The following is a 57671-nucleotide window of genomic DNA, read 5'->3' as shown; positions in this document are numbered from 1 at the left end:
CAGCAGCCTGTGGAGCTCGATCACCGCTCAGGCGGTGATCGCCACCGACCGCAAGGGCGTCGTGATCGCCTGGAATCCCGGAGCGGAGCGCCTCATCGGTCTGTCCGTGGACGAGGCGCTCGATGATGTGACCGTCGATCGCTTCTTCGATCCCTCGGCACTCGGCCTCTTCGCCGATCCGGCGACTCCCCGGTCGCTCGACGACCCGACCGGGATGCGCGCCCTGCTCGACGAAGTCGACGCGGGCCGCACCGTCGAAGCCGATGTCGACATGACCACCGCCGGCGGATCCATCGTGCCGGTACGTCTCACGCTGTCGCTGTACCAGGGGACGGATGGCGCGCAGCGCGGCTATCTGCTCGTCATCACGGACGAGACCAAGGCCGTCGAGGTCGCACGCCTCAAGGACGAGTTCGTCGGCATGATCTCGCATGAACTGCGCACGCCGTTGAGCGCGATCATCGGGTTCCTCGACCTGCTGCAGAACGATCCGGAACAACCGTTGACCGCTGACCAGCAGGACTTCGTGGCCGTGATCGAGCGGAACGCGAAGCGCCTTCTGAACCTCGTCGGCGACCTGCTCTTCACCGCGCAGGCGGAGTCCGGCCGATTCCCGCTCGAGAAGGCGGAAACCGACCTCTCCGCTCTCGTGCGATCCGCCGTCGAGTCGTCCGGGCCGAACGCCCAGAAGAACGGCGTGGAGCTCCTCTCCGACATCCCGGCGGAACCCATCCGTCTCCTCGTCGATGCCGGACGAATCGGTCAGGCGATCGACAATCTCCTGTCGAACGCGATCAAGTTCACGCCGAGCGGCGGACGCGTCACCGCACGCTTGGAGATGCGCGAGGGCGAAGGGCGCATCTGCATCGAGGACACCGGTTTCGGGATCCCGGAGGAAGAGCAGGGGATGCTGTTCACTCGCTTCTTCCGCGCCTCGACGGCGACCCGGAACGCGGTGCCCGGGGTGGGGCTCGGGCTGACGATCACTCGCGCCATCGTTCAGGCGCACGGCGGGACCATGAGCATGAGCAGCGAGGTGGGGAAGGGAACCGAGTTCTGGTTCACTCTTCCGGTCGAGCTGCGCACGGAAGCGCTGCGTCTCGAGGGCCTGCGCAACGTCTGACATCCCGGTGAGGGGTCACGACTCGCCGCGTGCGGATGCCGTCCTGCGGCGTGTTCCGACCTCTCACCTCACGTGGGGGAGCCGGAACGGCTCGGCGGCGCGCGCCGACTCGTCGAGCGCGAGGTCCGCGAGCGTCGCCCCGATCCCGGTCGCGAACTTGAACCCGTGGCCCGAGAAGCCCGCTCCGACGACGATCCGGCCGCGTCGGTCGAGGACGAACGCGCCGTCGTCGGTCGAGGTGTACGTGCAGCTGATCGGCACCGCGCTCGCCGCGTCGAGTCCCGGCATCCACTCGCGCACGTAGCCGGCGAGAGTGTCGAGATGCGTGGGGATGCGCGGGCGGGCGTCGGGGTCGACTTCATCTCCCACGCGGTGGAAGCCGACCTTCACGCCCTCCCCGGGAGTGGGCATGCCGTAGACGGTCGCCGGGTACTCCGCCGCATCGACGTAGTGGTTGAACGACGGCCAGACGGCGTCATCGACCGGCGCGAAGTGCGCGGGCGTCTCCTCGGTGACCGTGAGGCGGGGGAGTCCGAGCTCTCCGACCAGGTTCCGGCTCCAGGCGCCGACCGTGACCACCACGGTCTCGGCGCGCAGGTGCGAGCCGTCGGCGAGAGCGATGTCGATGCCCTCCCCGCGGTCGTCGATCGCGGCGACCGGCGTGCTCCATCGCACGTCGCCGCCCGCGGCGAGGATGCGGCGCTCGAACTCGATCAGGGCAGCGGACGCCCGCACGACGCCGGCGTCGGGCGACCACAGCGCGTCGTCGTCGAAGCGCATGCCGGCCCAGCGGCGGGTCGCCTCGCGTGCGGAGAGCACCTCGGCCGGGATGCCGCGCGCGGCCAGGCGCTCGTGGATCCGCCGCAGGTCGACATCACCGTGCGTGACGAGGCCGTGCAGCCGCAACAGGGGAGCCCCGCCGACGTCGCCGAGCGAGTCCCAGCCCTCCCGCGCACGCACGAGGAGGTCGAGGTAGTGCTCCTCGTCGTAGGCGTTGTTGAAGTTGCGCGTGGCTCCGTGCGACGCCCCCTCGCGGTGGCCGCGGGCGAATCGCTCCAGCACGACGGGACGCTTCCCGCGTCGTGCGAGCTCCCAGGCGGTGGCGAGTCCCATGACCCCGCCGCCCACGACGACGACCGCTGCGGCATCCGCTCCCATCCATCCTCCCGATGTCGCTCCCAGTCTCCCAGCCATCGACCGCCTCCGCGCCCGGGTAGTCTGGAGTGGTGACCATGGAGATCGAGCTCGGCCGAGGAAAGCGCGCGCGTCGCGCGTACACGTTCGATGACATCGCGGTGGTGCCCTCGCGGCGCACGCGCAACCCGGAGGACGTGTCGACCGCCTGGACGATCGACGCCTTCGGCTTCGGGATCCCCGTGCTGGGGGCGCCGATGGATTCCGTCGTGAGCCCGCAGACGGCGATCATGCTCGGGCAGCTCGGCGGCCTCGGCGTGCTCGACCTCGAGGGCCTGTGGACCCGGTACGAGAACCCCGAGCCGCTGCTCGCCGAGATCGCCGGCCTCGGCGACTCCCAGGCGACCGTGCGCATGCAGCAGCTGTACTCGGAGCCGATCAAGCCCGCGCTCATCACGCAGCGTCTCGCCGAGATCCGCGAGGCGGGCGTCACCGTCGCCGGCTCGCTCACGCCGCAGCGCACCCAGGAGTTCTACGACACGGTCGCCGCCGCCGGGGTCGACCTGTTCGTGATCCGTGGCACCACGGTGTCGGCGGAGCATGTCTCGAGCGACATCGAGCCCCTCAACCTCAAGAAGTTCATCTACGACCTCGACGTGCCCGTGATCGTCGGCGGCGCAGCCACCTACACGGCCGCGCTGCACCTCATGCGCACGGGCGCGGCCGGTGTGCTGGTCGGCTTCGGCGGGGGAGCGGCGTCGACCACGCGCGCGACCCTCGGCATCCACGCGCCGATGGCGACCGCCGTCTCCGACGTCGCCGCGGCGCGTCGCGACTACCTCGACGAGTCGGGCGGACGCTACGTGCACGTCATCGCCGACGGCGGCGTGGGCACCTCCGGCGACATCGTGAAGGCACTGGCGATGGGAGCGGATGCCGTCATGCTCGGCGTCGCGCTGGCCCGCGCCACCGATGCGCCCGGTCACGGCTACCACTGGGGCCCCGAGGCCCACCACCCGAAGCTGCCGCGCGGTCGTCGCGTGCAGGTCGGAGGGATCGGCACGCTCGAGGAGATCCTGTACGGCCCCGCTCCCGTGGCCGACGGCACCGCGAACCTCATCGGCGCGCTGCGCAAGTCCATGGCGACCACCGGATACTCCGACCTCAAGGAGTTCCAGCGGGTCGAGGTCGTCCTCGCCCCGTACGAAGCCTGATCCCCCGTATCACCGCCGTGTCGTCCGCCCCGCTGTTCCCGCCGACCCTCCGTGAGGTGATGCTGCGCGGGCGATGGATCGGCATGCTGCTGTTCTGCCTGCTGGTGGCCGGCGTGTTCGCCTGGCTCGGCCAGTGGCAGCTCGAACGTGCGATCGAGACCGACCCGCCCGAGCCGGGTGCGACGGAGCAGGTGCAACAGCTCGATGAGGTCGTGGAACCGGGGCAGTACCTTCCCGAGCCGCTCGTCGGTCAGCGGGTCGAGACCTCGGGCACCTGGGTGCCCGGCGACTTCCTCGTCGTCTCGCAGCGCTACAACGACGGGGTCGAGGGCTACTGGGTGACCGGTCAGCTGCGCGTCGCCGAGCGCACCTCGATCGCCGTCGCGATCGGATGGGCACCCGACCGCGAGAGCGCGGACGCGGCGATCGACGAACTGAACACCGATGACGGCGGCACCGTCGAGATCGCCGGCCGCATCATCTCCGACGAGGGACCGGTCCCGCCGCCGCACGACGAGCCCGACCGGATGAACCGGATGTCGACGGCCGCACTGCTCAGCTTCTGGCACGACACCGACCAGCTCGACGTGTATCGGCCGTATCTCGCCGCGATCGAGGCATCCGCCGGGCTCGTCGACATCGATTCGCCCGCGCCGAACGAGATGTCGCCGGTCAACTGGCTCAACGTGTTCTACGCCGTCGAGTGGGCGATCTTCGCGGGCTTCGCCTTCTACCTCTGGTACCGCCTGGCGAAGGACGCGTGGGAGCGCGAGGTCGAGGAATTCGAGGACGCCGCCGCGGCGTCCGCCTGACACGCGCACCCCGGGAATGCGGCCGTGCGCGGCCGGTGAGCAGTCGGTGACCAAACGGCGAACACCATTGAGGATGTCGGACCCTCTCCGTAGGGTCGAAGACATGCGCCCGTCCGGACACACGCTCCGGGCGCTCGCACGACAGGCCCCACAAGGGCCCGACGTCACCGAAATCCACAATGTCGAGGAGACCGTTCGCATGTCAGCCCCCCACGACGACGCCCGCACGGGAGTCGATTCGTCAGAATTCCGGAAGCGGGGGCGCACCGGCGCTCTCGCTCTGACCACGGCCGTCGCGCTGACCTTCGGGTCGCTCGCCGCGGCCCCCGCCTTCGCCGAGGAGCCCGTCGATGCCCCCACATCGTCGAGCACCGAGACCGAGGCTCCGGCGACCCCCGCGCCGGACGACACCGCATCCCCCGCACCGGAGGAGGCCCCGTTCACGCCGCCGGCCGCCGAGGACGAGGCGGACGACGCGGCGGCGCCCGCGCCCGAAGAAGCACCGGCGGTTCCCGCGGAGGATGCCGCGGTCGCGAGCACGCCGGCCACCCACACGATCGCCGAGGTGCAGGGCACCGGCGACGTCTCTCCCGTGAACGGTCAGACCGTCACCGTCGAGGGCATCGTCACCGCCGATTACCGGACCGGTGGCTACAAGGGCATCGTGATCCAGACGCAGGGCTCCGGCGGCGCCGAGGACGCGACGCCCGGTGCCTCCGACGGCGTGTTCGTCTTCTTGAACGCCCTCGCTCCGACTCTCGAGATCGGCGACCTCGTCTCGGTCACGGGCCGCGTGAGCGAGTACTTCGGCCAGACCCAGATCTCGCCCACGGCTCTCGCGGGTGTCGAGGTCGTCACGGCCGATGCCGGTCTGCCCGAGGTGACCCCTCTCCCCGACACCGTCGTGGGCGCCGACCGCGAGCAGTACGAGAACATGCTCGTCGCCCCGGCCGGTACCTACCGTCTCGCGTCGAGCCACCAGCTCTACAACTTCGGCACTCTGTGGCTGAACGCCGGGGAAGATCTCAACGTCAAGAGCACCGAGACGACGCGTCCGGGTGATGATGCGGCCGCGATCGCGGCCGCCAATCGGGCGAACCGCATCCTGCTCGACGACGCATGGTCTCTCCAGGTCAACAACAACAACCACCCGGGCCAGCAGCCGTACTTCACGACCGACCAGGTCGTGCGCACCGGCGACGTCGTCGACTTCAGCGACGCCGGCTACATCCTGCAGTGGGGCTTCGACGACTGGCGGCTGCAGCCGACCGTGCCGATCGACGACTCCTCGCCCGCCGAGCTCAAGGTCGGCTTCGAGCAGACCAACCCGCGCCCCGAGACCGCTCCGGACGTGGGCGGCGACGTGCAGGTCGGGTCGTTCAACGTCTTCAACTACTTCACGACGTTGAAGAGCGAGAACCCCGACGCGCGCGGCGCGGCGAATGCGGAGCAGTTCGCGATCCAGAAGTCCAAGATCGTCGCGGCGATCAACGGACTCGACGCCGACATCGTCTCGCTCATGGAGATCGAGAACTCGGTCAAGCTCGGCAAGCCGATCGACACGGCGCTCGCCGACCTCGTCGACGGGCTCAACGACGCTGCGGGCAGCGAGGTGTGGGCCTTCGTGCCGACGCCCGACGCCCTGAACGACGCGGCGACGACCGACTACATCACCAACGCGATCATCTACAAGAAGGATGCCGTTTCACCGGTCGGCGACAGTGCGACCGTGACCGACGAGTCGGTGTGGGGCAACGCCCGTGAGCCGATCGCGCAGGCGTTCGACATCGACGGACGGGTCGTGACGGTCGTTGCGAACCACCTCAAGTCGAAGTCCCCGCCCACCGGCGCCGGTGCCGAGCCGGCCGACGGTCAGGGTTTCTTCAACGCCGACCGCGTGGCGCAGGCCGAGGCGATCCTCGACTTCGCCGGCGACCTCGAGCAGTCGACCGGGAGCAGCGACCTGCTGCTGATCGGCGACTTCAACGCCTACGGCAAGGAAGACCCGATCGACGTGTTCACGTCGGCGGGCTGGAGCGATCTCGTCGCCGACAGGACCGACGGACAGTACACCTACTCGTTCGACGGCGAGCTCGGTTCGCTCGACCACGTGATCGCGTCGCCGTCGCTCGCCTCCTCGATCACCGGAGCCGGCGTCTGGGGCATCAACTCGCCCGAGTGGAGCGACCGCGGCTACGCGTTCGGCGCCACCGAGGCGGGTACGCCCTACCGGTCGAGCGACCACGACCCGATCATCGTCGGCGTCTCCTCGGAGATCCCGCCGGTGAGCATCGACGTCGTCACGGTGAACGACTTCCACGGACGCATCGAGGCCGACGGCGCCGCCGCCGGTGCCGCGGTGCTCGCGGGAGCCGTGCAGCAGTTCCGTTCCGAGAACCCGAACACGATCTTCGCGGGAGCGGGAGACCTGATCGGTGCATCGACGTTCACCTCGTTCATCAACGATGACAACCCCACGATCGACGCGCTCAACGCGGCCGGTCTCGATGTGAGCTCGGCGGGCAACCACGAGTTCGACCAGGGCTGGGAGGACCTGCGCGACCGCGTGCAGGACCGCGCGGACTGGGAGTACATCGCGTCGAACGTGTTCGTGACCGAGACCGGCGAGCCCGCCCTGGCCCCCGCCTGGGTCAAGGAGCTCGACGGCGTCAAGGTCGGCTTCATCGGAGCCGTCACCGAGGATCTCGACTCGCTGGTCTCCCCGGAGGGGATCGCCGACCTCGAGGTGCGCAGCATCGCCGACTCCGTGAACGCGGTGGCCGACGATCTGCGCGACGGCGACGAGTCCAACGGCGAGGCCGACGTCATCATCCTGCTCGTGCACGAGGGCGCCGAGAGCACCGATGTCGCGGCGGTCACGCCCGACTCGCCGCTCGGGGAGATCGTCTACGGCGTGGACGACGATGTCGATGCGATCGTCTCGGCTCACACCCACCTCGCCTACAACCACGTCATCGACGGCCGTCCGGTCGTCTCGGCAGGGCAGTACGGCGAGAACCTGGGGCTGATGAACATCCAGGTCGACCCGACCACGAAGGACCTGATCTCGATCACCAACGAGATCAAGCCGCTCACCGCCAACGGGCAGCCGCTCTACCCGGCCGTGCCCGAGGTCGCCGAGATCGTCGCGAAGGCGAAGGCCGAGGCCGACGTGCTCGGTGCGGTCGAGGTCGGGCAGATCACGGCGGACTTCAACCGGGCGCGTCAGGCGAACGGTTCGGAGAACCGCGGTGGCGAGTCGACGATCGGCAACTTCGTCGCCGATGTGCAGAAGTGGTCGACGGATGCCGACATCGCCCTGATGAACCCCGGCGGTCTGCGCGCGAACCTCGCATACGCGTCGAGCGGGGCATCCGATCCCGACGGCAACGTCACCTATCGAGAGGCGGCGAACGTGCAACCGTTCGCCAACACGCTCGTGACGCTCACCCTGACGGGGGAGCAGCTCAAGGGCGTGCTCGAAGAGCAGTGGCAGCCCGCGGGCGCGGCGCGTCCGTTCCTGAAGCTCGGCGTCTCGGAGGGGCTCGTCTACACGTACGACCCCACGGCGGCGCAGGGAGCGCGGATCACCTCGATCACGCTCGACGGAACCCCGATCGACCCGGCGGCCGAGTACACCGTCGCGGCGAACTCGTTCCTCGCGGCGGGCGGCGACAACTTCGTCACCTTCCGAGAGGGCACCGGCAAGCGCGACACCGGCAAGATCGATCTGCAGTCGATGGTCGACTGGTTCGACGCGAACGGCACCGCGACGCCCGATCAGGCGCAGCGCGCCGTCGGCGTCACGGTCAGCCCGGCGGATGCCGACGGGTACAGCGCGGGCGATCAGGTGACCGTCGCGCTCTCGTCGCTCGCGTTCAGCGCGGGAGAGCCGGCACCGGGCGAGGTGACGCTCTCGCTGGGCGACACCCAGCTCGCCGCGGGTGCGATCGACCCGGCGATCGTCGACACGACCGACGAGGCCGGACGTGCGACGCTCACCTTCACCGTCCCCGCGGGAGTGACCGGTGAGCAGGCGCTCACCGTGTCGGTCCCCACGACGGGCACGACGGTGCAGGTGCCGTTCACGATCACGGGTGAGGCGGAGTTCGCCGGCACGATCGACCTCGGCTCCTCGAAGGTGACGGCAGGCAAGAAGCTGCAGATCACCGGTGAGGGTTACGCACCGGGCGAGACGGTGACCGTGCAGTTGCGACCGAAGAAGGGCGCGCCGATCGAGGTCGGCACGATCCAGGTCGCGGGCGACGGCTCGTTCGACGGCTCGGTGACGGTTCCGAAGAACACCAAGGCCGGCGATTACACCGTCGCGGTGTCGCAGTCGGACGGAGACGAGGCCACGGCATCCGTCACCGTCAAGAAGGCGAGCACGATCGGCGGGATCATCGGAGGCATCATCGATTGGATCCTCGATCTGATCGGCGGATGGTGGTGACCCCACCTCGCTGATCGAAGCGGAGGCCGCCGGGAGCGATCCCGGCGGCCTCCGTCGTCATCAGGGGGTGAGAACCTGCACGTCGGCCTGCGCGAGGGCTGCGGCGATGTGCGGGGGTGGCGGGGCATCCGTGATCAGGTAGTCGGCGCGGTCGAGCTGCGCGATCTGCGCGAAGAACCGGCGCCCGATCTTCGAGGAGTCGGCCAGGATCGCGGTGCGCTCGGCGCGCTGCATCATCTCGGACATCATCGCGGCGTCGCCGAGGTTCGAGGCCGAGTACCCGCCCTCGTCGACGGCCCCGACGCCGATCAGCGCGAGGTCGCAACGGATGTCGACCTCCGAGCCACCGGGGGTCATCGTGAACGTCACGGGTCCGGTCGTCGCCTGGGTGATCGAGCGCACCGCACCGCCGAACACGTACAGGTCGCGGAACGCGGTGGGGGCGAGCTCGGCGGGGATCCGCAGGTTGTTCGTCGCGATCGTCAGATCCTGATGATTGCGAAGCGCGCGAGCGACCGCCAACGTCGTCGTTCCGGCGTTCAGCATCACCACCGAGCCGTCCTCGATCAGACCGGCGGCGATGCGGGCGATGCGTTCCTTCTCCTCGGTCTGCACGCGCATGCGCACGTCGAGGGCGCGGTCCTTGAGCGGCCCGGTCGCGGAACTCACGGCACCGCCGTGGGTGCGCACGAGCACGCCCTCGCGGTCGAGTTGATCGAGATCGCGACGGATCGTGTCGATCGAGACGCCGAAATGCTCGGCGAGATCGCCGACCGTGACCTGCCCCGTCTGCTCGACGTAGCTGGCGAGATCGGCCTTCCTGCCCGCGGGGAGGCGACGACGATGTGCCGGTGCGGATGTTTCCATGCAGATATCTCTAGCACACGAAAGCGACGAACACCGCAGACTTGTGCAGAAAACGGCATATCGAGTGCATGGCTGATTATCCGTGGAATATTCGCCCCCGGTCGCGGAAATCTGTAACGACATCTCCAGGTTGACGCTTGACGCCGCGGCAAATCCGGGCATAACATGGCTCAAAACCGCATGAACAAGCATTGAAGCGCGTGATGCGGCACGATCTCGAAGAGGAGAAGTGATGAGCACAGTGCGACTGGGGCAGCGACGCACCCGGAACATCGTCGGAGCCGCCGCGGCGGCCGTGACCCTTCTGGCGGTGGCGGGCTGCGCGCCCAGCACCGGCGGCGACAGCGGTGGAGACGGCGGCGACGTGACGATCGAGTTCGCCCAGTGGTGGGAGCCGGAACTGCCCGACGGCGAGTTCCGCGCCCTCATCGATGAGTTCGAAACGGCGAACCCCGGGATCACGGTCGATCTCGTGAGCGGGCCGTACGCCTCCACCAAGGAGCAGCTGTTCGCGGGAGCCGCGTCCGGCACCATGCCCGATGTCGTCGGTCTCGACGGCGCGTGGGTCAACGACTTCGCCTCGCAGGGAGTCATCGCCGACCTCAGCGCGTTGATGGAGGAGTACGACTACGACGACAGCGAGCTCGCCAGCCAGATCCAGGTCGACGGCAGCACGTACATGATCCCGGTCGTCAATTTCGTGTATCCGATGTTCACGAACGACGCGCTCCTCGCCGAGGCCGGTGTCGACGCTCCGCCCGCCACCCGCAGCGAGTTCGCGGATGCCGCGGAGAAGGTCTCCGCCCTCGGGGGCGACGTCTCCGGGTGGGTCCTCCCGCTCTCCCTCGAAGCGCCGAACGGTGTGCAGAACGACGTCATGTCGTGGGTCTGGGCATCCGGCGGCTCGATGCTGAAGGACGGTCAGCCCGATCTCACCAACGACGACGTGACCTCCGCGGTCGAGTACATCGGCGAGCTGTGGGACGCGGGCGTGATCGCCTCCGGTTCGTTCACGATGAAGGAGCAGGACAAGGTCGAGGAGTTCACGAACGGCCGGGCCGGCATGATGATCGACTCGCTCGCGCACATCAACCTCATCCGCGAGACGAACCCCGACCTCGAGTTCTCGATCTCGGCGATCCCCGCCGAGGACGGATACGAGGGCGAACGCGGCATCCCCTACGCCTCGTGGGGCATCGGCGTGGCCGAGAACTCCGAGCACAAGGAGGCGGCGTTCAAGCTCGTTGAGTTCCTCATGAGCCAGGAGACCAACTCGACTCTGTCGACGATGGCGAAGGCCTTCCCCGGCAACTCGACCTCGGTTCCCGACTTCGTGAACGACGACGAGCTGTTCAAGACCGCGTTCGACATCTACCAGGCCGGCTACCCCGCCAACGAGTTCACCGGGCTGCCGGTGGCGGAAGAGCTGATGCGCCAGTTCGGCGAGCAGCTGCAGTCCGCACTCGACGGGCAGCAGTCGATCCCCGATGCGCTCAAGGCGGCGCAGACGTCCTGGGAAGCGGAGTTCTGAGCTCCTCGCCTCCCGCCTGAACGGGGTGCCGCATCGCCGATGATGCGGTGCGGCACCCGACCAACCTAGGAGCCCGCACCTCATGAGCCTGAGAACGACCGACGACACCGAGGTGATCGTCACCGGGGTGCCGCACTCGCGGCGCCGACGGCAACTGCGCAAGACCACCGAGTCGTACGCCTTCCTCTCGCCGACGATCATCCTGCTGTTCGTCCTGATGATCGTGCCGATCGTGATGGTGATCGGATACTCGTTCCAGGACAACGTGATCCTGAACAAGTCGCCCGAGTTCGTCGGGATCGCCAACTACGTCGAGGTCCTCTCCGACCCCCGCTTCTGGAAGGCCACCGGCAACACGATCCTGTTCACGGTCGCGAGCGTGCTGGCGCACCTGGTGCTCGGTCTCGCGTTCGCGATGATGCTGAACAGCCCGCTCCTCGGCCGGGTCTCGCGCTCGCTGTTCCGGGCCCTCTACGTTCTGCCGTGGCTGTTCACGGTCGCGGTGATCGCGGTGCTGTGGCGCATGCTCCTCGCCCCGAACGGCGTGATCAACTTCCTGCTCAACACCGACATCGAATGGCTCGCCTCTCCGCAGCTGGCGTTGGGCACCATCATCTTCATCAACATCTGGGCGGGGTACCCGTTCTTCATGGTCAGCCTGCTCGCCGGCCTCCAGGGCGTCCCGGCCGAACTGCACGAGGCGGCCACCGTCGACGGCGCCAGCAACGTGCAGCGCTTCTGGAACGTGACGATCCCGCAGCTGCGACCGATCATCGTGAGCCTCGTGCTGCTCGACCTGATCTGGACCTCGCAGCAGTTCGCCCTCATCTGGATGACCACCGGCGGCGGCCCGATCGACGTCACGGAGGTGCTCAGCACCTTCACCTACAAGCTCGCCTTCGCCAAGTACGACTTCTCGCTCGCCGCCACCTCGGCCGTGCTCGTGCTGCTGATGTCGATGGTGCTCGCCGTGTTCTACGTCCGTCACCAGAAAGCGAGGGACTGATCATGGCGCTCACCGTCAAGAACCGCCGCGTCGTCGCGAAGGGCTCGCTGATGATCGGACTGATCATCGGAGCCGTCTTCGCCGCCGGACCCGTGCTGTGGATGCTCTCGAGCTCGTTCAAGTCCAACACCCAGATCTTCGAGCTGCCCCCGCGGCTCATCACCAACACCTTCTCGTTCGACGCGTACATCGCGATCTTCACGAACGCCGAGACGGTGCGGTTCTTCCTCAACAGCTACATCGTTGCCGGGTCGGTCACGATCCTCACCCTGATCGTCGCGATCCAGGCGGCCTACGCCTTCAGCCGCTTCGACTTCCGGGGCAAGCGCATCCTCAACGTGGTGATCGTGAGCGTGCAGGCCGTGCCGCCCATCACGCTGCTGATCCCGTACTTCGGCCTGATGGTCGGCCTCGGCCTCTACAACTCCTACGCCGGGCTGATCCTCACGTACATGGTGTTCACGCTGCCCTACGCGATCATCATGATGACCGGCTACTTCAACACCCTGCCGCGCGAGCTCGACGAGGCCGTCCGCGTCGACGGCGCGGGGTCGTTCACGGCGCTGTGGCGCATCCTCGTGCCGATCTCGGTGCCGGGCATCGTGTCGGTGGGCATCTACACGTTCATGATCGCGTGGAACGAGTACCTGTTCGCGCTGACGCTCACACGCACGATCGACATGCGCACGGTGCCCATCGGCATCCAACTCCTGATGGGGCAGCACTCCTACGAGTGGAACCAGATCATGGCCATGAGCGTGCTCGGGTCCATCCCCGTGCTCATCCTCTTCCTCTTCTTCCAGCGCTACTTCATCAGCGGCCTCACGGCCGGCTCGGTGAAGAGCTGACCGCCACCCCGCCCGGGGCCCTCGACCATCACGAAAACAGGAGAAACACGTGCTCTACACCGGAAAATCCATCCTCGACGTCGCCAACGCGCACAACTTCGCGATCCCGGCGTTCAACATCAGCGATTGGGCGATGTTCAACGGAGTCATGGACATCAGCGAGGAGAAGAACGCGCCGGTGATCATCGCGATCCACCCGGACGAGGTCTCGCACATCACGACCGACCTGATCGCGGCGATGCACTCCCGGGCGCACCGCTCGAGCGTCCCCGTGGCGATCCACTGGGACCACGGCGGCAGCTACGAGCAGATGATCACGGCGATCAAGGCCGGGTTCACCTCGGTCATGATCGACGCATCGCTGCTGCCGTTCGACGAGAACGTCGCGCTCACGCGCAAGGTCGTCGAGGCCGCGCACGCGGTGGGCATCCAGGTCGAGGGCGAGCTGGGCACGATCGGCGCGAACGACAGCTACGGCGAGTCGGGTGCTGCGGAGATCATCTACACGAACGTCGACGACGCCGTGCGCTTCGTCGAGGAGACGGGCGTCGACAGCCTCGCGATCGCCATCGGCACCTCGCACGGGCTGTACCCCGCCGAGAAGAACCCCGAGCTGCGCCACGACCTGCTCCAGGAGATCAAGGCCGCGGTCGGCATCCCGCTCGTGCTGCACGGCGGATCGGCGAATCCGGACTCCGAACTGCGTCGCGCCGTCGAGCTGGGCATCAACAAGATCAACATCTCCAGTGATATCAAGGTCTCGTACCACAACCGCATGCGCGAGATCCTCGGCACCGACGAGCGTCTGCGCGAGCCGAACGCGATCCAGCCCGAGCCGATCGCCGCCCTGAAGGCGACCGCGGCTGAGAAGATCGAACTGTTCGGTGCGGACGGCAAGGCCGACCTGTACTGACCGGCACGGATCTCGACGCGGAGGACGATCGACGGATGACACGTGATGTGGACGGTCGGCTCGTGCTGGGGCTCGGCGGAACGGTCGACTTCGAACTGCGGTGGGACTCCGCCGTCGTCGGCCGGCTGGCCCGGGAGCATCGCATCCGGCGGCACGAGCTGACCGCCGCGGCGTCGATCGTCGACGAGCGCTCGCTCCTGGTGGCCGTGCTCGCGTTCGTCGCAGCCGGGACCGGGGCCGAGCGCTTCGTCGAGTCCTCCGAGGTGATCGAGCGCTTCGCCGCGCACTTCGACGTGGCCGTGACGCTCGGCGGCACGGGGGTGCGCGCGGGGCTCGTGCTCGACAGCCTCGGCATCCCGAGCGTCCAGCATCTGGTGAGCATCGACGACAACGTGCGCCGTCTGCTGCCGGAGCGCGTCTCGTACGTGTCGTCGGCCGACCGCGACACCCTCGATCCGCACCTGATCGTGCAGTACCCGGTCGGGGCGCACGTGCGACTGATCGACGGTGACATCGTCTCCCCGAGCGCGAACCGGCTGATCTTCGCGAACGACCCGCCCAATCGCGAGATGCGTCTCGCCGACGATCTGCCCGCGGCCCTGGCCGGAGCATCACTCTTCCTGGTGTCGGGCTTCAACACCATGCAGGACCACGACCTGCTCGAGCGCCGGCTCGACGAGCTGCTCGTCGCGCTCGCGTCGCTGCCCGACGACGCGCTGGTGTACTACGAGGACGCGGGGTTCTACACGCGGGCCTTCTCGCACACCGTCCGCGACCGGCTGCTCTCCCGCATCGATGTCTACGGCATGAACGAGGACGAACTGCAGGAGTACCTGGGCCGATCCGTCGATCTGCTCGATCCGGCCGACGTGATCGCCGCGCTCACTGCGATCGCCCGGCTGATCCCCGCCCCCGCCCTCGTCGTGCACACCCGGCACTGGGCGATCGCCGTCGGATCGGATGCCGCGCGCCACCGGGCAGCACTCGAGAGCGCTGTCCGGGTCGCGGCGACGCGTTACCGGCTCGGCGACGGATTCTCGTCGTCGGATGCCGAGGAGACGGCCGCGATGGCGCGGAGCCGACGCGGCACCGAGCTCGTCGCCGCCGTCGAGCGCGGCATCCCCGGAGCGGTCGGCGTGCCGGCCTTCGCCCTCGATATCGCGGAGCCGACGACGATCGGTCTCGGCGATACCTTCGTCGGCGGGTTCCTGGCTGCGCACGCCGATGCGGATGCTGCGCATGCCGACGCGGATGCCGCGCACGCCGACGCGGATGCCGCGCACGCCGATGTGAACGGAGCTGCCCGATGAACCCGATCGCCCTCGCCCCCAACCGACCGGCCGAGCGCTTCTACCGCGGCGGAGAGCGCCTCCGCGCGTTCCGCGGCGATCCGGGGTCCGCGCCCCGTGAACCCGAGGACTGGATCGGATCGGTGACGACGGTCCGCGGCGAGGAGACCCTCGGCCTCAGCACCCTGCCCGACGGGCGGCTGCTGCGCGAGGCGATCGCCGAGGACCCGATCGCCTGGCTGGGGGAGGAGCACGTCCGCCGTTGGGGTGACGACGCGCGCCTGCTCGTCAAGCTGCTCGATGCGGGGGAGCGGTTGCCGGTGCATGCGCATCCGCACGACGACTTCGCGGCCGGGCATCTCGGCCGCGCGCACGGCAAAGCCGAGGCCTGGTACATCCTCGAGGGCGGGACGGTGCACGTCGGCCTGCGGGAGGACGTGACGGCCGATGCTCTCGCCGATCTGGTCGCCCGCCAGGACGTCGCCGCGCTCCTCGGTCTGCTGCACGCGATCGAGGTCGGGCCCGGCGATGTGGTGTGGGTGCCGCCGGGAGAGCTGCACGCGATCGGCGCGGGTGTCCTTCTGCTCGAACTGCAGCAGCCCGAGGATCTCTCGATCCTGCTCGAGTGGGAGGGGTTCGCGATCGACGGCCCCGGCGAGGGGCATCTGGGTCTCGGGTTCGATCTGGCCCTGACGGCGGTGAACCGCGCCGGACGTGACCGGGCACAGCTCGACGCCCTCGTCCGCACGGCGCCGCGATCGGGATCGGCGTTCCCGGCCGCCGCCGACGAGTACTTCCGCCTCGATCGGGTTCCGCTCGACGGAGGGCCCGTGGTGCTCGATCCCGGGTTCGCGATCGTCGTCGCGGTCGATGGCGAGTTCGCCCTGGACGGGCAGGCGTTCCCCGCGGGGTCGACGGTGCTCGTGCCCGCCGCTGCATCCGAGCGCGCGCTGACGGGTCACGGCGAAGCGCTGGTCGCCCGGCCGCCCGCACCGTGAGGGCGTCGGGCGCGGGCCATCCGCGCCGAATCGAGCGGTGCGGCGCGCCGACTAGACTGGACGCATGCCCGAACCGAAAGTCGCCAGCTTTCCGGCGATCCGCGGTGCGCTGAAGTTCTACCAGATCGCGTCGATCATCACCGGAGTCATGCTGCTCCTGCTGCTGACCGAGATGGTGCTGAAGTACACGCCGATCCACCTCGAACTGTTCCTCGGAGGGTCGGGCGGACCGCTCTGGTTCGCCGGCGTGCTCGCCGGCGCCGACTGCGAGTGGTGGTCGCTGTTCGCCCCCTGGACGAACTCGTGCGAGATGACCTCGCTCGGCGACGGCTTCAACGTGTCGCTGGCGATCCTCGTCGCGCACGGCTGGTTCTACGTCGTGTACCTCTTCGCGTGCTTCCGCATGTGGAGCCTGATGCGCTGGCCGTTCCCGCGTTTCATCCTGCTCGCCCTCGGCGGCGTGATCCCGCTGCTGTCGTTCTTCATGGAGGCCATCGTGGCCCGTGAAGTCAAGACCTACCTCGCCACCCGAGAGGCCTCAGAGGTCTCCGCTCCCGCCCCGGAAGGTGCCCGTTGACCGAACAGTCCGAGACCCAGCAGCGCCCCGCGCTCGTCGTCGACTTCGGCGCGCAGTACGCGCAGCTGATCGCCCGCCGCGTGCGCGAGGCCGGCGTCTACAGCGAGATCGTGCCGCACACCGCGACCGCCGCCGAGATCGCCGCCAAGAACCCGGTCGCGATCATCCTCTCCGGGGGGCCCTCGTCGGTGTACGAGGAGGGAGCGCCGCGCCTCGACCCCGCGGTGTTCGACCTCGGCGTGCCGACGCTCGGCATCTGCTACGGCTTCCAGTACATGGCACAGACCCTGGGCGGCGAGGTCGCGAACACCGGCCTGCGCGAGTACGGGGCGACGGATGCCGTCATCACGGGTGACGGCGGAACGCTGCTCGGCGGCCAGCCCGTCGAGCAGAACGTGTGGATGAGTCACGGCGACCAGGTCGCGCGTGCTCCCGAGGGCTTCGACGTGCTCGCGACGACGGACGCGACCAAGGTCGCGGCGTTCGCGAACGAGGACCGCGGCTTCTACGGCGTGCAGTGGCACCCGGAGGTCAAGCACTCCGATCACGGCCAGCGCGTGCTCGAGAACTTCCTGCACAAGGGTGCGGGCCTCGCGTCCGACTGGAACAGCGGGAACGTGATCGCCGAGCAGATCGAGCGCATCCGCGAGCAGGTGGGCGACGCCCGCGTCATCTCGGCGCTCTCCGGCGGTGTCGACTCCGCGGTCTCCACCGCGCTCGTGCACAAGGCGATCGGCGACCAGCTCACCGCCGTGTTCGTCGACCACGGGCTCCTCCGCAAGGGCGAGCGCGAGCAGGTCGAGAAGGACTACGTCGAGTCCACCGGCGTGCGTCTGATCACGGTCGACGCCGCCGACACCTTCCTCGGCCACCTGAAGGGTGTCACCGACCCGGAGGAGAAGCGCAAGATCATCGGACGCGAGTTCATCCGCGCGTTCGAGAAGGTGCAGCTCGACCTGGTCGCCGAGGCGAAGGCCTCCGGCGGCGCCCCGGTCAAGTTCCTCGTGCAGGGCACGCTCTACCCCGACGTCGTCGAGTCCGGCGGCGGTGCGGGCACGGCGAACATCAAGTCGCACCACAACGTGGGCGGTCTGCCCGACGACCTCGACTTCGAGCTGATCGAGCCGCTGCGCGCGCTGTTCAAGGACGAGGTCCGGGCGATCGGGCGCGAGCTCGGCATCCCCGAGGCGATCGTCGGGCGACAGCCGTTCCCCGGCCCCGGCCTCGGCATCCGCATCATCGGCGAGGTCACGGCCGACCGTCTGGAGATCCTCCGCGAGGCCGACGCCATCGCCCGTGAGGAGCTCACCAAGGCCGGGCTCGACCAGGAGATCTGGCAGTGCCCCGTCGTGCTCCTCGCCGACGTGCGCTCGGTGGGTGTGCAGGGCGACGGCCGCACCTACGGCCATCCGATCGTGCTGCGTCCCGTGTCGAGCGAAGACGCGATGACGGCCGACTGGACGCGCCTGCCCTACGACGTGCTCTCCAAGATCTCGAACCGCATCACCAACGGCGTGCGCGACGTCAACCGCGTCGTGCTCGACGTGACCTCGAAGCCGCCGGGGACGATCGAGTGGGAGTAGGGGAGACGATGCTCCCCGCGTCGGCGCCGGCCCTGCCGGACGCCGAGTACCTGGTGCTGTCGAGTCGGCTCATCCCCGACCTCGACGGTGGCTACACGATCGCGACGCTGTCGCGCGCCCGGCAGCTGGCCGGTGCGGGCGTGGCCGAGGGGCGCGGGCCGCAGCTGCTCACCTTCGACCCGGGCACCGCGGCCGACCACGCGCAGCACCGGGAGACGTTCGTCTCGCGCGGCGCACTGGTCGACGCCTCCCGCCTGCGCAATCTCTTCGACGAGGCCGTCGCCGCCGCGGGCGGAGCGGCCGCGTGGCTGCGATCGGTCGCCGATCCCGCCCTCGTCGCGAACCCGGGGGTCGAGTACCGCACGATCGCGGATGCCGAGGGGCGGCCGTTCGTCGCGCTCCCGGTGATCCCGGGCAACCCCGACTGGCACCTGAGCGTCGAGCCGGTGCAGATCTTCGACGCGGACGGCGAGGTCGTGGGCGGCGTCGCCGGTTTCGGCGGACTGTACCGCGCGTGGCTTTCGCACCTGGCCGCGGGCCTCGGCGACCGCCCGATCGTCGTCATCTGCGAATCGCGCCAGCTCGGCGAGCTCATCGTGGGGTGGCAGGACCCGCGCGTGCGCATCCTCCACACGATCCACACCATCCACCTCGAGGCTCCCTACACGGCGGATGCCCCGACCAACGCCCTGTGGACGCGCTGGTTCGCCCTCTCCGACCGTTTCGACGCCGTGATCTGGCCGACGGCGACGCAGCGCGATGACGTCGTGGCACGCTTCGGCACGGCGGCGCGGAACGAGACCGTGCCGAACCCGATCGCGGCCGTCGCGCGCCGCGACGACCTGCGGGAGCCGGGACTGGTCGTGGTGCTCGGACGGCTGGCTCCGGGCAAGCGCGTCGATCAGGCAATCCGCGCATTCCTCGCCGCCGACGTGCCTGACACTCGTCTCGAGATCTGGGGCGGCGGACCGGAGCAGGAGCGCCTGACCGCCCTCATCGCCGAGCTCGGTGCGGCTGATCGCGTCGTACTCGCCGGGTACACCGACGACCCGGGGCGTGTTCTCGACCGGGCCTCGGTCGTGCTCACCGCCACCGCCTTCGAGGGGCAGCCGCTGTCGATCGTCGAGGCGCTGCTGCACGGCGCGCCGGTCGTGTCGTACGACGTGCGCTACGGCATCCGCGACGTCCTGAGCGCGGGCGGGGGAGTGCTCGCTCCGAGCGGTGATGTCGATGCGTTGGCCGCCGCCCTGCGCGGCGTGCTGGCCGACCCCGCGCTGCTCGCACGGCTGAGTGCCGAGGCCCCCGAGGTGGCCGCGGCATGGAGCCCCGACAAGTCGCTGAGCGCGCTCACCGCCGTGATCGATGCGGCCGTGCGTCGGCCGCCCCGGCGCTGAGCACACGCGCGAGAAGAGCGCGCGACAAAAAATCTCGGAGAATTCCGGATCGCATGTCGATCCGACGCGTTCCCGTTCGACGTCTTTGATGAGAGGGTCGAGACACGATCCCATCGATCAAGGAGAACACCATGAAGTACATGCTCATCATGCGCGCGACCGACGAGGCCGTCGAGGCGTACAAGGAGATCCCCTTCGAGCAGGTCATCGAGGCGATGGGGAAGTACAACGAGTCCATGATCAAGGCCGGCGTGCTCGCAGCGGGAGAGGGGCTCACCGATGCCGCGGAGGGCTTCGTCGTCGACTTCAGCGCCGAGACCCCGCTCATCACCGACGGTCCGTACGGCGAGACCAAGGAGCTGTTCAACGGATTCTGGATCCTCGAGGTGTCGAGCCGCGAGGAGGCCGCCGAGTGGGCGAGCCGTGCACCGCTCGGACCCGGATCGTTCCTCGAGGTGCGCCGCGTGACCGACGCCTCGGACTTCCCCGCCGACAACGAGTGGATCGAGAAGGAAGCCGGCTGGCGCGAGGAGCAGGCGCAGCGCGCCCAGCAGTGAGATGACCCCCTCCTCCGACGACGCGGCGGTGCGTCCCCTTCCCCCACCGGGGACGGTGGAGCGCACCGTCGCCGCGGTCTGGCGCATCGAGTCGGCGAAGATCGTCGGCACGCTCGCCCGCATGGTCGGCGACTTCGGGTGGGCGGAGGACCTCGCCCAGGAGGCGCTGCTCGATGCACTACGGCAGTGGCCGGTCGAGGGCGTGCCCCGCAACGGCGCCGCCTGGTTGACGGCCGTCGCGAAGCGCAGAGCGATCGACGGATGGCGGCGGCAAGAGCGCCTCGACGATCGCATCGCCGTGCTCGCCCACGACCTGGAGCACGAGCAGGCCGAGGGGACCGACGCCGTGCCCTGGGACCCGGACGCCGTCGACGACGACGTGCTCCGGCTGATGTTCATCACCTGTCACCCCGTGCTGTCACGCGAAGCCCAGGTGGCTCTCACCCTGCGCGTGGTCGCGGGGCTGTCGAGCGAGGAGATCGCTCGCGCGTTCCTGGTTCCCACGGCCACCGTGCAGCAGCGCATCGTGCGGGCGAAGAAGACGCTGGCCGCGGCGGGGGTTCCGTTCGAGACTCCTCCGCGCGAAGAGCACACCGCCCGTCTCGGGGCGCTCCTCGGCGTCGTGTACCTGATCTTCAACGAGGCCCACGCGGCGAGCAGCGGGCCGGAATGGATGCGGCCGGACCTCGCCGACGAGGCGATCAGGCTGGGGCGTGTGCTGGTCGGGCTCATGCCGCGCGAGCCGGACGCCCTCGGGCTGCTCGCTCTGATGGAGCTCACCGCGGCGCGGTTCCCGGCGCGGACCGATGCGCAGGGCGATCCGGTGCTGCTCGGCGACCAGGATCGACGGCTGTGGGACCGCAGCCGGATCACGCGAGGACGTGCCGCGCTCGCGCGGGCGGATGCCGTCGGCCGAGGCCGTGGCGCCTATGGCCTGCAGGCGGCGATCGCCGAGTGCCATGCCCTCGCTCCGTCGATCGAGGAGACCGACTGGGAACAGATCGTCGTGCTCTACGAGGCGCTCGGGCGGCTCGCCCCGTCGCCCGTCGTGGAACTCAACCGCGCGGCCGCCGTCGCGATGGCGACGGGGCCCGCCTCGGCGCTGAAGGTACTCGATCAGTTGGAGGCATCCGGAGTTCTGCGCGGCTACCACCTGCTGCCGGCGACACGGGCCGAGATGCTGCGCCGCCTCGGGCGTGAGGACGAAGCGCGCAGCGAGTTCGCGACAGCCGCCGCCCTCACCGGCAACGACCGTGAACGTGCGCTGCTGGAGGAGAAGGCGCGCGGCGAGCGGACATGACTTCGCCCCCACCGGGGAGACCGGAGGGGGCGAAGCGTCGCGATCAGCGCACGGAGCGGTGATCAGGCCTTGCTGCGACTGCCACGACCGACGATGAGGCCGTAGATCAGCAGCACGATGATCGATCCGCCGATGGCGAGGAGCCATGTGCCGAGATCCCAGAACTCGGTGAGCGGGCGGTTGAGGATCAGCGAACCGAGCCACCCGCCGAGCAGGGCGCCGACGACGCCCAGCAGCAGCGTGATGAACCATCCACCGCCCTGCTTGCCGGGCAGGATCAGTTTCGCGATGGCCCCGGCGATGAGACCGAGAAGAAGAAAGCCGAGAAAGCTCATGATGACCTCCTGTGTGCAGACGAGGTTCGTCTGATGGGTCAACTCTGCGCTCTCAGGAAGCTTTCAGGAAACCCCTTGCGCGGCGAGGCGGAACATGGCAGGAGGCCCGCCTCCGAAGGGAGACGGGCCTCGTGAGCGACTGACGACGGATCGTCAGTTGTTGCCGCGGACGATCGCGATGATGCGCAGGATCTCGACGTACAGCCAGACGACCGTGACCATGATGCCGAACGCGCCGAGCCAGCCGTAGACGCGGGGAGCGCCGTTGCGCACACCCTGCTGGATCTGGTCGAAGTCGAGCACCAGCGAGTAGGCGGCCATGATGACCACGAGCACGCCGATGATCAGTCCGAGCGGGATGCCCATGATCTCGGCGCTGTAGAGGCCGAAGGCCTGGCTGGCGGGCAGGACGCCGGTCCACATGAGCACGAGGTTCAGCAGCGAGAAGACGAGGTAGCCGACCATCGCGACCATGAAGATCTTGGTGGCCTTCTTCGACGCGCGGATCTTGCCGCTGGCGAAGAGGGCGAGGGTCACGCCGACGACCGAGATCGTCGCGAGCGTGGCCTGCAGCACGATGCCCGGGTAGAGGACCTCGAAGAACGCCGAGATGCCACCGATGAACAGACCCTCGAGGGCGGCGTAGGCGAAGATCAGCGCCGGACGCACCTTCTTGCGCGAGGTGAAGGTGATGATCATCGCGAGGACGAAACCGCCGAGCGCACCGATCATCCACGGCACGAGCGAGACGGTCGAGAACGAGGTGATGTCGGTGCCGCCGAGCGTCCACACCCAGCCGATGGCCGCGGTGACGAGGAGGATGCCGAACAGGCCGGCCGTCTTCCAGACGGTGTCCTCGACGGACATGCGGTCGGTCTCGATCGAGCCCGCCGGCGGAGCCGCGTACATTCCCTCGAGCTGCGCGTTGGCCGCGGCGTCGACGGTGGCGTGCTGGAACGATGCGGCCTGGGCTCCCTGAGCACCCTGCGGTGCGCCGGGGTAGGTCGCGACATTGCGCGGATCCTGCTGCTTGAAAGCAGGGTTGTTGAATGCGAAGTTGCTCATGGTGGGCCTCACTCCAGAAGGGTGTCGTAGGTCGCTTTCCTCCACGATACCGGCGTGGGGCGCGCGATGGGGTGTTCTACGCTGAGAGCGTGCCCAGGAAAAAGCCCCTCGTCATCGGACACCGGGGCGCGCCCGGGTATCGCCCGGAGCACAGCCGCTCCTCGTACGAGCTCGCGCTCGCGATGGGCGTGGACGCCGTCGAGCCCGATGTCGTCGCGACGAAGGACGGCGTGCTGGTCGTACGCCACGAGAACGAGATCTCGGGCACGACCGATGTGGCGGAGCATGCGGAGTTCGCCGATCGACGCACCACCAAGCGGGTCGACGGGCAGGCGCTGACGGGCTGGTTCACCGAGGACTTCACCTGGGACGAGCTCGCGACGCTCCGCGGGCGCGAGCGTCTGCCCGAGGTGCGCGCCACGAGCGCCAGCTTCGACGGCGGGCAGCCGATCCTGCGCCTCGTCGACCTGCTCGACCTCGTGCGGCGCGGGTCGGTCGAGCACGGGCGCGAGATCGGCGTGGTGCTCGAGGTCAAGCACGCCACGTACTTCGCGAGCATCGGTCTCGACCTCGTGCCGCTGATCGAGCGCGATCTGCGGGCCGCCGGCTGGGCGGACGGAGAACTGCCGCTGATCATCGAGTGCTTCGAGCAGACCGTGCTGGGGCAGCTGCGGGCCCGCGGCATCCCGGCCTCCTACATCTACCTGATCGAGTCGTCCGGCCGCCCCTACGACCAGCTCGTCGCCCACGGCAAGAGGGCGCTCACCTACAAGGCGACGGTCGCACCGCGGGGTCTCAACGGCCTGATCGGCGCGGTCGACGGCATCAGCGTGAGCAAGAAGATGCTGCTGGCTCACGGCAACACGATCGTCGCCGACGCGCATGCGCGGGGCCTCAAGGTCTTCACCTGGACGTGCCGGCCGGAGAACGCCTTCCTCGCGCCCGAGTTCCGCGGCGACGGGGGCAAGGGCGCCTTCGGCGACTACGAGGCGGAGTGGGGCGTGATCGCGCGACAGGGGATCGACGGCGTCTTCGTCGATCACCCCGACCTGGGCGTGGCGTTCTTCCGCGGCTGAGGGATCGGGCACCGGCGGAGCCGGCGTCGGAGCGACCCGGCGGTGCGCGGCGGGAGCGTCGGAGCCGGATGCCAGACTGGCCCGCATGAGTGGAATCGTCGTGGAAGACGTCAGCCGGGCCTTCGGGACGGTGCAGGCCGTCCGGTCGGCCACACTGCGCGCGGAACCGGGGCGGGTGACCGGACTCGTCGGGCCGAACGGCGCGGGCAAGACGACCCTGCTCCTGATGCTGGCCTCGCTGCTCGCCCCCGACACCGGCACGATCCGCATCGGCGGCGTCGACCCGATGGTCGATCCGCTGGCCGCCCGCAAGCTGCTCGGATGGATGCCCGACGCGCTCGGCGCCTGGCCCTCGCTGACGGCGCGCGAGACACTCGTGACCACGGGTCGGCTGTACGACATCGCACCGACGGATGCCGCGCATCGGGCCGCCGCGCTGCTCGACCTCGTCGGGCTCACCCCGCTCGCCGATTCCCCCGCGAAGGTGCTCTCCCGCGGGCAGAAGCAGAAGCTCGGGCTCGCCCGGGCGCTCGTGCACGACCCCCGGGTGCTGCTGCTCGACGAGCCCGCCTCGGGACTCGATCCCGAGGCCCGTGTGCAGCTGCGCGTGCTGTTGCGCCGTCTCGCCGCCGAGGGGCGCACCGTGCTCATCTCCAGCCACATCCTCTCGGAGCTCGAGGAGGTCGTCGACGACGCCGTCTTCCTCGTCGCGGGGGCGGTGGTCGATGCGGCGCCGGCCCAGGCATCCGTCCGCGCCTGGCGGATCCGGCTGGTCGGCGCCTCGACCGATCGGTTGGCCGCCGACGCCTGGCAGGTCGCGTCGACCCTCGGGGTGGCTCCGGAGTCGCTCGGCGCCGACCGCGGAGCCGTACTGATCGGCTTCGAGACCGAGGAGTCCGCCGCGCACGCGCTGCAGAGGCTGGTCGCCGCGCAGCTCCCGATCTCGGAGTTCGCGCCGGCGCAGAGCGCGCTCGAACACACGTTCCTGCATCTGAATCCGACGGTCGTGCCCCCGCCCACGGCTCACCCCGGAACGGAGGCCGGAGCATGAGCATCGCCCATATCGGCACCATCGCCCGTCTCGAACTGACCCAGCGCCTGCGCAGTGTCGGTTGGTACGTGCTGCTCGGCGTCTTCGCCGCGGTGCTTCTCGGGGTCACTGCGCTGTCGTCCGCCGTCTACTCCTACGGCGACGCCCCGGGGGCGGGGGTCTTCTCGATCGTCGTGAACATGGTGCTCCTGCTCGTCGTGCTGGTGTCGCCCACGCTGAGCGGCAACGCCATCAACGGCGATCGCGAATCGGCGACCCTCGCCGCGATCCAGGTGACCGCGGTCTCGACCGGCGACATCATGCTCGGCAAGCTCGTCGCCGCGATCGCGACGGGCGGGGCATTCCTGCTCGTCGCGCTGCCCTTCCTCGCCTTCTCACTGCTCGGCGGGGGCGCGGACCCGCTGGTGCTGCTCATCTCGATCCTCGTACTGGCCGCGGAGATCGTCATCGTCGCGGCCATCGGGGTGGGGCTGAGCGGTCTGATCGCGCGTCCGCTGTTCTCGGTCGCCACGACGTACCTCGTGGTTGCCGGTCTCGTGATCGGCACGCTCATCGTGTTCGCGCTGGGCGGGCTCGCCGTGCGCGGCGAGGCGACGAACTACACCCGTCCCTACGACGAGAACGGCCCGATCTGCGACCAGTGGGAGGAGTACACCTACGAGGTGCCGCGCTTCGATCTCGTGTGGTGGGCGCTCGCCGCGAACCCCTTCGTCGTGCTGGCCGATGCCACGCCCACCGAGTACGGAAGCGGCGGGTATCCGGTCGATCTGTTCGGGCAGATCAAGTACGGGGTGCGCAGCGCGCAGCTGTCGCCCCTCGAACAGCGCTGGGACGACTGCGCGGTGGGGAGCCCCGGTCCGGCTCCGCGCGAGGTGATCGACTCCACGGTGCCGAGCTGGTTCGTCGGGCTCGGAGTGCAGGTCGTGATCGCCGGGTCGCTGTTCGCCGGGGCGTGGTCGCGCACGCGCACGCCCGCACGGATGCTGCCGCCGGGGACGCGCATCGCCTGAGCTCCGGTCGCGGATGCCGGACCGTGCGCGGGAGGGAAACGGGCGGCGGTGGTGTCGGTGGCGCCGCCTAGACTCGTAGAGCCATGACCGAAGCTCCTCTCATCGTTCCCGGAACCGCCGGCCCGCAGGGTCAGGACGACCTCCTCGCCGGCCTCAACCCGCAGCAGCTCGAAGCCGTCACCTACCGCGGTCCCGCGCTGCTCATCGTCGCGGGGGCCGGATCGGGCAAGACGAGCGTGCTCACGCGTCGGATCGCGTCGCTGCTGCGCAGCCGCGAGGCCTGGCCGAGCCAGATCCTCGCGATCACCTTCACCAACAAGGCGGCGGGCGAGATGCGCGAGCGCGTCGAGGGCCTGATCGGCGATGCGGCACGGGGCATGTGGATCTCGACCTTCCACTCGGCATGCGTGCGCATCCTGCGGCGCGAGGCGCAGCAGTTCGGGTTCACCAAGTCGTTCACGATCTACGACTCGGGTGACTCCCGCGCGCTCATCAAGCGTCTGGTCAAGGAGCACGAGGCCGACGCCTTCGGGCTGACCCCGGCATCCGTGCAGTCGCGCATCTCGAAGCTCAAGAACGAGCTGTCGGATGCCGAGTCCTATGCGCGGCAGGCCAACATGTCGGACCCCGCCGAGCGGATCTTCGTCGAGGTCTTCGCCGACTACCAGCGTCAGCTGCAGAAGGCGAACGCCTTCGACTTCGACGACCTGATCGGGCAGACGGTCTATCTGTTCCGCGCGTTCCCCGAGGTGGCCGACACGTATCGCCGTCGGTTCCGGCACATCCTCGTCGACGAGTACCAGGACACCAACCACGCGCAGTACGCGCTCATCCACGAGCTCACGCGGCCCCTCGCATCGTCGTCGGCACCCGACCCGTATGCCTCGAACGGCATGATGATCTTCGAGCCGGAGCCCGAGCCGAAGAACGCCGACACCGCCGGAGCCTCGCTCACCGTCGTCGGCGACTCCGACCAGTCGATCTACGCGTTCCGCGGCGCCGACATCCGCAACATCAGCGAGTTCGAACGCGACTTCCCCGGGGCGCGCGTGGTGCTGCTCGAGCAGAACTACCGCTCGACGCAGAACATCCTCTCGGCGGCCAACGCGGTGATCGGCAACAACTTCGACCGCAAGGAGAAGAAGCTCTGGAGCGACCGGGGCGAGGGCGACAAGATCATCGGCTTCACCGGCTACTCGCAGCACGACGAGGCGCAGTTCGTGGCCGACGAGGTCGAGGCGCTGCACCGCGCCGGCATGCCGTACTCCGAGATGGCGGTCTTCTACCGCACGAACTCCCAGTCGCGTGCGCTCGAGGAGATCTTCATCCGTTCGGCGGTGCCGTACAAGATCATGGGCGGTACCAAGTTCTACGAGCGCGCCGAGATCAAGGACGCGCTGGCGTACCTCGTGGCGGTCGCGAACCCCGCCGACGAGATGGCTGTGCGCCGCATCCTCAACAAGCCGCGTCGCGGCATCGGCGATGTGACCGAGACGGCCATCGCCCGCTTCGCGGAGGAGCAGGGGATCACGTTCCGCGATGCCCTGTCTATGCCGGCACAGCTCGGCTTCGGCCCCAAGATCCAGGCGGCGATCGCGCAGCTCGACGCCGTGCTCACCGAGGCGACGGCCGTCATGCTGCCGCCGACGGGCGAGGTGCCGGCTCCGACGACCGTGGCCGACGGCCTGAGCCTGCTGCTCGCCAAGAGCGGTTACCTCGATGCGCTGCGCGCCAGCCGCGACCCGCAAGACGAAGCGCGCGTCGAGAACCTCGACGAGTTCGTCGCCGTCGCCCGCGATTTCGCACGCAACAACCCCGAGGGCACGATCGTCGACTTCCTCACCGATGTGGCGCTCGTGGCGGATGCCGATGACCTCGACGACGAGTCGGGCACGGTGTCGCTCATGACGATGCACACCGCCAAGGGCCTCGAGTACGACGCGGTCTTCGTCACGGGTGTCGAGGAAGACCTCATCCCGCACCGCATCTCGGCCGGCGAGCCCGGTGGTCCGCAGGAGGAGCGTCGGCTCTTCTACGTGGGCATCACCCGTGCTCGCAAGCGCCTGCACCTGTCGCTCGCGATGACCAGGGCGCAGTTCGGCGAGGTGACCGTCGCGATGCCGAGCCGTTTCCTGCAGGAGATCCCGGTCGCTCTGATCGACTGGCGCCAGTCCCCGGGAGACGTCAACTCCCGCGGGGGCATGCAGTCGCGCGCCCTCAACGCGCGCCGCGCGGGCGGATTCGGAGGATCGGGGTCGGGGTCCGGCTCCGGCGATCGCTTCGGAGTCAAGCCGCTGCCGGGCCGCGATTCGCTCAAGCCCCTCTCGACCGCCATGGACCGGTTCCCGAACCGCGTTACGGCCAAGGTGCGCGACAACGGCGACCTCGAACTCACCGCGGGGGACCGCATCCGCCACGTCGACTTCGGCGAGGGCCGCGTCGAGGCCGTCACCGGTGAGGGCGCCAAGCGCATCGCGCACGTGCGCTTCGACACTGCCGGGCAGAAGAAGCTCCTCATCAAGGTCGCACCGATCGAGAAGATCTGACGGCACCGGGCCGGTGCTGCCGGGCCCGCTGCCGCCGAGGGCGGAGCCGTGGAGGGTTAGGCTGGCTCATATGGCCCTCTTCTCCCGCCGCAAGAAGTCCGCTGACGACGCCGTCACCTCCGCACCCGACGCCGCCGAGGCGGTCGAGACGCCGGCGGATGAGGCTCCGGTTACCGCGGCGGAGGAAGCCCCCGCCGCCCCGTCGATCGGCATCTCGGTGCAGGCGTTCCGCGGCGTCGGCGCGGAGGCGGGTCCCGAGGTCTCGCTGCCCGACCCCGACGCGAAGCCCGCTCCGGCCGTGCAGACCGCTCCGGCCGCTCCCGCCGCGGCCGCTCCCGCCGCCGAGCCGCGTCTGCCTCTCGCCCCCGCGTCGCCGCCCGAGCAGACCGAGTCCGTTCCCGGCATGAAGGACAACGTGCTGCTGCGCGAGGCCCTGAAGCAGGTCGAGAAGGGCGCGAGCAACGAGCAACTGCTCGGCGTCATGCGGCAGGCGCTGCAGGGACACCTCTTCATCCGTGTGAACGGCGATGCCCGTGCGCAGATCGCCGAGGGCAAGCCCCTCGCCGTCGCCGTCGTGCGCGACGAGGAGCGCCAGTTCATGCTGGCCTTCAGCTCGGCCGCCGCCGTGCGCGATTCGGTGAAGCTCGAAGCCGACCCCTCCTCGACATCGGCCGTGGCGCAGCCCTCGACCTCCGTCATGCAGCAGGTCGTCGCCGGCGACTTCGCGGGCCTCATCATCGACAACGCCTCGGCGCCGCACCGGGTCGTGTTCCCGACCGAGCTGCTGCAGAAGACCCTCGAGCAGGCCGATGCCGAGATGACGGTCAAGACCATCGTCGCGGCCCCGCGCGAACAGGACTCCGCGACCCGTGCGGGCGAGGCGCTCGCCGAGACGCGCATGTGGGTGGCCGTGAACGACGGTGGCGCCGACGGCCAGGTGGGTATCGCCGAGGCGCAGACGACCGACGGCAAGCGCTTCCTGCAGCTGTTCTCGCACCCGCTCGAGGTCATCGCCCTCGGCCGCGGCGACCGACCGCTGCCCTTCGAGCCCGCGCAGCTCGCCAAGGTGCTCGCGGGGCACACCGAGATGGCGGGCGTCGTGATCGATCCGGCAGGTCCCACCCTCATCGTCGAACGCGATGCCCTCGCGCGCGTGCTCGAACTCGCCCCCGCGACCGAGGACTGACACAACACGGCGGAGGGCCCCTGCTGCGGCGCGCCCTTCCGCGGGCGACAGCCGCGCTCTAGGGTCGTTGCATGGCCTCCGAACGTGTGCCCGTGACCGTGTCCGACCCCGAGGGGGAGCGCGAGGTCGTGCTCTCCAGCCCCAACCGGGTCGTGTGGCCGGAGGCCGGGATCACCAAGGCCGAGCTGGCCGACTACGTGCAGCGGGTCGCCGATCCCTTCCTCGCGTCGAACGGCGACCGACCGGTATCGCTCGAGCGGTTCCGTGACGGCGTGGGGAGCGAGGGCTTCTTCTCGAAGAATCCGCCGAAGGGCACTCCCGACTACGTCGACGCCGTGACGGTGACCTACAACAGCGGGCGGCGGCATCCGCAGATCGTGCTGAACCGACCGTCGGCGATCGTGTGGGCCGTGCAGACGAACACGATCGTGTTCCACCCGTGGGCGTCGCTCGCGAGTGACCCCGACAACCCCGTTGAACTGCGCATCGATCTCGATCCGCAACCGGGCACGGACTTCGCGGATGCCGTCGCCGCCGCCCACGGCCTGCGGGAGGTTCTGAGCGAGGCGGGCCTCGAGGCGTTCGCGAAGACGAGCGGCAATCGCGGTCTGCACGTGTTCGCGCCGATCGAACCCACCCACGAGTTCCTCGACGTGCGCCACGCGGTCATCGCCGCGGGGCGCGAACTCGAACGCCGGATGCCCGATCGGGTCACGATGAGCTGGTGGAAGGAGGAGCGCGGAGAGCGCATCTTCATCGACTTCAATCAGGCCAACCGCGATCGAACGATGGCGGGCGCCTACAGTCCGCGTGCCCTGCCGGGTGCGACCGTGTCGACCCCGGTGCACTGGGACGAGCTCGACGGCCTCGATCCGACGAGGTTCACGGTGCGCAGCGTTCCGCAGCGCCTCGACGAGATCGGCGACCCGTGGGCCGACAAGCAGCGGAAGCCCGGACGCATCGACACCCTTCTCGCCTGGTGGGAGCGCGACGTCGAAGACGGCCTGGGCGAGCTGTCGTTCCCACCCGAGTTCCCCAAGATGCCGGGGGAGCCGCCGCGCGTGCAGCCCAGCAAGAAGGTGGCGGCGCACTGGGACGCCGACGGGGAGCCTGCCGCGAAGGACTGAGTCAGCCGATCACGTCGGCGAGGTCGTATCCCGCGACCGAGTCGAGCTGCGCGTAGGTGCACGAGCGCGCGTCGCGATCGGGACGCCAGCGTTCGAACTGCACGGTGTGGCGGAAGCGCGCACCCTCGAGCTGGTCGTAGCGCACCTCGAGGACGCGCTCCGGACGCAGGCGCACGAAGGAGACATCCTTCGATCCGGTGAAGCGCGATCGCTCGCCCTCGCCGGTGACGGCGTCTCCGGCTTCGTCGCGCTCGACCAGGGGCGCGAGCTCCTCGACGAGTTCGCGGCGGCGCGCGTCGCTCCACGCGGCGACGCCGCCCACCTGGCGCAGCGTTCCGTCCTCGTCGTAGAGGCCGACGAGGAGCGAGCCGACTCCCGCGCCGGACTTGTGGATGCGGTATCCGAGCGCCACGACGTCGGCCGTGCGGGCGTGCTTGACCTTGATCAGGGTGCGCTTGCCGGGGGCGTAGGGCTGGTCGAGCGGCTTCGCGACGACCCCGTCGAGCCCCGCGCCCTCGAACTCCGCGAGCCAGCGCACGGCCGCATCGTGATCACGCGTCGTACGGGTGATGTGCACGGGATGCGCCACGTCCGCCAGAAGCGACTCCAGACGAGCCCGGCGCTCCGAGAACGGCCGGTCGAGCAGGTCGTCGTCGCCCTCCGCGAGCAGGTCGAACGCGATGAACATCGCCGGTGTCTCGGTGGCGAGGCGCGCCACGCGGGAGGCTGCGGGGTGGATGCGCTGGCTGAGCGCCTCCCAGTCGAGACGCTGCTCTCCTTCCGCGCCGGTCGCGACGACGATCTCGCCGTCGAGCAGGCACGGGCGGGGGAGCAGCTCCGGGATCGCCTCCACGAGTTCCGGGAAGTACCGGGTGAGCGGCTTGGCTCCGCGGGATCCGATCTCGACGGTCTCGCCGTCCCACGCGACGAGCCCGCGGAACCCGTCCCACTTGGGTTCGAAGAGCAGGCCGCCGGGCGTCTTCGCCGGATCGGGCACGGTCGCCGCGGCCTTCGCGAGCATCGGGGCGGGGATGTCGTAGCGCATGCCTCCATCCTGGCCAGCACGTGCGCGCGGCGGAAGGGGACGCGAGGAGTCACGACATGCCGCGCTGGCGCCGCGAGGCGCGGCGTGTCCTGACCCCTCACGGGAATGGGGCGTCAGGGGAAGAGGTCGCCGAGCTCGTGCGGCTCGCCGGCATCGGCGAGGGCCGTGCGGGCGGCGAGCCACCCCGACATGCCGTTGACGCCGGGCCCGGGCGGGGTCGCGGCCGAGGCGAGATAGACGCCGGGCATCGGCGTGCGCCACGGGGCCGCGGAGAGCGTCGGCCGCTGCAGCGCCTGCCGCATCGTGAACGCCCCGCCGAGCACGTCGCCCCGGATCTCGGCCGGGTTGACGGCCTCGCGTGCGGATGCCGGCACCGAGCGGTGCGCGAGGATGCGGTCTCGGAACCCCGGGGCGAAGCGCTCGACCTGACGCGTGATCAGCTCGGTCGCGTCGAGGTCCGAGTCGAGGGGAACGTGGATGTAGGTCCACAACACGGCCTTGCCCTCGGGTGCGCGGGTGGCGTCGAAGACGGAGGGCTGGACCGCGAGCACGTACGGGCGCTCGCTCACCCGCCCACGGGCGACGGCGTTCTCACTCGCCCGCACCTCCTCACGGGTGCCGCCGAGGTGCACGGTCGGCGACTGCGCCACGTCGGCGTTCGCCCACGGCACCGGTCCGTCGAGCTCGAAGTCAACCTTCGCCGCGGCCGGTCCGTACCGGTAGCGGGAGAGAGCGCGAGCGTACCCGGCGGGGATTCCGGGGTGGGTCAGGGCGAGACGCGGCGAGGTGTTCAGCAGGAGCAGGTCGCCGCGCGCGGGATCGCCCCAGTCGAGGATGCCGAGGTCGCGCACGTGCAGCCCCGTCTCGATGCGACCGCCGTGCGCCTCGAGGTCGGCGACCAGCGCGTCGGCGATCCGCTGGGCGCCTCCGCGCGGATACATCCAGCCCTGTGCGTGTCCGAGGGCGGCGAGCAGAAGCCCGGCCGCCGCGCCGGGGAGCGAGGGAACGGGCGCGTTGGCGTGCGCGAGGACGCCCGTGATCAGGGCCGCCGCCTCCGGGGTGCGGAAGGCGCGCGAGGCGAGCGGTGTGCCCTGGTCGAGCATCCGCAGGGCGTAACGCGCGGCGGTGAGCGGCTCGTGCGGCCAGCGCGGGATCTGATGGCCGGTGAAATCGACGACCCCGTCGATGTGCTCGCTCAGCGGCCGCAGTCGAGCGAGCCATGCATCACGGTCGGCCCCGAGGGCGGCGGACGTCTTCTCGATGTCGCGCCAGGCGATCGCCGCACGGCCGCCGTCGAGCGGATGGGCGTAGGAGATCTCGGGACGGATCCAGTCGATGCGGTCGGCGAGGCCGAAGGCGCGGAAGAACGGCGAGGCGAGTGCCGCCGGGTGCACGGCGGAGCAGACGTCGTGGCGGAAACCGGGAAGGATGCCGTCGGTCGTGCGCACGCCGCCACCGATCGTGTCGGACGCCTCGAGCACCCGCACCTCGTACCCCGCCCTGGCGAGCGACACGGCGCTCGCCAGACCGTTGGGCCCGCTGCCGATGATCGTCGCCCGCACCATGCCGCCAGTCTTGCACGGCCCGCGCCGGGGGCGGGGAGCGGAAGCGGTCGAGACGGCCCCGGGATCGTGCGATCCTGGAAGGGATGAACGAAGTACAGGGCCCGACCCCGACCGGCACCTCCCGTCCCTACCGCTCCCTCGCGGAGGCGCTGCGCGCGCACCGCATCGACCCGGTGAACCACGAGTTCATCGGCGCGATCGTCGACGCCGTGGGTGTGACCTCGTTCATCGACCGCGGCCGCTACATCGAGGCCCTGCGCCGCGGCGACCACGCCTCGCTCCACATCGGGCGCACCTACACGAACGGGTTCGCCGAGGACGAGACGATCGTCGTCGGCTCCACCCCGCTGCGCCTGCAGCCCAGCGAGGGGCGTGCGCCGTACTTCTACGTCACCCACCCCAGCGAGTACGCGCCCTCCGTCCCCGCGCGAGCGGCGAAGCGCTCCTCGACCCCGCGCACACCGTCGGTGCCGCGCGAGAAGGCGCCGAAGCCGGTGACCGAACGCGACTACGGTGTGTGCGACGTGTGCTTCATGGTCAAGACGCCGTCGGGCGGCTGCGGCTGCGACTGAGCGCTGCCCGGCGGCATCCGTCCTCCACCGTCAGGCGAACGCGCTCATCCCGGTGATGTCGCGCCCGAGAAGCAGCGCCTGCACGCTCTCCGTGCCCTCGTAGGTGTGGATCGCCTCGATGTCGGCGAGGTGCTGCATCACGCCGTTCTCGAGCAGGATGCCGTTGCCCCCGAGCAGGTCGCGGGCGGTCGAGGCGATGCGGCGTGCGGCGCGGGTGTTGTGGAACTTCGCGAGCGACGCCTGCGTCGGACGCAACGCGCCCGCCGTCTCGAGGTCGGCCATCCGGCGGCAGTAGAGCTGCATCGCGGTGAGGTCCTCGAGCATGTGGGTGAGGCGCTCCTGCACCATCTGGAACTTCGCGAGCGGCTTGCCGAACTGCACGCGCTGGGTCGCGTACGCCAGGGCGGCCTCGTAGCAGGCGGTGGCGTGGCCGAGTGCCGACCAGGCGACGCCGGAGCGGGTCGCGTAGAGCACGACCGACGCATCCTTGAAGCTGTGCGTTCCGGGGAGCACGGCGTCGAGGGGAACGCGCACGTCGTCGAGGCGGATGTGCGCCTGGTGGATCGCACGCAGTGACGCCTTTCCGCGGATGACGGTGCCGGTGTATCCGGGGGTGTCCTGCTCGACGAGGAAGCAGCGCACGGCGCCGTGCTCGTCGGCGGACTCGTCGTCGACGCGCGCCCAGACGAAGGTGATCCCGCCGGATGCCCCGTTGCCGATCCACTTCTTCGTGCCGCTGATGACCCAGGCGTCACCGTCGCGGCGCGCGACCGCCTCGAGCGAGACCGAGTCCGACCCGTGGTCGGGCTCGGTGAGGGCGAAGGACCCCAGCACGCTCGCGTCGGCGAGAGCCGTCAGCCATTTCTCCTGCTGCGCGGGGGAGCCGAACAGTGCAAGGGTGCGCAGGGCGAGACCGCCCTGCACCGCGAGGATCGTGCCGAGGGAGCCGTCGCCGCGCGAGACCTCCATGTTGACCAGTCCGGCGGCGAGAGGGGAGAGGCGCGTGAGGGCGGGGTGCTCGACACCGTCGACGACCAGATCCATCTCGCCCAGGCGGCGAGCGGCGGTCAGCGGGTACTCGGCCCGGTCCCAGGCGTCGGCCATCTGCGGGGCGACCTCGTCGACGTACGCCTGCGCGCGTTCCCAGGCGGCACGATCGGCTTCCGGGATGTCGGCGAACACGGCGTAGTAGTCGCTACCCTGCCGTCCCGTGACGTCGTACGACGAGACGCGCTCGCCGGGCAGGGGGGAGGAATCGATGCTCATGGGGCTCCTTCGTGGCACCAGGTATCGTACTCCTCGAAACTGAGTTCCACGACTCCGGGAGCGCGAAAGCGGAGCCCTGCCCGAGGGCCCCGCCGCAGAGCGCTCAGTCGAGCTGCGAGCGCAGGCGCCGCGTGACCTCGGCGACCGGCATCGACCGCGGGAACACGGCGACGACGACATCGTCGGGAGCGCTCGCCGTGGCATCCGCCGGCACGCCGTAGCGACGGCGCACGTCCGCCAGCGCCGCCTGCAGGGTCGCGAGAGGCACCTTCTTCGTGCCGCGCAGCAACTGGCGCAGCACATGGTTGTGCACCGCGGTCACCAGGGCCGCGAAGCCGACCGCGTCGAGCGGGTCGACGCCGGGGAGGGCCCCGCGCAGGTACTCGTCGAACAGGCGCTCGTAACGGAACACCGTGATGATCTCGCGCTCGCGCAGCACCGGGACCTCGCGCACGATCCGATAGCGGCGGCGGGCGAGCTCGGGGTCGTGGGCGAAGTGCGAGAAGACCGACTCGGATGCCGCGCACACCGCGCCCCACGGATCGTCGTGCCCCTCGGCGAGGAACACCCGCAGGCGCTCCAGCAGTGCCTCGTGGTCGGCGAAGACGACGTCCTCCTTGCCGCCGAACTGGCGGAAGAAGGTGGATCGCGAGACGCCGGCCGCCTTCGCGATCTGCTCGACCGAGGTCTGATCGAAGCCCTGCGTGTCGAAGAGCTCGAGGGCAGCGGCCACGACGCCGGTGCGCAGTTCAGCGGATTCGTGCATGGCACGAGCCTAGACCTCGCGCTGTCGAGCATGCGGATGGCGTGACGCGGGCGGGCCCCGGCGGAGCATCCGGGCCCGCAGGAGCGTCCAGTCCGAGGTAGTAGGCTGGGGGACTGGTCGATGTCTCGACATCGAGAGAATTACCAGACAGCAGCCCAGTGAAGGAACCACAGTGGATCTGTACGAGTACCAGGCACGAGACGTTTTCGAGAAGTACGGAGTGCCGGTTCTCGCCGGCATCGTCGCCGACACCCCCGAGGAGGTGAAGGCAGCCGCGGAGAAGATCGGCGGCGTCGTCGTCGTCAAGGCGCAGGTCAAGACCGGTGGTCGTGGCAAGGCGGGCGGCGTCAAGGTCGCCAAGACCCCCGAAGAGGCCTACGAGGCGGCCGAGGCCATCCTCGGCCTCGACATCAAGGGCCACATCGTCAAGCGCGTCATGGTCGCCCAGGGCGCCCGCATCGCCGAGGAGTTCTACTTCTCCGTGCTGCTCGACCGCGCCAACCGCTCCTACCTGAGCCTCTGCTCGGTCGAGGGCGGCATGGAGATCGAAGAGCTCGCCGTCGAGCGCCCCGAGGCCCTCGCCCGCGTCGAGGTGAACCCGCTCACGGGTATCGACAAGGAGAAGGCCGTCGAGATCGCCCGCGCCGCGAACTTCCCCGAGGACCTCGTCGAGAAGGTCTCCGACGTCTTCGTGAAGCTCTTCGACGTCTACAAGGGCGAGGACGCGACGCTCGTCGAGGTCAACCCGCTCGTGCGCACCGAAGAGGGCGACATCATCGCACTCGACGGCAAGGTCACCCTCGACGACAACGCGTCGGAGATCCGTCACCCCGAGCACGAGGCTCTGGAAGACAAGGATGCCGCCGACCCGCTCGAGGCCAAGGCCAAGGCATCGGGTCTCAACTACGTGAAGCTCGACGGCGAGGTCGGCATCATCGGCAACGGCGCGGGACTGGTCATGTCGACGCTCGATGTCGTCGCCTACGCCGGTGAGAATCACAACGGCGTCAAGCCCGCCAACTTCCTCGACATCGGCGGCGGCGCCTCGGCCGAGGTCATGGCCGCCGGCCTCGACGTCATCCTCGGCGACCCGCAGGTCAAGAGCGTCTTCGTCAACGTGTTCGGCGGCATCACGGCGTGCGACGCCGTCGCCAACGGCATCAAGGGTGCGCTCGAGACGCTGGGTGCCACGGCATCCAAGCCGCTCGTCGTGCGCCTCGACGGCAACCGCGTCGACGAGGGTCGCGCGATCCTCGCCGAGTACGCGCACCCGCTTGTGACCCTGGCCGCCACCATGGACGAGGGCGCCGACAAGGCCGCCGAGCTCGCCAACGCTTGAGACTGAAGGACTAGAAGAATGTCGATCTACCTCAACAAGGACTCCAAGGTCATCGTCCAGGGCATCACCGGCGGAGAGGGCACCAAGCACACGGCGCTCATGCTCAAGGCCGGCACCCAGGTCGTCGGTGGCGTCAACGCCCGCAAGGCCGGCACCACGGTCTCGCACACCGACAAGGACGGCAACGCCGTCGAGCTGCCCGTCTTCGCCTCGGTCGCCGAGGCGATGAAGGAGACCGGCGCCGACGTGTCGATCGCCTTCGTGCCGGGCGCCTTCACGAAGAGCGCGATGGTCGAGGCCATCGACGCCGAGATCCCGCTGCTCGTCGTGATCACCGAGGGCGTGCCCGTCGGCGACTCGGCCGAGGCCTGGGCCTACGCCCAGAGCAAGGGCAACAAGACCCGCATCATCGGGCCGAACTGCCCCGGCATCATCACCCCCGGTGAGGCGCTCGTCGGCATCACGCCCGCGAACATCACCGGCAAGGGACCGATCGGCCTCGTGTCGAAGTCGGGCACCCTGACCTACCAGATGATGTTCGAGCTGCGCGACCTGGGCTTCTCGACCGCCATCGGCATCGGCGGAGACCCGGTCATCGGCACGACGCACATCGACGCGCTCGCCGCGTTCGAGGCCGACCCCGAGACGAAGGCCATCGTCATGATCGGCGAGATCGGCGGCGACGCCGAGGAGCGTGCGGCCGAGTACATCAAGGCGCACGTCACCAAGCCGGTCGTCGGCTACGTCGCGGGCTTCACGGCTCCCGAGGGCAAGACCATGGGTCACGCCGGTGCGATCGTCTCCGGTTCGGCCGGAACCGCTCAGGCCAAGAAGGAGGCCCTCGAGGCCGCCGGGGTCAAGGTCGGCAAGACGCCGTCCGAGACCGCCGACCTGATGCGCGCGATCGTCGAGGCGCTCTGACGCGTTAGACTGTAGGAGAAGGCCCCGGGCTCCACCCCGGGGCCTTCTTTCATGCCCGGGGCGCGCTGTCAGCGGTCGCGGGCAACGAAAAGAGGGGCAGATGCCGCAGCATCCGCCCCTCTTTCGACTCGCTGTCAGATGCCGATGCCGAACAGCGCCTCGATCGGCCCGCGGGCGAAGAAGATCACGAAGCCCACGCCGACCACCCAGAGCAGCGGGTGAATCGTCTTGGCGCGACCCGAGAAGGCGTTCACGACGATCCAGCTGATGAAGCCGGCGCCGATTCCGTTGGCGATCGAGTAGGTCATCGGCATGACCGTGGCGGTGAGGAAGACCGGCAGCAGCACGCGGAAGTCGCTGAGGTCGATGTTCTTGATCTGAGCGAGCATCATCGCACCGACGAGCACGAGTGCGGCGGCCGCGACGGCGCCGGGCACCAGCGAGGTCAGCGGGGTGAAGAACATCGCGACCAGGAACATCGCACCCGTGATGAGCGTGGCGAAACCGGTGCGTGCGCCCTCGCCGATGCCGGCACCCGATTCGACGAAGACCGTCGCCGACGACGACGAGGTGCCACCACCGGCGATCGCGCCGATGCCCTCGACGACGAGCGCCGACTTGATGCGCGGGAAGTCGCCCTTCTCGTCGGCGAGGTCGGCCTCCTTCGCGAGGCCCGTCATGGTGCCCATGGCGTCGAAGAAGTTCGAGAACAGCAGCGTGAACACGAACATCACGAGGGCGACGATGCTGACCTTCTGCAGGTCGAAGCCGAAGTCGACCTGGCCGACCAGGCTGAGGTCGGGCAGCCCCACGATCGAGCCGGTGAAGCCGAAGTCGAGGCCGAACGGCCAGATGAGGTTGACGATGCCGCCGAGCACCGTGCCGCCGACGAGGGCGATCAGGATCGCACCCTTGACGCGCAGCGCGGTCAGCACGCCGCCGATGAGCAGCGTGACGACGAAGAGCAGGGTCGGGATGGAGGCCACGGAGCCGCCGATGCCGAGGTCGACGGGCGGCGAGGCGTTTCCGGTCGCGGTCACGAAACCAGCGTTCACGAAGCCGATGAAGGCGATGAAGAGGCCGATGCCGACCGTGATCGCGAGCTTGAGCTGCACGGGAACGGCGTCGAAGATCATCTTGCGCAGGCCGGTCGCGGCGAGCAACACGATGATGACACCGTTGATCATGACGAGCGCCATGGCCTCGGGCCAGGTCACCGAGCCGACGACGGAGAAGGCGATGAAGGCGTTGATGCCGAGTCCGGCGGCGAACGCGAACGGCAGACGCGTGATCACGCCGAACAGGATCGTCATCACACCGGCGGTGAGCGCGGTGGCGGCGGCGACCGCGGAACCGGACAGCACGTTGCCGTCGACGTCGGGCGTCGCGAGGATGATCGGGTTGAGGATCACGATGTACGCCATCGTGACGAACGTCACCAGGCCACCTCGGATCTCGGTGCCGAAGGTGGAACCGCGCTTGGTGATCTCGAAGAAACGATCCAGGCCGTTCTTCGGCTCAGCGGCGGTGGGTGCGGGGGACGGGGCAGTTGTCATTCGGGTGAACCTCCGGATGAGACGATATCGTCTCTCCCGCGCCGCGCGCGCCCACCGGCATCCGCCCGGATTCTCGTCGTAGTCTCGAAAGGCTATGCAACGCCTTCTCGTCGCCCTCCTCGCCGCGTTCGACGCCGCCATCGCGGCCGCCGTCGGACTCGCCGTGCTGCTGGCGCCGCTGACCCTGCTGTGGACCCTCGCCTTCGGCGCCACGGCCGACTGGGGTGCGCTCTGGCCGCTGACCGGCACGCTGTGGGCGTTCGGGCACGGGGTGCCGCTCGACATCACGATCGCGGACGCGGCGCTGGTCGCGGTCGGTGTTCCGGCGGCGGCGTCGTCGTTCACCGTCTCGGTCGCCCCGCTCGCCCTCCTGGTCTTCACCCTGCTGTTCGCGGCGCGCTCGGGCGCGCGAGCCGCGAACGCCGGCTCGTGGGTGACCGGTGTGCTCTCGGGCACGGTGGTGTTCGCCGCGGTCGCCGCCGGCGTCGCCCTCACCTCGCGTCTCGACGCGGCGAAGACCTCCCTGCTCCTCGCGATCCTGCTGCCCGCCACCGTGTACCTCGCGGGCGCGGTGTGCGGAGCGGTGCGCGTGGTCTGGGAGGACGGCGACGGTGGGCCGATCGATGCGATCCACGACCGTCTGGACGCCTGGACCGAGTGGACCCCGGTGCCCGCGGCCATCGTGCGGGGAGCGGCGTTCGCCCTCGTCGCCGTGCTCGGCGTCTCGGCCGCAGCGCTCGCCCTCCTCACGCTGGTCCGCGGCGGTGAGGTCGTCGCCCTCTTCCAGGCCGCACGTGTCGACGTGCTCGGCGCGGTCGTGATCACCCTCGCCCAGTTCCTCTACCTGCCGACGCTCCTCGTCTGGACGGCGTCGTGGATCGCCGGACCCGGATTCGCCGTGGGCGTCGGCACCGCGGTGTCTCCGGCGGGCACGCAGCTCGGCGTCGTTCCCGGCATCCCGGTGCTGGGGCTGCTGCCCGAGAACAGCTCGATCTGGATGCTCATCGTCGTGCTGCTGCCGGTCGCCGCCGGTGCCGTGGCCGGATGGGCCGTGCGCTCTCGCCTGGTGTGGGAGGGGACGCCGCTGCGGATGCTGCCGCGCGCCGTGATCGCGGTCGGCATGGGCGCCGTGACCGCGGGTGTCGCCGCCCTCGCCGCGCTGCTCACCAGCGGGTCGATCGGTCCGGGGCGTCTGGCCGAGACCGGCCCGTCGGTCGGCGCCTTCGCGCTCGCCCTCGGGGGAGAGGTGCTGCTGGGCGCCGCGATCCTGCTGCTGTCGCCGCGCAACCGCGACGAGCTCGCCGAGGAGCGCACCGATCGCTGGGTCGCCGAGATGACGGCATCCGATCTCGGCGATCTGATCGGCGACGCGGCATCGCCGTCGCCGTCTGCCGGATCCGCCGATTCACCAGCGGATGCCGCCCCTCTGCCCTTCGCGGAGACGGCTCCGCTCGACGACGTCACCGGGGAGGGGCGCCCTCCCGCGCCCCGGTAGACTTGGCGCGTGCTCACGGTCGCCGTTCTCATCTCGGGCACCGGCTCGAATCTTCGTGCCCTCCTCGAGGCCGCCCGCCACCCGGACTTTCCCGCGCGGGTGGTCGTCGTGGGCGCCGACCGCGAGGCCGACGGCCTGGCCCACGCCGAGGAGTTCGGCATCCCCAGCTTCACCGTGCCGTGGCACGAGCACGAGAGCCGCGAGGCCTGGGGCGAGGAGCTCGGACGCCAGCTCGCCGTCTGGAACCCCGACCTCGTCGTGCTCAGCGGTCTCATGCGTCTGCTGCCTGCATCTCTCGTGGCGCAGTTCTCCCCGCGTCTCGTGAACACCCACCCGGCCTACCTGCCGGAGTTCCCGGGCGCGCACGGGGTGCGCGATGCGCTCGCCGCCGGCGTCGCCGAGACGGGCGCCAGCGTGATCGTCGTCGACGACGGCGTCGACACCGGACCGATCCTCGCGCAGGAGCGCGTGCCGATCCTCGACGGCGACACCGAGCACACCCTGCACGACCGCATCAAGCCCGTCGAGCGCCGCCTGCTGATCGATGTCGTACGGCGCATCGCGACCGGCGAGCTCGCGCTCGACGCCGCTTCCTGATCCTCTTCCTCCCCTCTCACGCCCGACGCACGAAGGAGCATCACCATGGCCGGCCCCCGCCACGACCCCTCGCTGTACCGCGATCGCGACACGGTGCCGATCCGCCGGGCGCTCGTCTCGGTGAGCGACAAGACCGATCTGCTCGTCCTCGCGAAGGCGCTCGCCGACTCCGGCGTGCAGATCGTGTCGACCGGTTCGACGGCCGCGACCATCCGCGAGGCCGGCTTCGAGGTGACCGACGTCGCCGCGGTGACCGGTGTCGCCGAGATGCTCGACGGTCGCGTCAAGACCCTGCACCCGAAGATTCACGGCGGCCTGCTCGCCGACCTGCGCCTCGAGGACCACGAGCGTCAGCTCGCCGACCTCGACATCGCACCGTTCGAGCTCGTCGTGGTGAATCTGTATCCGTTCGTCGAGACCGTCGCCTCGGGCGCCCAGGGCGACGACGTCGTGGAGCAGATCGACATCGGCGGCCCCGCCATGGTACGCGCCGCCGCCAAGAACCACGCGAACGTGGCCATCGTCGTCTCGCCGCAGTCGTACCCCGGGATCATCTCGGCGATCGCCGAGGGCGGCACCTCGCTGTCGCAGCGCCGCGAGCTCGCGGCCCGCGCGTTCGCGCACACCGCCGCCTACGACACGGCCGTCGCGTCGTGGTTCGCCGAGGGCACCCTCCAGGACGACGGCGACCTGCCGGCGCACCTGACGATCCAGGCCGAGCGCCTCGCGACGCTCCGCTACGGCGAGAACTCCCACCAGCGCGGTGCGATCTACACGCGCGCGGGCGGTCACGGCATCGCCCAGGCCACGCAGCTGCAGGGCAAGGAGATGTCGTACAACAACTACGTCGACGCGGATGCCGCCCTGCGCGCCGCCTACGACATGATCAAGCCGGCCGTCGCGATCATCAAGCACGCCAACCCGTGCGGCATCGCGACGACCGCTCCGAACGCCCTCGACCCGATCGCCAGCGCGCATCTGCGCGCGCACGAGTGCGACCCGGTGTCGGCGTACGGCGGAGTGATCGCCGCGAACGGCACCGTGACGCTCAAGATGGCCGAGAACCTCAAGGACATCTTCACCGAGGTCATCGTCGCCCCCGCGTTCGAGCCCGCCGCCCTCGAGGTGTTCAAGGCGAAGAAGAACCTGCGTCTGCTGCAGCTGCCGGAGGACTGGCAGCAGGAGCGCATGGACGTGCGCCTGGTCTCGGGCGGACTCCTGCTGCAAGACGCCGACCGGTTCCCCGACGACATCGTCTCGGTCGCCAAGAACTGGGAGCTCGTCTCCGGTGAGCGACCGAGCGACCTCGAGATGGAGAACCTGATCTTCGCGTGGAAGGCGTGCCGCGCCGTCAAGTCGAACGCGATCGTGCTCGCGAAGGACAACGCCACGGTCGGCGTCGGCATGGGCCAGGTCAACCGCGTCGACTCGTGCCGCCTCGCGGTCGAGCGCGCGGGCGAGCGCGCGGCTGGTTCGGTCGCGGCATCCGACGCGTTCTTCCCGTTCGCCGACGGCGCCCAGGTGCTCATCGACGCCGGTGTGACCGCGATCGTGCAGCCGGGTGGCTCGGTGCGCGACGAGGAGGTCGTGGATGCGGCCCGCAAGGCCGGCGTCACGATGTTCTTCACGGGAGAGCGCCACTTCTTCCACTGAGCATCCGCAGTTCCCTCGAGGCCCTCATCCGCACACCGCGGGTGGGGGCCTCGGTCCGTCCGGTCTCTCGGCGGTCGGCGGTCGGCGGTCGGCGATCGGCGTGAGGAGTCACGACACGCCGTCTCGCGCCGCGCGGATGCGGCGTGTCCTGACCTCTCACCGTGATGTCCGATTTCCGCCAGTCGATGTCGGAGGCCCGTGACAGCATGGAGTCATGAGCCTCCCCGTGACCGACTTCGACGAGCGGTACCGCGCGATCGACGCGCGCGACACCCGTTTCGACGGGCAGTTCGTGACGGCCGTGCGATCGACTGGCATCTACTGCCGTCCGAGCTGCCCGGCGCGCACGCCGAAGCCCGAGAACGTGACGTTCTACCCGACGAGCGCCGCGGCGCACGAGGCGGGCTACCGGGCATGCAAGCGCTGTCTCCCCGAGGCGGCGCCCGGGTCACCGGCCTGGAATCTGCGCGGCGACGCCGCGGCCCGTGCGATGCGACTCATCTCCGCGGGTGTGGTGGAACGCGAGGGGGTGTCCGGCCTCGCCGCGCGGCTCGGGTACTCGAGCCGGCATCTGAACCGGGTGCTGGTGAGCGAGCTCGGCGCCGGGCCGCTGGCCCTCGCCCGGGCGCACCGCGCGCACACGGCGCGCATGTTGCTCGTCGGCACCGACATGCCCGTCTCCGACGTGGCGTTCTCGGCGGGGTTCGCCAGCATCCGGCAGTGCAACGACACGATCCGCGAGGTCTTCGCCCTCACGCCCAGCGAGCTGCGCGCCCGACGACGGATGCCGATGGCCGCAGCTCCCGGCACGATCGACCTCGTGCTGCCCTTCCGCGGGCCACTCGATGCCTCGGGCGTCTTCGCCTGGATGGCGGCCCGCGCATTGCCCGGGGTCGAGGCGGCCACCGAGACCTCGTTCGCCCGGCACCTGCGCATGAGCGGAGGGCCGGCGTGGTTCGAGGTGCGCCAGGATGCCGCCGAGCGACTGCATCTGCGCGCCCGGGTCACGCAACTGGGCGATCTCGCGCCCCTGGTGGGCACGGTGCGACGCCTGTTCGATCTGGATGCCGACCCGCGGGCCGTCGACGACGCGCTCGGTGCGCACCCCGAGCTCGCTCCGCTGGTCGCCGCGACCCCGGGGATCCGAGTGCCGGGAGCGGCCGATCCCCACGAGATGCTCATCCGCGCGATGGTCGGTCAGCAGATCACGGTCGTCGCCGCCCGTACGGCGCTGACCGCGCTCGCCGACGCCCTCGGAGAGCGCACCGACGACGGTGTGCTCTTCCCGACCATGACCGCGATCGCCGAGCACGGCGCCGAGGTGCTGCGGGGCCCGGCCGCCCGCATCCGTGCCATCACCGGTGCCGCTGCCGCGCTGGCGGACGGCTCGCTCACCCTCACGGTCGGTGACGATGGGGCTGAGCAGCGGGCCGCGCTCCTCGCGATGCCGGGCATCGGGCCGTGGACGGCCGACTACGTGCGCATGCGGGTGCTCGGAGACCCCGACATCCTGCTCCCGGGCGACGTCGCGATGCGAGCCGGGGCCGCGGCCTCCGGTCTCCCGGGCGAACCGCGTGCCCTGACGGCGTGGGCGGAGCGTGCGGCTCCCTGGCGGAGCTATCTCACGGCGCACCTCTGGCGCGCCGCCCCCGTCCGCTCGGCGAAGCGCGCGACGACGACACCGATCACGAAGACACCGATCACGACGACACCGATCGCGACGACACCGATCTCGAAGGAGACCCCATGACCGCCCTCATCCAGACCATCGACACCCCCGACGGGGCGTTCACCATCCTCGCCGACGACGAGCAGCGCGTGCTGGCGTCCGGGTGGACGGCCGACCACGGGGCGATCCTCGGAAGGCTCGCGGCGGCCGTGCGCCCGGCTGAGGTGCGCGAGGGCGAGACCGCAGCAGCGTCGGCCGTGCAGGCGTACTATGCGGGCGACCTCGCGGCGATCGACTCCGTGCCCGTGCGTCAGACGGGCACCTCGCTGCAGCTCTCGGGCTGGGCCGCGCTGCGGGAGATCGCCCCGGGCGCTCCGCTCACGTACACCTCCTTCGCCGCCGCGCTCGACAACCCACGCGCCGTGCGGGCCGCGGCATCGATCTGCGCGCGCAACGCCCCGGCGCTGTTCGTGCCGTGCCACCGGGTGCTGCGTACCGACGGCACCCTCGGCGGCTTCGCCTGGGGACTCGACGTGAAGGAGCGCCTGCTCGCACGCGAAGAGATCGCGCGCTGAGAGACCGGAGCCGACGGGGCGCGCGAGAGGAAAGGAGGAATTCCTCTTGCGTACAGCTTGTTCACAGCAATAGGCTGGAGGGCTGTCGCACCGACCGGACGACACCGCCGAGCCCTGAGGAGGACACCATGACCACGATCCTGGTCACGCAGATCGCAGCTCTCGGCACGACTCCGGTGCGCACTTTCCACTAGAGCCGCACCGCGCTCCGCGCCCCGCCTCTTCCCCGCCGGACGCCGGACTCGACGAGTCCGCTGCACTCACCGAGACCGCTCGGCGTCCGCCTGCTCCGCAACCTTCCGCACGAACCGTCTGAGAGACATGTCTTCCTCGCAGAATCCCCCCGCTTCCTCCTCCCTGTCGACCGCCGCAGCGCTGTGGCGTCTCAAGCCCTTCGTCCGTCCCGTCATCTGGCGGCTCGCCGGCGGTGCCGCCAGCGCGCTCGCCGCAGCGATCATCGCGCTGATGATCCCGATCGTCCTCGAGCAGATCATCCAGGGCCCGGTGCAGACCGGCGAGCTCGGAGCGATCGTCTGGGGCGCGGTCGCCGTTCTCGGCCTCGCCCTCGGTGAAGCCCTGATGGTGTTCCTGCGCCGCCAGTTCGTGCTCAAGCCCTCGACCGAGGTCGAGTACCGCATGCGCACCGATCTCTACGCACGCCTGCAGACCCTGCCCGTGGCGTTCCACGACCGCTGGCAGTCGGGCCAGCTGCTGAGCCGCATGATGCAGGACATCGGCCTCATCCGCCGCTGGCTCGCCTTCGGTCTCGTGCTGCTCGTGGTGAACATCCTCACGATCATCATCGGAGCGGCACTCCTGTTCCGGTGGCACTGGCTGCTGGGCACGATCTTCATCGTCACCGCCATCCCGCTGTGGATCCGCGGCTACCTCTTCGAGAAGCGCTACGGCGCCCTCACCCGCCGGAGCCAGGACCAGGCGGGCGACCTCGCGACGAGCGTCGAGGAGAGCGTGCACGGCATCCGTGTGCTCAAGGCGTTCGGGCGCGGCAAGCATGCGCTGAGCCGTTTCAGCCGCCAGGCCGAGACGCTGCGCGAGACCGAGATGAGCAAGGCCGGGGCGATCGCCTCGATCTGGTTCTGGCTCGACCTCATGCCGCAGATCGCCTTCGGCCTCAGCCTCATGTCGGGGATCTGGCTCATCTCGCAGGGGGCTATCGACCTGCCCGAGCTGTTCGCGTTCTTCGCGATGGCGACGGTGCTGCGCTGGCCGATCGAGTCGATCGGCTTCCTGTTCTCGTTCATGCTCGACGCCCGCACGGCGACCGACCGCGTGTTCGAGATCTTCTCCGAGACGAACACGATCACCGACCCCGAGAACCCCGTGCACATCGAGAACCCCCGGGGCGAGCTCGCATTCCACAACGCGCACTTCCGCTACCAGGACGCGGGAGCGCAGGAGCGCGACCTGCTCGACGGCATCGACCTCGTGCTGCGGCCGGGCGAGACCATGGCGCTGGTCGGTCTCACCGGCAGCGGCAAGACCACCCTCACGACGCTGCCGACCCGCCTCTACGACGTGACCGGCGGTTCCGTGACGCTCGACGGCGTCGACGTGCGCGACCTGCCGCTGGCCGAACTGCGCCAGCACATCGCGATGGCGTTCGAAGACGCGACGCTCTTCTCGGCGACCGTGCGCGAGAACGTGCTGCTGGGTCGCGCCGAGCTCGACGTGCACAGCGATGAGGCCGAGCGCGTGCTGCGCGAAGCCCTCGATGTCGCCCAGGCATCGTTCGTCGACGCGCTGCCCGACGGCGTCGAGACGGTCATCGGTGAAGAGGGACTGAGCCTCTCGGGCGGTCAGCGACAGCGACTCGCGCTCGCGCGTGCGGTCGCCGCGAAGCCGAAGGTGCTCGTGCTCGACGACCCCCTCTCGGCGCTCGACGTCGACACCGAAGCGCTCGTCGAGGAGGCGCTGCGCCACGTGCTCGCCGACACGACCGCGATGATCGTCGCGCACCGGCCGTCGACCGTCGCCCTCGCCGACCGCGTGGCGCTGCTCGAGGCCGGCCGCATCACCGCCGTCGGCACGCACAGCGAGCTGCTGCGCAGCAGCCGCCACTACCGTCACGTCATCTCCAGCCTCGAGGCCGAGGAAGCGGCGCGCACCGGCGCGATCCCCGTGATCCGCGACGACGAGGCCGACGAGGCTCACGACATCGAGGCGGGCATCCGCGCCCAGAACGGCGAGCAGCCCGACGAAGATCTGATCACCGAGAAGGAGGTGCGGTCATGAGCGCCCTCATCGGAACGCAGGACGAAGACCGCTCCCGGTACACCAAGGAGGAGAGCAGGGCCATCCGGCAGCGCTCGCTGCGTCTGCTCGGCTCGCTCGTGCGGCCGCTCAAGGCGCGCATCGTGCTGGCAGCCGTCGTGCTCGTCATCTCGACCGCGCTGCAGGTCGCGGGCCCCATCCTGATCAGCATCGGGCTCGACCGTGCGCTGCCGGCCGTGATCGAGCACTCCGACTGGATGCCGACGTTCATGATCGGCGGCGTCTACCTGCTCGCAGGGGTCGTCGCCGCGGTGATGATCGCCTGGTACGTCATCATCGCCGCCAAGCTGACGCAGGCGGTGCTGCTCGATCTGCGCAAGCGGATCTTCCTGCACACGCAGCGTCTGAGCCTCGAGTTCCACGAGTCGTACACCTCCGGGCGCATCATCTCGCGTCAGACGAGCGACCTCGACTCGATCCGCGAGCTGCTCGACGGCGGCCTCAACGAGCTCGTCTCCGGCGTGCTCTTCGGCCTGTTCACCTTCATCGCGCTGTGCATCTGGGACTGGCAGTCCGGACTCATCCTCGCGATCGCGGGTGTTCCGCTGTTCTTCCTGATGCGCTGGTTCTACTCGCGGTCGCAGCTGGTCTACCGCGAGTCGCGCGTCATCAGCGCACAGGTGATCGTGCAGTTCGTCGAGACCATGACCGGCATCCGCGCGGTCAAGGCGTTCCGCAAGGAGCCCCGCAACGACGTCGCCTTCCAGAAGATCTCGGGGGAGTACCGCGACGTCAACCGCCGTTCGCTGATGCTGTTCGGCACTTTCGAGCCCGGCCTGATGGGCGTCGCGGCGCTCACGCTCGGCATCGTCGTGCTCTGGGGCGGCATGCGCGTCGCCGAGGGCGCGCTGACCGTCGGCGTGCTGCTGTCGGCGGTGCTGTACGTGCGCAACTTCTTCGCGCCCATGCAGGAGATCGCGATGTTCCTCAACTCCTACCAGTCGGCCACCGCCGCGCTCGAGAAGGTGTCGGGCGTGCTCGAGGAGGTGCCGACGGTGCCCGACCCCGAGAAGCCGGTCGACCTGTGGGAGTCGCGCGGGCACATCGAGTTCGACGAGGTGACCTTCGGGTACAACGGCGAGAAGACGATCCTCCCGAATTTCTCGCTCGACATCCCCGCGGGGCAGACGATCGCGCTGGTCGGCACGACCGGTGCGGGCAAGTCGACGCTGGCGAAGCTCATCTCGCGGTTCTACGACCCGTCGAAGGGCACGGTGACGCTCGACGGCGTCGACCTGCGCTCGCTGCACCCGAAGGACCTCCGCCGCGCGATCGTCATGGTCACGCAGGAGGCGTACCTGTTCAGCGGTACCGTCGCCGACAACATCGCGCTCGGCAAACCCGACGCCTCGCTCGACGAGATCCGCGCGGCCGCCCGGGCCGTGGGCGCGGACGGGTTCATCGAGGCGCTGCCCGACGGCTACGGCACCGACGTCAACAAGCGCGGTGGCCGCGTGTCGGCCGGTCAGCGTCAGCTGATCTCGTTCGCCCGTGCGTTCCTCGCCGACCCCGCGGTGCTGATCCTCGACGAGGCGACGGCGTCGCTCGACATCCCCTCGGAGCGGCTGATCCAGGATGCCCTGCAGACGCTGCTCGCCGACCGGACCGCGATCATCATCGCCCACCGGCTCTCGACCGTCGCGATCGCCGACCGGGTGCTCGTGATGGAGCACGGCGAGATCATCGAGGACGACACCCCCGATGCCCTGATCGGCGGCACGGGCAAGTTCGCCCAGTTGCACGCGGCATGGCAGGAGACGCTGGTCTGACGCGACGAGCCCTCGCGCACGGCACGACGCGGAACGGCGCACCCCGGGAGATCCCGAGGTGCGCCGTCTGCGTGTGGAGCGGCCGCGACTAGGCCTGGATGAACGCCAGGATGTCGGGGTTGATCACGTCGGCGTGCGTGGTGAGCATGCCGTGCGGGTAACCCTCGTAGATCTTGAGCTCGGAGTTCGGGAGGAGCTCGTGCTGCTTCAGCGCGGCATCCTTGTAAGGCACGACCTGGTCGTCGTCGCCCTGCAGCACCAGCACCGGAACCGTGATCGACTTCAGGTCCTCGGTCTGGTCGGTCTCGGAGAACGCCTTGATGCCCTCGTAGTGCGCGAGCGCGCTGCCGGTCATCCCCTGGCGCCACCAGTTGGCGACGACGGGCTCGGAGACGGCTGCGCCCTCGCGGTTGAAGCCGTAGAAGGGACCGGAGGCGACGGCCTGGAAGAAGTCGGCGCGGTTCGCTGCGAGCGCTTCGCGGAAACCGTCGAAGACCGAGATCGGCGTGCCCTCGGGGTTCGCCTCGGTCTGCACCATCAGCGGCGGAACGGCCGAGACGAGCACGGCCTTCGCGACGCGCCCCTGGGGCTGGCCGTACTTGGCGACGTAGCGGGCGACCTGGCCGCCTCCGGTCGAGTGGCCGATGTGCACGGCGTTCCGCAGGTCGAGGTGCTCGACGACCGCCGACGCGTCACTGGCGTAGTGGTCCATGTCGTGCCCGGTGCCGATCTGCGAGGAGCGTCCGTGACCGCGACGGTCGCTGGCGACGACGCGGAAGCCCTTCGACAGGAAGAACAGCATCTGCGCGTCCCAGTCGTCGGACGACAGAGGCCAGCCGTGGTGGAACATGATGGGCTGGGCGTCGCGGGGACCCCAGTCCTTGAAGAAGATCTCCGCGCCGTCTTCCGTGGTTACGAATCCCATGTGGGCCTCCATCGTCGGTGCCGCACCGAATCGTGGTCGGTGCGGCGGTGTGGGCTTGTGCGCCCATCGGGGAGTGATGAGCACGATCAACGTACCCCCGTGCGGCCCCCCGGGACAGGGGTTTCCGGAAGGATTCGACACCTGTTCAGTGAGGTTCCCTCCCTGGTCCTGCTCAGCGCCCCGGCCACCGGCTCGATAGCATCGGAGGATGGACCCGTTGATGCTCCTCGGCGAGTGGTGGTGGATCGCGGCGGTCGGCGCCGGCGGTGTCACCGCAGGCGCCGTCGGGCTGCGGCGTCGCAGCACGCGCAGTGGCCGACGCCTCGCCGTGGATGCCGCACGCCATGACCTGCGGGCGGCGAAGGTCGCGGTGGTTGAGAAGCGCGCAGCCGTGAAGATCGCGCGCGCCGATCACACCCGCATCGCCGCCGAACGTACCGCACGCCGGGCGACGGCGGAGCACGTGGCCAGCGCGAAACGGATGCTGCGCGACGCCGAGCGCGATGCGAAGGCGGCCGCGGCCGATGTGCGCGCGAAGCAGGTGCGCCTGAATGCGGCCCGCGCCGCGCTCCCCGCGGCATCCGCCCCCCGCCCGCTGGAGCGGTTGCGCGCCGACCACGATGCGATCGTCGCGCGCTGGATGACCTACGAGACCGATCCCGGTCTGCAGATCGCCTACCCGGCGATGTCGGACGTGAAGCAGCCGGCGACGGCGGCCTACTTCCGCGCGGCGAATCGTGCGGCGGAGGCGAGGCGCACGGCGGGGGAGCGCCCGACGCCCGCGGAGTTCGCCGACTACCGCGACGCCGTCGACGCGCTCGCCCGTGCCTTCGAGATCGCCGAGCACACCGCGCGCGGGCGGGGGGACACGACGGCGAGCGTCGGATGGCAGGACGCCGCGCAGGACGCGATCTCGCGCTCCGCCGAGGCGATCGATCGGGCGGCGGGAGCGGCGGCATCCGCCTTCGCCGCGTGGTCGGCGCGCAAGCGCCCGCGCGGCGACGACCGGGAGGGCCGGGACGACCGCGATCGGTGAGATCCCGCCAGGATCAGCGGGACCCCACCGCCTCGCTCAGGGAGCGATCGTGCGGCTGCGCACCAGCTCGCGGTACCAGTGACCGGAGTCCTTCACGGTGCGCTCGAGCGTGTCGAAGTCGACCCGCACGATGCCGAACCGCTTGGCGTAGCCGTAGCCCCATTCGAAGTTGTCGAGCAACGACCAGACGAAGTATCCGCGCAGGTCGACGCCGCGCTCGAGAGCCCGGTGCGCCGCGGTGAAGTGCCGACGCAGGTAGTCGGTGCGCTCCGGGTCGGGAACGGTGCCGTCGGCCGAGACCTCGTCGTCGAACGCGGCGCCGTTCTCGGTGACCATGAGCGCCTGCTCCGGGAACTGCTCCGAGAGCGACACGAGCAGCTCCTCGAGTCCCTCGGGTGCGATGTTCCAGCCCATCGCCGTGTACGGGCCCGGCTGCTCGACGAACTCGACGAGCTGATCGCTGCCCGGCCAGGCGGTGCCGCCCTCGGTGCCCTTGTGGCCGTCGTTCTGCTGCTTCGGCGAGACGCCGTCCCAGAGCCGCACGGTCGCGGTCGAGTAGTAGTTCACTCCCAGCACGTCGATCGGCTGGTGGATCGTGGCGAGGTCGCCCTCCTGCACGAACGACCAGTCGGTGACGGAGGATGTGTCGTCGAGTAGATCGGCGGGGTACTCGCCGCGCAGCATCGGACCGGTGAACGCGCGATTCGCGAGGGCGTCGATGCGACGCATCGCCTCGGCGGCACCGTCGCCCTGACCGCGCAGCACATGGAAGTTCAGCGTGACCGAGTAGTCCGGGTCGCCCGTCGAGGTCGCCCGCAGCGCCTGCACCGCGCGCCCGTGCGCGAGGTTGAGGTGGTGCACGGCCGACAGCGCGGATGCCGGTTCGTGGCGCCCCGGTGCATGCCCGCCCTGACCGTAGCCGAGGTAGGCCGAGCACCACGGCTCGTTGAGCGTCGTCCACGTGTGCACACGGTCGCCCAGGGCCGTGCCCATGATCTCGGCGTACCGCTCGAAGGCGTCGGTCGTGGAACGCGCGGTCCAGCCGCCGGCATCCTCGAGGTACTGCGGCAGATCCCAGTGGTACAGCGTGGCGACGGGACGGATGCCGCGGGCGAGCAGCCCGTCGACGAGACGCGAGTAGAAGTCGACGCCGGCCTGGTTCACCCCGCCGGACGCCGTGGGGACGATGCGCGGCCACGCGATCGAGAACCGGTAGGCCTGCAGGCCCAGGTCGGCCATCAGGTCGAGGTCCTCCTCGGTGCGGTGATAATGGTCGCAGGCCACGTCTCCCGTGTCGCCGTTCCACACCTTGCCGGGGGTCTTGCTGAACGTGTCCCAGATCGAGGGGGTGCGCCCGTCCTCGGCGGCGGCTCCCTCGATCTGGTACGACGCGGTCGCCGACCCGAACGTGAAGTCCGCGGGGAAGACGAGTCCCGAGCCCCGGTAGTCGTCGCGGGGGGTGAACAGCGTGGTCATGCGGTGATCTCCTCGAGGTCGGCCGTGTAGGTCTCGGTGCGACCGTCGGGATTCGTGACGGTGACGGCCGCGGTGCCGGTGCCGCCCGCGAAGACGCGCAGCTGCAATCCGTCATGGTAGTCGTAGTCGGGTCGATCGACCCGGGCACCCCAGGGGAGCACGGTTCCGGGGCGCACGTACAGGGGCAGCGAATCGAAGCCGTGCCGCTCGCGCCGCCACCCGCCGCCGGTCACGGTCTCGCCCGTGAGCAGCGAGGTCCACTCGCCGGCCGGCAGGTAGAACTCGACCTCGCCGTCCTCGGTGAACACGGGGGCCACGAGCAGGTCGGAGCCGAGCATGTACTGGCGGTCGAGGTACGCCGTCGCCGGGTCGTCGGGGAACTCGAGCACCATCGGCCGCATCAGCGGCACACCCGTGGCGGCCGCGTCGAGGCCCTGCGCGTACAGGTAGGGCATGAGGCGCATCTTGAGGTGCGTGAAGCGACGCGTGACCTCCACCGCCTCGTCGTCGAACGCCCACGGCACCCGGTACGAGCTCGAGCCGTGGAACCGCGAGTGGGAGCCGAGGAGGCCGAACGCTGTCCAGCGCTTGTACACGCCGGCATCCGGCATCCCCTCGAACCCGCCGATGTCGTGGCTCCAGAAGGCGAAGCCCGAGAGGGCGAGCGAGAGGCCGCCGCGCAGGGTCTCGGCCATCGACGTGTAGGTCGATGTCGAGTCGCCGCCCCAGTGCACGGGCATGCTCTGCCCGCCCGCGGTCGCCGAGCGGGCGAAGAGCACGGCATCGCCCTCGCCGCGCGCCTCGGTGAGCACGTCGTACACGGCGCGGTTGTAGAGGTCGGTGTAGAGGTTGTGCATGCGCTCGGGGTCGGCGCCGTCGGCCCAGACCACGTCGGTCGGGATGCGCTCGCCGAAGTCGGTCTTGAAGCAGTCGACGCCCTGCGCCACGAGAGCGCGCAGTTTCGACTGGTACCAGGCCGTCGCCTCGGGGTTCGTGAAGTCGACGAGCCCCATGCCCGCCTGCCAGAGGTCCCACTGCCACACCGAGCCGTCGGCGCGCTTCACCAGGAACCCCTGGTCGGCCGCCTCGCGGAACAGGGGGGAGCGCTGGGCGATGTAGGGGTTGATCCACACGCAGACGCGCAGGTCCTTGTCGTGCAGGCGGCCGAGCATGCCTTCGGGGTCCGGGAACACCCGCGGGTCCCACTCGAAGTCGCACCAGTTGAACTCGCGCATCCAGAAGCAGTCGAAATGGAAGACCGACACGGGCAGCTCGCGGGCCGCCATCTCGTCGAGGAAGGAGTTGACGGTCTGCTCGTCGTAGTCGGTCGTGAAGCTCGTCGACAGCCACAGTCCGTACGACCAGGCCGGCACCACGGGCGGGCGACCGGTGAGCGCGGTGTAGCGCCCGAGCACGTCCTTGGGGGTGGGCCCCGCGATCACGAAGTACTCCAGCTGCTCGCCCGACACCGAGAACTGCACGCGCTCGACCGCCTCCGAGCCGATCTCGTACGACACGTGTCCCGGGTCGTTGACGAGCACGCCGTAGCCCCTGCTCGAGAGGTGGAACGGCACGTTCTTGTACGCCTGCTCGCTCGAGGTGCCGCCGTCGGCGTTCCACACGTCGACCGTCTGCCCGTTCTTGACCAGCGGACCGAAGCGCTCGCCGAGTCCGTAGATCTGCTCGCCGACGCCGAGGTCGAGCTGCTCGTGCACGAAGACGGATGCCGCCGGCATCCCGCCGCCCTGACGCGCGTTGCTCACGATCCCCGGGTCGACCTGCGCGCCCTCGGCGAGCTGGACGTATCCCTGCGCCTTGTGCCCGCTGCCGGTGACCCGGCGTCCGTCGACCGCGAAAGACAGGTCCCACGGGGCACCGGGGGTGACCGTCGCCACGAGGGAGCCCGCGTCGAGGACGCCGCCGGCGTCCGACACCGACACGGATGCCGTGGCACCACCGGCACCGGGGAGGGCGAAGCCGCCGTGCCACCGCCGGCCGGTGTGGTGGGCGATCCGCACCCGGATCACGCCCTCGGCGGGGGAGGAGAGGGTGGTCGTGAGCACGGGCCGGTTGAGAGTGTCGCCGCGCTTGGAGATCACCATCGTCGGAGCGGTGATGACGAGACCTGGGCCGTCGGGGGTCTCGGTGGTCTCGGCGATGTCGTACGCCTCCTGCGCGTACAGCGCGGTGACGCCGGGGCGCAGCTGCCAGAACCCGTCGGTGAACTTCATTACTTGACTGCTCCTGCCGTGATGCCCCGGGTGAGGGTGCGCTGGAAGATGAGGAAGAAGATGAGCGTCGGGATGATGCCCAGCAGGGCCGAGGCGCTCGTGGTGGTGACGTCCATGAGGCGGTCGCCCTGCAGCACGCTGATCGCGACCGGGACGGTCTGGTTGGCGTTCGACGCGAGGAACGTCAGCGGGATGAGGAACTCGTTCCACGTCCAGATGAAGAAGAAGATGAGCAGCACCGACAGCGTCGGGCGGCTGATCGGGAAGACGACGCGCCACAGGATCTGCCAGCGGGTCGCGCCGTCGAGCGAGGCGGCCTCGAGGATCTCCTTGGGGAAGGTGCCGTACACCGACGACAGCAGGTACGTGCCGAACGCGGCCTGGATCACCGTGAACACGATGATGACCGACCAGACGTTGTCGTACAGGCCGACCGATTTGAACATGTAGTACAGCGGGTACAGCAGCGCCTCCTGCGGCAGCAGGTTCGCGAGCAGGAAGAGCAGCACGATCCAGGAGCGTCCGCGCACGCGTCCGATCCCGATCGCGAAGGCGTTGAGCATCGAGATCACGACCGCGAGCACCGAGACGATGCCGGCGATGAAGATCGAGTTCCAGACCTTCTCGGGGAAGTTCACGCGCTCCCAGAACTTGATGATCCCACCGAAGTCGAGGGTCTCGGGGAAGGCGAGGGGGCCGGAGGTCGCGTAGTCGAGCGGCGACTTGAAGGAGTTCACGAGCACGAGGTAGAACGGCGCGATCACGAGCAGCGCACCGACGATGACGAGCGCCAGCAGGAGCCAGTCGACGGGACGCTTCTTGGTCATGCCGCCGCGCGGACGGCTCGCGGCCTTCTTGCCGGTGACGATGGCGGTGGTGGCGTGCATCACAGACCCGCCCTTTCCTTGCGCTCGAGCGAGTTCTGGACGCGGATGAAGATGATCGACACGATGACCACGACGATCGTGAGCACGGTCGCGATCGTGGCGCCGTAGCCGACGTTCCGCTTGGTGAAGAACTCCTGGTAGGCGTAGTACGCCGGGACGAGGGTGGACCCCGCCGGTCCGCCGCGGGTGATGATGTACACCGGGCCGAACACCTTGAGCGCCGCGATGGTGCAGGTGAGGGTGACGACGAAGATCTCGGGGCGGATGATGCTCATCGTGATCGCCGAGAAGCGCTGGAACCAGTTCGCGCCGTCGAGTTCGGCCGCCTCGTAGAGTTCGGGGTCGACACGCTGGAGCGCGGCCATGAACACCACGACGGGGTAGCCGAGCTGCACCCAGACCATCACGACCATCAGCACGATGAGCGCGGAGGGCATCTGGCCGAGCCAGTCGTAGGCGGGGATGCCGAACCAGGCGAGGATCTGGTTGAGCGCGCCGTCGCCGCCGGGGCGCACGATCCAGCCGATCACGATGCCGGCGACGGCGATCGGAAGGATCTGGGGGAGGTAGTAGGTGGCCCGCAGGAAGCTACCGACCTTGCCGCCGAACTTGCGTCCGACGACGTCGAACAGGAGGGCGGCGACCATGAGGCCGATGATCGTGGGCACGACGACCATCGCGAGGATCATCCACACCGAATTGGTGAAGGAGGTCCAGAAGTCGCTGTCGGTGAGGATCTTCTGCCAGTTCTCGAGACCGATGAACTCCGGCGTGCGTACGCCCTTCCACTTCGTGAAGGTGAGGTACACGTTCCAGATCAGCGGGACGATGACGACCACGAGCAGCAGCACGAAGCCGGGGAGCAGGTACATCCAGTAGGCCCCGGTCCCACCGCTGCGCTGCGGGATCGACGGTTCTTCGGGCGGCAGCTTGGTGCGGCGGCCCTCGCGGGTGGCGAGTGACATGTTCATCTCCAGGAGGGTGCGGGGGCGGCGCCGGTTGGGCGACGCCCCCCCGGGGGGGCGCACGAAATTTGGCGGT

General features: G+C 69.6%; 46 protein-coding genes (1 of these 46 running past the window's edge). 32 read left to right on the top strand and 14 right to left on the bottom strand.

The window, feature by feature from the left end:
* Window positions 1-1123 carry the 3' portion of a sensor histidine kinase gene (locus ACTJKK_RS16020; protein ID WP_440748703.1) on the top strand. The gene continues 677 nt to the left of window position 1, outside the view, so only the last 1123 of its 1800 coding nucleotides appear in the window; its start codon lies beyond the left edge, outside the window; the stop codon is at window positions 1121-1123.
* 63 nt (window positions 1124-1186) lie between these two features.
* Here the strand turns inward: ACTJKK_RS16020 and ACTJKK_RS16015 are convergent, their stop codons facing one another.
* Window positions 1187-2317: an FAD-dependent oxidoreductase gene (locus tag ACTJKK_RS16015; protein ID WP_440748702.1), complete on the bottom strand. Its 1131-nt coding sequence runs from the start codon at window positions 2315-2317 to the stop codon at window positions 1187-1189.
* Between the two features lie 38 nt (window positions 2318-2355).
* Here ACTJKK_RS16015 and ACTJKK_RS16010 point away from each other — a divergent pair, with 38 nt between their 5' ends.
* The 3 genes from ACTJKK_RS16010 (at window position 2356) to ACTJKK_RS16000 (ending at window position 8736) form a co-directional block, all read left to right on the top strand.
* Complete coding sequence (locus ACTJKK_RS16010; RefSeq protein WP_440748741.1) at window positions 2356-3471, top strand: GuaB3 family IMP dehydrogenase-related protein; 1116 nt, start codon at window positions 2356-2358, stop codon at window positions 3469-3471.
* Window positions 3472-3530: 59 nt separating this feature from the next.
* Entirely contained in the window at window positions 3531-4283 is a 753-nt protein-coding gene (locus ACTJKK_RS16005) for an SURF1 family protein (protein ID WP_440748740.1), read from the top strand.
* A gap of 199 nt (window positions 4284-4482) precedes the next feature.
* Window positions 4483-8736 (top strand): ExeM/NucH family extracellular endonuclease, encoded by a 4254-nt coding sequence (locus ACTJKK_RS16000; RefSeq protein ID WP_440748701.1) that lies wholly within the window; start codon window positions 4483-4485, stop codon window positions 8734-8736.
* Window positions 8737-8796: 60 nt separating this feature from the next.
* Here ACTJKK_RS16000 and ACTJKK_RS15995 read toward each other — a convergent pair whose 3' ends face one another.
* Window positions 8797-9603 (bottom strand): DeoR/GlpR family DNA-binding transcription regulator, encoded by an 807-nt coding sequence (locus tag ACTJKK_RS15995; RefSeq protein WP_440748700.1) that lies wholly within the window; start codon window positions 9601-9603, stop codon window positions 8797-8799.
* 232 nt (window positions 9604-9835) lie between these two features.
* On the opposite strand from ACTJKK_RS15995, the gene ACTJKK_RS15990 reads away from it, so the two are divergent.
* The 11 genes from ACTJKK_RS15990 (at window position 9836) to ACTJKK_RS15940 (ending at window position 21599) form a co-directional block, all read left to right on the top strand.
* Window positions 9836-11134, top strand: coding sequence for an ABC transporter substrate-binding protein (locus tag ACTJKK_RS15990; RefSeq protein ID WP_440748699.1), 1299 nt, complete (start codon window positions 9836-9838; stop codon window positions 11132-11134).
* An 82-nt stretch (window positions 11135-11216) separates the two neighbouring features.
* Window positions 11217-12140: a carbohydrate ABC transporter permease gene (locus ACTJKK_RS15985; RefSeq protein WP_247623162.1), complete on the top strand. Its 924-nt coding sequence runs from the start codon at window positions 11217-11219 to the stop codon at window positions 12138-12140.
* A gap of 2 nt (window positions 12141-12142) precedes the next feature.
* Window positions 12143-12988 (top strand): carbohydrate ABC transporter permease, encoded by an 846-nt coding sequence (locus tag ACTJKK_RS15980; RefSeq protein ID WP_440748698.1) that lies wholly within the window; start codon window positions 12143-12145, stop codon window positions 12986-12988.
* Between the two features lie 49 nt (window positions 12989-13037).
* Complete coding sequence (locus ACTJKK_RS15975) at window positions 13038-13901, top strand: ketose-bisphosphate aldolase (protein ID WP_247623160.1); 864 nt, start codon at window positions 13038-13040, stop codon at window positions 13899-13901.
* Between the two features lie 35 nt (window positions 13902-13936).
* The gene (locus ACTJKK_RS15970) at window positions 13937-15211 is read left to right on the top strand and encodes an ADP-dependent glucokinase/phosphofructokinase (RefSeq protein ID WP_440748697.1); all 1275 of its coding nucleotides are present in this window, start codon (window positions 13937-13939) and stop codon (window positions 15209-15211) included.
* Window positions 15208-16188, top strand: coding sequence for a class I mannose-6-phosphate isomerase (locus ACTJKK_RS15965; protein ID WP_440748696.1), 981 nt, complete (start codon window positions 15208-15210; stop codon window positions 16186-16188). Before ACTJKK_RS15970 ends, ACTJKK_RS15965 begins: the two co-directional genes overlap by 4 nt.
* 64 nt (window positions 16189-16252) lie before the next feature.
* On the top strand, window positions 16253-16765 hold the full coding sequence (locus ACTJKK_RS15960) for a DUF3817 domain-containing protein (protein WP_247623157.1): 513 nt from the start codon (window positions 16253-16255) through the stop codon (window positions 16763-16765).
* On the top strand, window positions 16762-18348 hold the full coding sequence (guaA, locus tag ACTJKK_RS15955) for a glutamine-hydrolyzing GMP synthase (RefSeq protein WP_247623156.1): 1587 nt from the start codon (window positions 16762-16764) through the stop codon (window positions 18346-18348). Before ACTJKK_RS15960 ends, guaA begins: the two co-directional genes overlap by 4 nt.
* Before the next feature lie 8 nt (window positions 18349-18356).
* Complete coding sequence (locus ACTJKK_RS15950; RefSeq protein ID WP_440748695.1) at window positions 18357-19742, top strand: glycosyltransferase; 1386 nt, start codon at window positions 18357-18359, stop codon at window positions 19740-19742.
* Between the two features lie 131 nt (window positions 19743-19873).
* Window positions 19874-20299 carry a YciI family protein gene (locus tag ACTJKK_RS15945; protein WP_402787474.1) on the top strand — a complete coding sequence of 142 codons (426 nt, stop codon included), beginning with the start codon at window positions 19874-19876 and terminating at the stop codon, window positions 20297-20299.
* Window position 20300: 1 nt separating this feature from the next.
* Window positions 20301-21599 (top strand): RNA polymerase sigma factor, encoded by a 1299-nt coding sequence (locus ACTJKK_RS15940; protein WP_440748694.1) that lies wholly within the window; start codon window positions 20301-20303, stop codon window positions 21597-21599.
* 62 nt (window positions 21600-21661) lie between these two features.
* Here ACTJKK_RS15940 and ACTJKK_RS15935 read toward each other — a convergent pair whose 3' ends face one another.
* A complete protein-coding gene (locus ACTJKK_RS15935; protein WP_247623152.1) occupies window positions 21662-21934 on the bottom strand; it encodes a GlsB/YeaQ/YmgE family stress response membrane protein in 273 nt (90 codons plus the stop codon).
* Window positions 21935-22087: 153 nt separating this feature from the next.
* Window positions 22088-22999 (bottom strand): Bax inhibitor-1/YccA family protein, encoded by a 912-nt coding sequence (locus ACTJKK_RS15930; RefSeq protein WP_440748693.1) that lies wholly within the window; start codon window positions 22997-22999, stop codon window positions 22088-22090.
* Between the two features lie 89 nt (window positions 23000-23088).
* On the opposite strand from ACTJKK_RS15930, the gene ACTJKK_RS15925 reads away from it, so the two are divergent.
* From ACTJKK_RS15925 to ligD, 6 genes are all read left to right on the top strand, one after another.
* Entirely contained in the window at window positions 23089-24075 is a 987-nt protein-coding gene (locus ACTJKK_RS15925) for a glycerophosphodiester phosphodiesterase family protein (protein ID WP_440748692.1), read from the top strand.
* Window positions 24076-24160: 85 nt separating this feature from the next.
* Window positions 24161-25126, top strand: a complete 966-nt coding sequence (locus ACTJKK_RS15920) for an ABC transporter ATP-binding protein (protein WP_247632730.1) — start codon at window positions 24161-24163, stop codon at window positions 25124-25126.
* Complete coding sequence (locus ACTJKK_RS15915; RefSeq protein ID WP_440748691.1) at window positions 25123-26136, top strand: ABC transporter permease; 1014 nt, start codon at window positions 25123-25125, stop codon at window positions 26134-26136. The genes ACTJKK_RS15920 and ACTJKK_RS15915 overlap by 4 nt, the downstream gene beginning before the upstream one ends.
* Before the next feature lie 83 nt (window positions 26137-26219).
* Window positions 26220-28682 carry an ATP-dependent helicase gene (locus ACTJKK_RS15910; protein ID WP_440748690.1) on the top strand — a complete coding sequence of 821 codons (2463 nt, stop codon included), beginning with the start codon at window positions 26220-26222 and terminating at the stop codon, window positions 28680-28682.
* Window positions 28683-28752: 70 nt separating this feature from the next.
* Window positions 28753-29868 (top strand): SseB family protein, encoded by a 1116-nt coding sequence (locus tag ACTJKK_RS15905; RefSeq protein WP_440748689.1) that lies wholly within the window; start codon window positions 28753-28755, stop codon window positions 29866-29868.
* Window positions 29869-29939: 71 nt separating this feature from the next.
* A complete protein-coding gene (gene ligD / locus ACTJKK_RS15900; protein WP_440748688.1) occupies window positions 29940-30995 on the top strand; it encodes a non-homologous end-joining DNA ligase in 1056 nt (351 codons plus the stop codon).
* 1 nt (window position 30996) lies between these two features.
* On the opposite strand, the gene ACTJKK_RS15895 is transcribed toward ligD, so the two are convergent.
* Window positions 30997-32040 carry an ATP-dependent DNA ligase gene (locus ACTJKK_RS15895; protein WP_440748687.1) on the bottom strand — a complete coding sequence of 348 codons (1044 nt, stop codon included), beginning with the start codon at window positions 32038-32040 and terminating at the stop codon, window positions 30997-30999.
* Window positions 32041-32153: 113 nt separating this feature from the next.
* Window positions 32154-33605 carry a phytoene desaturase family protein gene (locus tag ACTJKK_RS15890; RefSeq protein ID WP_440748686.1) on the bottom strand — a complete coding sequence of 484 codons (1452 nt, stop codon included), beginning with the start codon at window positions 33603-33605 and terminating at the stop codon, window positions 32154-32156.
* 83 nt (window positions 33606-33688) lie between these two features.
* On the opposite strand from ACTJKK_RS15890, the gene ACTJKK_RS15885 reads away from it, so the two are divergent.
* Window positions 33689-34177 (top strand): hypothetical protein, encoded by a 489-nt coding sequence (locus ACTJKK_RS15885; RefSeq protein ID WP_247623142.1) that lies wholly within the window; start codon window positions 33689-33691, stop codon window positions 34175-34177.
* 30 nt (window positions 34178-34207) lie between these two features.
* Here ACTJKK_RS15885 and ACTJKK_RS15880 read toward each other — a convergent pair whose 3' ends face one another.
* Together ACTJKK_RS15880 and ACTJKK_RS15875 are read right to left on the bottom strand one after the other, a co-directional pair.
* The gene (locus tag ACTJKK_RS15880) at window positions 34208-35443 is read right to left on the bottom strand and encodes an acyl-CoA dehydrogenase family protein (protein ID WP_440748685.1); all 1236 of its coding nucleotides are present in this window, start codon (window positions 35441-35443) and stop codon (window positions 34208-34210) included.
* Between the two features lie 103 nt (window positions 35444-35546).
* The gene (locus ACTJKK_RS15875) at window positions 35547-36209 is read right to left on the bottom strand and encodes a TetR/AcrR family transcriptional regulator (protein WP_247623140.1); all 663 of its coding nucleotides are present in this window, start codon (window positions 36207-36209) and stop codon (window positions 35547-35549) included.
* Window positions 36210-36381: 172 nt separating this feature from the next.
* Here ACTJKK_RS15875 and sucC point away from each other — a divergent pair, with 172 nt between their 5' ends.
* Window positions 36382-37548, top strand: coding sequence for an ADP-forming succinate--CoA ligase subunit beta (gene sucC, locus ACTJKK_RS15870; protein ID WP_440748684.1), 1167 nt, complete (start codon window positions 36382-36384; stop codon window positions 37546-37548).
* 18 nt (window positions 37549-37566) lie between these two features.
* Window positions 37567-38469 (top strand): succinate--CoA ligase subunit alpha, encoded by a 903-nt coding sequence (sucD, locus tag ACTJKK_RS15865; protein ID WP_440748683.1) that lies wholly within the window; start codon window positions 37567-37569, stop codon window positions 38467-38469.
* Window positions 38470-38603: 134 nt separating this feature from the next.
* Here sucD and ACTJKK_RS15860 read toward each other — a convergent pair whose 3' ends face one another.
* On the bottom strand, window positions 38604-40025 hold the full coding sequence (locus ACTJKK_RS15860; RefSeq protein ID WP_440748682.1) for an NCS2 family permease: 1422 nt from the start codon (window positions 40023-40025) through the stop codon (window positions 38604-38606).
* 94 nt (window positions 40026-40119) lie between these two features.
* Here ACTJKK_RS15860 and ACTJKK_RS15855 point away from each other — a divergent pair, with 94 nt between their 5' ends.
* The 7 genes from ACTJKK_RS15855 to ACTJKK_RS15825 all read left to right on the top strand — a co-directional run bounded on the left by ACTJKK_RS15855 (window position 40120) and on the right by ACTJKK_RS15825 (window position 50075).
* A complete protein-coding gene (locus tag ACTJKK_RS15855) occupies window positions 40120-41520 on the top strand; it encodes a cell division protein PerM (protein WP_440748681.1) in 1401 nt (466 codons plus the stop codon).
* 9 nt (window positions 41521-41529) lie between these two features.
* Complete coding sequence (purN, locus tag ACTJKK_RS15850; protein WP_247623134.1) at window positions 41530-42117, top strand: phosphoribosylglycinamide formyltransferase; 588 nt, start codon at window positions 41530-41532, stop codon at window positions 42115-42117.
* A gap of 45 nt (window positions 42118-42162) precedes the next feature.
* Complete coding sequence (purH, locus tag ACTJKK_RS15845; RefSeq protein ID WP_247632718.1) at window positions 42163-43770, top strand: bifunctional phosphoribosylaminoimidazolecarboxamide formyltransferase/IMP cyclohydrolase; 1608 nt, start codon at window positions 42163-42165, stop codon at window positions 43768-43770.
* Between the two features lie 214 nt (window positions 43771-43984).
* On the top strand, window positions 43985-45520 hold the full coding sequence (locus tag ACTJKK_RS15840) for a DNA-3-methyladenine glycosylase 2 family protein (RefSeq protein WP_440748680.1): 1536 nt from the start codon (window positions 43985-43987) through the stop codon (window positions 45518-45520).
* Window positions 45517-46014, top strand: coding sequence for a methylated-DNA--[protein]-cysteine S-methyltransferase (locus tag ACTJKK_RS15835; RefSeq protein ID WP_440748679.1), 498 nt, complete (start codon window positions 45517-45519; stop codon window positions 46012-46014). The genes ACTJKK_RS15840 and ACTJKK_RS15835 overlap by 4 nt, the downstream gene beginning before the upstream one ends.
* A gap of 321 nt (window positions 46015-46335) precedes the next feature.
* Entirely contained in the window at window positions 46336-48267 is a 1932-nt protein-coding gene (locus ACTJKK_RS15830) for an ABC transporter ATP-binding protein (RefSeq protein WP_440748678.1), read from the top strand.
* On the top strand, window positions 48264-50075 hold the full coding sequence (locus tag ACTJKK_RS15825; protein ID WP_440748677.1) for an ABC transporter ATP-binding protein: 1812 nt from the start codon (window positions 48264-48266) through the stop codon (window positions 50073-50075). Before ACTJKK_RS15830 ends, ACTJKK_RS15825 begins: the two co-directional genes overlap by 4 nt.
* Window positions 50076-50163: 88 nt before the next feature.
* Here ACTJKK_RS15825 and ACTJKK_RS15820 read toward each other — a convergent pair whose 3' ends face one another.
* Window positions 50164-51000: an alpha/beta fold hydrolase gene (locus tag ACTJKK_RS15820; protein WP_247623128.1), complete on the bottom strand. Its 837-nt coding sequence runs from the start codon at window positions 50998-51000 to the stop codon at window positions 50164-50166.
* 208 nt (window positions 51001-51208) lie between these two features.
* On the opposite strand from ACTJKK_RS15820, the gene ACTJKK_RS15815 reads away from it, so the two are divergent.
* Complete coding sequence (locus tag ACTJKK_RS15815; protein WP_404597484.1) at window positions 51209-52036, top strand: hypothetical protein; 828 nt, start codon at window positions 51209-51211, stop codon at window positions 52034-52036.
* A 36-nt stretch (window positions 52037-52072) separates the two neighbouring features.
* On the opposite strand, the gene ACTJKK_RS15810 is transcribed toward ACTJKK_RS15815, so the two are convergent.
* The 4 genes from ACTJKK_RS15810 to ACTJKK_RS15795 are packed head-to-tail and all read right to left on the bottom strand — an operon-like array spanning window position 52073 to window position 57595.
* Window positions 52073-53512, bottom strand: a complete 1440-nt coding sequence (locus tag ACTJKK_RS15810; protein ID WP_440748676.1) for a GH1 family beta-glucosidase — start codon at window positions 53510-53512, stop codon at window positions 52073-52075.
* The gene (gene yicI, locus ACTJKK_RS15805) at window positions 53509-55743 is read right to left on the bottom strand and encodes an alpha-xylosidase (protein ID WP_247623125.1); all 2235 of its coding nucleotides are present in this window, start codon (window positions 55741-55743) and stop codon (window positions 53509-53511) included. The genes ACTJKK_RS15810 and yicI overlap by 4 nt, the downstream gene beginning before the upstream one ends.
* Window positions 55743-56630, bottom strand: coding sequence for a carbohydrate ABC transporter permease (locus ACTJKK_RS15800; protein WP_247623124.1), 888 nt, complete (start codon window positions 56628-56630; stop codon window positions 55743-55745). Before ACTJKK_RS15800 ends, yicI begins: the two co-directional genes overlap by 1 nt.
* Window positions 56630-57595, bottom strand: coding sequence for a carbohydrate ABC transporter permease (locus ACTJKK_RS15795; RefSeq protein ID WP_247624718.1), 966 nt, complete (start codon window positions 57593-57595; stop codon window positions 56630-56632). Before ACTJKK_RS15795 ends, ACTJKK_RS15800 begins: the two co-directional genes overlap by 1 nt.
* Between the last annotated feature and the right edge of the window lie 76 nt (window positions 57596-57671).

The organism is Microbacterium sp. 22179 (genome assembly GCF_052045715.1).
GTDB lineage: Bacteria > Actinomycetota > Actinomycetes > Actinomycetales > Microbacteriaceae > Microbacterium > Microbacterium galbinum.
Note: the sequence above shows the minus strand (reverse complement) of the source record. Positions and strands in the feature narration are given on the sequence as shown.

Coding starts and splice junctions, on each gene's coding strand:
- ACTJKK_RS16015 (WP_440748702.1), bottom strand. CDS start 2,317: ATGGCTGGGAGACTGGGAGCGACATCGGGAGGATGGATGGGAGCGGAT.
- ACTJKK_RS16010 (WP_440748741.1), top strand. CDS start 2,356: ATGGAGATCGAGCTCGGCCGAGGAAAGCGCGCGCGTCGCGCGTACACG.
- ACTJKK_RS16005 (WP_440748740.1), top strand. CDS start 3,531: ATGCTGCGCGGGCGATGGATCGGCATGCTGCTGTTCTGCCTGCTGGTG.
- ACTJKK_RS16000 (WP_440748701.1), top strand. CDS start 4,483: ATGTCAGCCCCCCACGACGACGCCCGCACGGGAGTCGATTCGTCAGAA.
- ACTJKK_RS15995 (WP_440748700.1), bottom strand. CDS start 9,603: ATGGAAACATCCGCACCGGCACATCGTCGTCGCCTCCCCGCGGGCAGG.
- ACTJKK_RS15990 (WP_440748699.1), top strand. CDS start 9,836: ATGAGCACAGTGCGACTGGGGCAGCGACGCACCCGGAACATCGTCGGA.
- ACTJKK_RS15985 (WP_247623162.1), top strand. CDS start 11,217: ATGAGCCTGAGAACGACCGACGACACCGAGGTGATCGTCACCGGGGTG.
- ACTJKK_RS15980 (WP_440748698.1), top strand. CDS start 12,143: ATGGCGCTCACCGTCAAGAACCGCCGCGTCGTCGCGAAGGGCTCGCTG.
- ACTJKK_RS15970 (WP_440748697.1), top strand. CDS start 13,937: ATGACACGTGATGTGGACGGTCGGCTCGTGCTGGGGCTCGGCGGAACG.
- ACTJKK_RS15965 (WP_440748696.1), top strand. CDS start 15,208: ATGAACCCGATCGCCCTCGCCCCCAACCGACCGGCCGAGCGCTTCTAC.
- ACTJKK_RS15960 (WP_247623157.1), top strand. CDS start 16,253: ATGCCCGAACCGAAAGTCGCCAGCTTTCCGGCGATCCGCGGTGCGCTG.
- ACTJKK_RS15950 (WP_440748695.1), top strand. CDS start 18,357: ATGCTCCCCGCGTCGGCGCCGGCCCTGCCGGACGCCGAGTACCTGGTG.
- ACTJKK_RS15945 (WP_402787474.1), top strand. CDS start 19,874: ATGAAGTACATGCTCATCATGCGCGCGACCGACGAGGCCGTCGAGGCG.
- ACTJKK_RS15940 (WP_440748694.1), top strand. CDS start 20,301: ATGACCCCCTCCTCCGACGACGCGGCGGTGCGTCCCCTTCCCCCACCG.
- ACTJKK_RS15935 (WP_247623152.1), bottom strand. CDS start 21,934: ATGAGCTTTCTCGGCTTTCTTCTTCTCGGTCTCATCGCCGGGGCCATC.
- ACTJKK_RS15930 (WP_440748693.1), bottom strand. CDS start 22,999: ATGAGCAACTTCGCATTCAACAACCCTGCTTTCAAGCAGCAGGATCCG.
- ACTJKK_RS15920 (WP_247632730.1), top strand. CDS start 24,161: ATGAGTGGAATCGTCGTGGAAGACGTCAGCCGGGCCTTCGGGACGGTG.
- ACTJKK_RS15915 (WP_440748691.1), top strand. CDS start 25,123: ATGAGCATCGCCCATATCGGCACCATCGCCCGTCTCGAACTGACCCAG.
- ACTJKK_RS15910 (WP_440748690.1), top strand. CDS start 26,220: ATGACCGAAGCTCCTCTCATCGTTCCCGGAACCGCCGGCCCGCAGGGT.
- ACTJKK_RS15905 (WP_440748689.1), top strand. CDS start 28,753: ATGGCCCTCTTCTCCCGCCGCAAGAAGTCCGCTGACGACGCCGTCACC.
- ligD (WP_440748688.1), top strand. CDS start 29,940: ATGGCCTCCGAACGTGTGCCCGTGACCGTGTCCGACCCCGAGGGGGAG.
- ACTJKK_RS15895 (WP_440748687.1), bottom strand. CDS start 32,040: ATGCGCTACGACATCCCCGCCCCGATGCTCGCGAAGGCCGCGGCGACC.
- ACTJKK_RS15890 (WP_440748686.1), bottom strand. CDS start 33,605: ATGGTGCGGGCGACGATCATCGGCAGCGGGCCCAACGGTCTGGCGAGC.
- ACTJKK_RS15885 (WP_247623142.1), top strand. CDS start 33,689: ATGAACGAAGTACAGGGCCCGACCCCGACCGGCACCTCCCGTCCCTAC.
- ACTJKK_RS15880 (WP_440748685.1), bottom strand. CDS start 35,443: ATGAGCATCGATTCCTCCCCCCTGCCCGGCGAGCGCGTCTCGTCGTAC.
- ACTJKK_RS15875 (WP_247623140.1), bottom strand. CDS start 36,209: ATGCACGAATCCGCTGAACTGCGCACCGGCGTCGTGGCCGCTGCCCTC.
- sucD (WP_440748683.1), top strand. CDS start 37,567: ATGTCGATCTACCTCAACAAGGACTCCAAGGTCATCGTCCAGGGCATC.
- ACTJKK_RS15860 (WP_440748682.1), bottom strand. CDS start 40,025: ATGACAACTGCCCCGTCCCCCGCACCCACCGCCGCTGAGCCGAAGAAC.
- ACTJKK_RS15855 (WP_440748681.1), top strand. CDS start 40,120: ATGCAACGCCTTCTCGTCGCCCTCCTCGCCGCGTTCGACGCCGCCATC.
- purH (WP_247632718.1), top strand. CDS start 42,163: ATGGCCGGCCCCCGCCACGACCCCTCGCTGTACCGCGATCGCGACACG.
- ACTJKK_RS15840 (WP_440748680.1), top strand. CDS start 43,985: ATGAGCCTCCCCGTGACCGACTTCGACGAGCGGTACCGCGCGATCGAC.
- ACTJKK_RS15835 (WP_440748679.1), top strand. CDS start 45,517: ATGACCGCCCTCATCCAGACCATCGACACCCCCGACGGGGCGTTCACC.
- ACTJKK_RS15830 (WP_440748678.1), top strand. CDS start 46,336: ATGTCTTCCTCGCAGAATCCCCCCGCTTCCTCCTCCCTGTCGACCGCC.
- ACTJKK_RS15825 (WP_440748677.1), top strand. CDS start 48,264: ATGAGCGCCCTCATCGGAACGCAGGACGAAGACCGCTCCCGGTACACC.
- ACTJKK_RS15820 (WP_247623128.1), bottom strand. CDS start 51,000: ATGGGATTCGTAACCACGGAAGACGGCGCGGAGATCTTCTTCAAGGAC.
- ACTJKK_RS15815 (WP_404597484.1), top strand. CDS start 51,209: ATGGACCCGTTGATGCTCCTCGGCGAGTGGTGGTGGATCGCGGCGGTC.
- ACTJKK_RS15810 (WP_440748676.1), bottom strand. CDS start 53,512: ATGACCACGCTGTTCACCCCCCGCGACGACTACCGGGGCTCGGGACTC.
- yicI (WP_247623125.1), bottom strand. CDS start 55,743: ATGAAGTTCACCGACGGGTTCTGGCAGCTGCGCCCCGGCGTCACCGCG.
- ACTJKK_RS15800 (WP_247623124.1), bottom strand. CDS start 56,630: ATGCACGCCACCACCGCCATCGTCACCGGCAAGAAGGCCGCGAGCCGT.
- ACTJKK_RS15795 (WP_247624718.1), bottom strand. CDS start 57,595: ATGTCACTCGCCACCCGCGAGGGCCGCCGCACCAAGCTGCCGCCCGAA.